Raw genomic sequence first — 56260 nt, 5'->3', positions numbered from 1 at the left:
CAGGAGGGTCTGACCGCGCAGGACGTCACCGAGCTCGCCCTGGTCAGCGGATCCGCCTCGCTGGAGCGGATCGCCGCGGGCCGGGCGATCGACGCGGGCGGTCTGGTGCCCGACCTGCACGACACCAACAGCTGGATCCAGACGGTCGACGAGGTCGAACCGATCGAGCTGCTGGAGGTCCAGCTCTGCAACTCCACTGCTCCGTTCATCCTCATCAGCCGGCTCCGCCCGGCCATGGCGGCGACCGCGGCCAAGCGCGCCTACGTGGTCAACGTCTCCGCCATGGAGGGCGTCTTCAGCCGCGGCTACAAGGGAGCGGGCCACCCGCACACCAACATGGCCAAGGCCGCGCTGAACATGCTCACCCGCACCAGCGCCCAGGAGATGTTCCAGAGGGACGGCATCCTGATGACCGCCGTCGACACCGGCTGGATCACCGACGAGCGTCCGCACCCCGACAAGATCCGCCTCGCGGAGGAGGGCTTCCACGCCCCGCTCGACCTGGTCGACGGCGCCGCCCGCGTCTACGACCCGATCGTGCGCGGCGAGGCGGGCGAGGACCTGTACGGCTGCTTCCTCAAGGACTACGCGCCCGCCAACTGGTAGCCGCCGGGGAGCGATCACGCCCGTCGTCCGGTGATCGGCGGGCGCTCGGGGCCACGGACCCGGCCGGGAGCATCCTTCTGGCCGGGTTTTTGCCGTATGGAGTGGCCAAAAGTGACCTATGGCACACGTTCCATCGAGCGGGATCATGCTCATTTGGTTACTCTGATGCGAACGGACGTCATCGGGGAGTTCACAAATCCTCCCCGACCGTCCAGGGACAGGCTCGTCAACCGAGTCGCCGTCCCGCCCCGCATACGGCGCCACCGCGACCGAACGATCTTTTCCCTGCCCCTCACGGGTGGTCGACTCCCGGAATGAGGCCGGGAAGTCGGCGGCGCCCCGGGTTACGCGACACGAAGGAGTGCGCGGTGACGACACCAGAGCTGACGAAGCAAGAGAAGCCACCGGCCGAACGGTACGGAGAGCGGGCGCGGCGGCCCGAGAGGCTCCGGAACATCGAGGTCTGGGCCAGGTCCGCGCCGATCAGACTGGCCGGCTACGAGGACGACCTCGCCGAGCCGCACATCCTGCCCGGCATCGACTGACCGCTCCGCGCCGGGGCTCCGGGGCCGACCTCCGAACGCGGGGACGGACCCGGAGCCCCGGCGCGTGCCCCGGGCCCCCTCAGAGCCGCCCGTCCGGCCGGAACCCCCCGGTCCGGCCGCGCAGGGAGGGCGCGAGCGCGACGGGCGGCATGAAGTCCCGTACGAAGGTCCGGTGCCACCACCGCCCGGTGGCCCGCAGCTCGCGCCAGGTCGTGTACCGGTAGCGGTACAGCCGGGCGCGGACATGGGTGGGCGGGGCGTCCGGGAACGGGTTGTGGTGCAGCAGCCGCAGGGTGTCCCGGTCGTTCTCCAGCAGCCGCTCCACGAACGGGCCGAACCAGGGGCCCGCGTAGGCGGGGGAGAGCGCCGCGAACCACATCAGCCAGTCGAGCCGCAGGTGGTACGGGGCGAACTGCCGGGGCAGCCGGCGCGGGTCGCCCGGCTTGCCGCTGAACCCGTACTCCCGCCAGACCGTGCCCTCGTCGAGCACCTCCTCGTCCGTGCCCTCGACCACGACCTCCAGCCGTACCCGGCTGATGCTGCCGAACGCGCCGTAGGTGTTGACCAGATGCAGCGGGTCGAACGAGCGGTTCATCACCTGGCGCCGGGAGACCAGATTGCGCGCCGGGCGGTAGCTCAGGAACAGCACCAGCGCGGTGACGGCGATGACGACGATCTCGTACCAGAGCGCTGGCGCGGACTGCGTCGGCGGCTCGGCGAACAGGGACCAGTCGACGGCGGGCAGGGCCAGCGTGATCGTCAGCCAGTTCAGCCAGGCGAAGTTCCCCGAGACCACCAGCCACAGCTGGGTGACGATCATCAGACCCGCGGCGACGCTCGCCACCGGCTGCGGAGTGAAGAGGAACACCGGCACGAGGAGTTGGGTCACATGGTTCGCCGCCACCTCGATCCGGTGCACCGGCTTCGGCAACCGGTGGAAGAACCAGCTCAGCGGCCCCGGCATCGGCTGCGTCTCATGGTGGTAGTACAGGCACGTCAGCCTGCGCCAGCACTCGTCGCCCCGGATCTTGATCAGCCCGGCGCCGAACTCCACCCGGAACAGCACCCAGCGCAGCAGCCACAGCACCAGTACCGGCGGAGCCGTGTGCGCGTTGCCGAGGAACACGGCGAGGAAGCCGGTCTCCAGCAGCAGCGACTCCCAGCCGAAGCCGTACCAGGTCTGGCCGACCTGGACGATCGACAGGTACAGCGCCCACGGCAGCGCCCAGAGCGCCGTCGCGGCCCAGAGCGGGACGTACGAGTCCGCGCCCGCGAGCAGGGCGACGGCGAGGGCGCAGCCCGTCCAGGCGACGCACGCGAAGAAGCGGTCGGAATAGTGGAGCCGGAACAGACCGGGCGCGTCGCGCCAGTCCGTGCGCCGGAGGAAGTCCGGCACGGGCAGCATGCCGCGTTCACCGATCAGCGCCCGGAACTGGAGCGCGGCGGCGAGGAAGGCGAACAGGTAGACCCCGGCCAGGGCCCGCTGGAAGATCAGCCGGCTGAGCCAGTACCCGTCCGCGGTGAACCACTGCATCACCTCCAGTATCGGCCCGGCGGGGCGCCCCGGCCCTTCAGCCCGGCGCGCCCCGTCCGCTCGGACCGCCCGTACCGTCCTCCCGGGCGGACCCGTCCCGACCCCTCAGCCCCGCGCGTCCCGGCCCTCGGCGACGAGACGGCCCAGCGCGATGCCGAGCCGACGGGCGTACCACCGCTGGACGACCGGCACCAGTGGTCCGGCGAGGCGGCTGTACCACGCGGCAGGGCGGCTGAACGCCATGACGGTGAACCACACCGATCCGTCGTCCGCCAGGTCCACCACGAAGCACTCCTCGCCGCACTCCGGGTGCCCGGCCTCCGTTCCGTAGCCGAAACCGACGCGCTCGCGCTCGTACGCCGTCCAGACGATCCGGCAGGGTGCGGTGAACCGGAACGGGCCGACGCCCAGGGACACCCGGACACCGGCCTCCGGCTCGGCGCGGGCGGCCGAGGCGCTGATCCGGGCCCCGCTGCGGCGGTGCATGCCCCAGCCGGTGACCGCCGCGCCCGCCGCCTCGAAATCGGCCCGGCCGCGACCGACGCGGGCTCGGTGGTGGAGGTGGTGGTACCCGTGGGGGAGCGGACCGAGGCGGGTGGCGCCGACCTCGGGGTAGGTGAGCGTGCTCATGCGGCCTGCCTTCGTGGGGTACGGATCCGGACCAGCAGATTTGAACGTGTTCAAGCCTGCTCGGCGTGACTCTACGATCCCTCTTGAACACGTTCAAGAGGGATCGAGCCGAGGCGCGGAGCCGGGCCGGGCGGCGGCATGGACCGGGGCGGGGTGGCGCCACCGGGGACGGCCGGTGCCGCCACCCGGGGACGTGCCCCGCCCTGCTCTCTCGGTCCCACCTCTCACAGAACGCCGCGGCGCCACTCCCGTACCAGCAGTCGGCCCAGGTACAGGCCCCCGATGGCCATTGTGTAGATGCCCACCGGCAGGTTGTCGAACAGCGGCAGCTGCTGGGCGCAGAGATCCGCGAGGACCAGCAGCAGCGCACCGGTCAGTGCCGACAGCATCAGATGCGGGCCGGAGACCCGGGTGAGCCGCTTGGCGATCTGAGGAGCCGTCAGCGAGATGAAGGCGATCGGCCCGGCGACGGCGACGGCCCCTGCCGAGAGCACGATCGCCAGCACCACTCCGGCCGTCTTCGTGCCGCGGGGCCCCGAGCCGAGCGTGCCCGCGATGTCGTCGCCCATCTCCCCGATGTCCAGCCGTCGGGACACCAGGGCGATGAACGGGGCGACCACCAGCAGCACGAGCCAGATCGTGGTGGCGTCGCCCCACGAACGCGCCGACAGACTGCCGTTGACGTAGGCGGTCAGGACGGCGGCGCGGTCCCGCTCCATGGCGTAGACGACGTACTGGGTGATCGCCGTACCGATCGCGGCCACCCCGATCCCCGCGATGACGAGCCGGGCGGGATCGCGGAATCCGGTGCCGGTCGACACATGGACCAGCGCCATGGCGAGCACGGCGCCGAGCAGCGCGCCGAGCCCCGCCGGGACGGAGTCCGGGAAGAGCAGGGCGGCGATCGCGGCACCCGCCCCGGCGCCCGAGGCCAGGCCGATCACGTCGGGGCTGCCGAGCGGATTGCGGGTGACGGACTGGAACAGCGCCCCGGACAGACCGAGCGCCGCGCCCGTTCCCACGGCGACCGTCAGCCGCGGTCCGCGGAGCCGTTCCAGGACGAAGGCGTTCTTCCCCTCGGCCCCGCCCGTCACCGCCCCGGCGAGATCGGCGAGCGGAATGCCGAGCCGTCCCAGCGACAGCGTGGCCACGGCTGCCACCACGAGCAGGACGAACAGGACCAGGGCCGCCAGCAGCGAGACCCGCCGGACGGGCAGCGCCACGTTCCGGCCGGCTCCGAGCAGCAGCCGCGGCGACACGGCGCGCGCGGCGGGCCGACGCGATGTCGTGCGAAGTCCGCTCATCCCGCGCCGCCCCTCGTCCTGCGCACGGCGACGAGCAGCGCGGGCGCCCCGAGGAACGCCGTCACGACACCGACCATCAGCTCCTGCGGGCGCATCACCACGCGGCCCACGACGTCTGCGAGAAGCAGCAGCGCGGGACCGGCCAGGGCCGAGAGGACGATCCGGGCACGGAAGTCGACACCGACGACGGCCCGCACCACATGGGGGACGGCCAGTCCGACGAAGGCGATCGGGCCGACCGCCGCCGTCGCCGCCGCGCTCAGCAGTGTCGCCGACAGCAGCCCGCCCGCCCGCACCAGGGCCGGATTCGCCCCCAGGGACGCCGCCGTCGAGTCACCGAGCGCGAGCGTGTTGAGGGCGGGACCCGCCAGGGCCGCGAGCAGCAGACCGGCCGCGGCGAACGGCATCACCGACCGGAGGACGTCGAAGTCCCGGCCGCCGAGCGCCCCGACGACCCAGTACCGGTAGCTGTCGAAGACCTGCGGCCGGCTCAGCGTGATCGCCTGGATGTAGGCCATCAGCACGGCGGAGAGCACCGCGCCGGCGAGAACGAGCCGCACCGGTCCGCCGCCCGAGCCCACCGAGCCGATGGCGTGGACCAGCAGGCCCGCGAGCAGCGCACCGGGCAGCGCCCACCACATGGTGTCCGCGATCCCCGAGGCGCCGAGGAAGGCCGTCGCGGTCACGATGCTCGCGGAGGCGCCCGCGTTGATCCCGAGAAGACCGGGGTCGGCCAGCGGATTGCGGGTCACGCCCTGCATGAGCGTGCCGGCGACGGCCAGGCAGAGGCCGGTGAGCACGCCGAGTGCGGTCCTCGGCCAACGGCTCTCGACGACGGCGGTGACGTCCGGGCCGGCGGTGCCGGACAGGACGTGCAGCACCTCGTCGAACGAGGTGGTCCGGCTGCCGAACATGAGGCTCGCGAACACGGCGAGCAGGAGCACGGCGAGCGCGACGGCGACGGAGGACACCCGCCGGGCGGTGCCGACCCGTGACCGGACGGCACCGCCCGGCGGTGCTTGTGCGGTGGAGACCATGGGCGCGGCGGTCAGCTCCGGCCGCCGTCGGCGGCCTCGACCGCCTTGTCGATCAGCGGCAGGTAGCGGTCGACGACCCACGGCACGGTGAGCGGGTTGATGATCGAGGAGGCCGTGACGAAGGAGTTGTCCTCGCCGTACACCACGGCACCCTTCTTGACCGCGGGGATCGCCGCGTAGAGCGGCTGGGCCTCGATCTCCTTGCGGGCCTTGTCGTCCGTGTAGAAGGTGAAGACCAGATCACTGTTCTTCAGCTTCGCGGCGTTCTCCAGGCCGATCACGGCCGAGTCGGTGCCCTTGGTCTCCTTGAAGGTGTTCACCACCGGGTCCACCTCGAGCCCGAGCGAGGAGACCATCTTGACCCGCTGCTCGTCGGGCTTGAACACGCCGAGGGTGCCGGGGCCGGTGTTGTAGATGTACGAGAACGTGTGGTTCCTGTACTGCGGCCGGGACGCCGCCGCGTCGGCCAGCTGCTTCTCGATCTTCGAGACGAGGCCCTTCGCGTCCGCCTCCTGGCCCAGGGCCCTGCCGATGACGTCGATCTGTTCGTCCCAGTCCGTGCTCCACGGCAGGTCGGGGTAGGCGACGGTGGGGGCGATGTCCTTGAGGATGTCGTAGTCCTTCTGCGTGATCCCGGACCACGGGGCGAGGATGACATCGGGTTCCAGCTCGGTGATGGCCTCGAAGTCGATGTCCTCGCCGCCCGCGAACTGGGTCGGCAGCTTGTCGCCCTTCTTCTCGACCGCCTCGTGGATCCAGGGCAGGTAGCCCGTCTTGTCGCTGCCCCACTCGTACTTCTCGATGCCCACCGGGGTGTGGCCCAGCGCGATGGCGGTCTCCGCGGACCCCTGGCCGAGGGTGACGATCCGCTCGGGCCGCTCCTTGATCTCGGCCGTGCCGAGCGCGCTCCTGACGGAGACGGGGAACGCCGCGTCGTTCTTCCCGGACGCGCCGGGCGACTCCTTGCCGTCGTCGCTCGACGAACAGCCGCCGAGTACGAGGGCGAGTGCCGCGGCGGCGGCAGTTGCGGCGGGCGTCCGGCGACGCGCGCGGGTGAACCGGGACATGCGTGTTCCTCATGGGTCGGGGGATCGAGAAGGTGAGCGCTCGTAGCACGAATACTTAGGGAAGCCTAAGCTAAGCAATTTTCCCGCCGCAACCGACCCCGTTCATGGATGCCGAATGCCGGGGGTCGCTCCTGGTCCAGACCTCTTGACGAAAGGTCTGGACCAACCTACGGTGAGCGCACCGTGGCGCGTGGAGCTCGCGGTCGATGCCTGTCGGGCGGTTGTCAGGATCATGACATTCACGTTCGATTCGTCCGGAAGGAAATGGAAATGAGCGGTCGGACATCGCGTCTGCTGGGGCTCGGCCTCGCGGTGGCAGGCGTCGTGCAGATGGTGGTCGGGGCGACGCCCGCCGCCGCGCAGGAGGACACCTGCGCGGTCAAGCCGAAGCCCGCGGGCAAGGTGCTCCAGGGGTACTGGGAGAACTGGGACGGCGCGGCCAACGGCGTGCACCCGCCCCTCGGCTGGATCCCGATCACCGACAGCCGCATCACGGCGCACGGCTACAACGTGATCAACGCGGCCTTCCCCGTCATCCGCTCGGACGGCACCGTGCTGTGGGAGGACGGCATGGACGCGACGGTCAAGGTCCCGACCCCGGCCGAGATGTGCCAGGCGAAGGCCTCGGGACTCACCACCCTGATGTCCATCGGCGGCGCGGCCGCCGGTATCGACCTCAGCTCCAGCGCGGTCGCCGACCGGTTCGTCGACACGGTCGTGCCGATCCTCAAGAAGTACAACTTCGACGGCATCGACATCGACATCGAGACCGGTCTGACCGGCAGCGGCAACATCAACCAGCTGTCCGCCTCGCAGGCCAACCTCATCCGCATCATCGACGGCGTGCTCGACCGGATGCCCCCGAACTTCGGCCTCACCATGGCCCCGGAGACCGCCTACGTCACCGGCGGGAGCGTCGTCTACGGATCGATCTGGGGCGCGTACCTGCCGATCATCAAGAAGTACGCGGACAACGGCCGCTTGTGGTGGCTGAACATGCAGTACTACAACGGCAGCATGTACGGGTGCTCGGGCGACTCGTACGCGGCGGGCACGGTCCAGGGGTTCACCGCCCAGACCGACTGCCTGGACAAGGGTCTCGTTGTCCAGGGCACCACCATCAAGGTGCCCCGCGACAAGCAGGTTCCAGGACTCCCGGCCCAACCGGGAGCCGGCGGCGGGCACTTGACACCAGGTCAGGTCGGGCAGGCGTGGAACCACTACGGCAACGGACTGAAGGGCCTGATGACCTGGTCGCTCAACTGGGACGGCTCCAGGAACTGGACCTTCGGCGACAACGTCAAGGCTCTCCAGGGCCGTTGAGCGCGCCATGAGCCGGGCGGCTCCGCCGAGACGGACGGAGCCGCCCCTCGCCATGCCGTACGGAGCCGTCCGTACGGAGCCGTCCGTACGGTCAGGGCCGGGGCTCGGAGGCGTCCAGCATGGCCTCCCGCTCCACCACCTTGATCCGCTCGCGCCCCTGCGCCGCGCCCAGCGCCTGCTCGTGCGCGTCCAGGCGGTGCCAGCCCTCACGGGTGGTCCAGCGGACGCCGCGCTCCTCCAGGAAGGCGGTGACGGCAGCCGGGTCGGGGCTCGCCGGGGCCGGCAGCCGGCCGGACGCGTGGTCCTCCAGCAGGCAGGCGACCGTCTCGTTGGCGTCGCCCTTGGTGTGGCCGATCAGGCCGACCGGGCCACGCTTGATCCACCCCGTGACGTACACCGAGCTCATCGGCTCCTCGCCCTCGACGACGCGGCCCGCGACGTGCGGGACGGTGCCGGAGACCACGTCGAACGGGAGCTTGGGAAGCTCGCGCGAGTAGTAGCCGACCGCGCGGTAGACACTCTGCACGTCCCAGTCGGTGAAGCGGCCGGTGCCCCTGACGTTCCCCGTGCCGTCCAGCTCGGTCCGCTCGGTGCGCAGACCGACGACGCGGCCGTCCTCGCCGAGGATCTCCACCGGGGACTCGAAGAAGTGCAGGAAGATCTTGTGCGGGCGGTCGCCCACGTCGCGGATGGCCCAGTTCTCCAGCGTGGAGGCGACCATGTTGGCCTGCTTGTTGGCGCGCCGGGTCTCGACCGACCCCTGGTCGTACTCGATGTCCTCGGGGGCGACGACGACCTCGATGTTCGGCGAGTGGTCCAGCTCCCGCAGCTCCATCGGGCTGAACTTGGCCTGTGCGGGGCCGCGTCGGCCGAAGACGTGCACCTCCAGGGCCTTGTTGGCCCGGAGCCCGTCGTGGACGTTCGCGGGTATCTCGGTCGGCAGCAGTTCGTCCGCCGTCTTGGCGAGGACGCGTGCCACGTCCAGGGCCACGTTGCCGACCCCGAGCACGGCGACCTTCTCCGCCTCCAGGGGCCAGGTGCGCGGCACGTCGGGATGCCCGTCGTACCAGGAGACGAAGTCGGCCGCGCCGTGGGAGCCCTCCAGGGTGCTGCCCGGGATGTCGAGCGCGCGGTCCCGGTCGGCACCGGTGGAGAAGATCACCGCGTCGTAGAACGTCCGCAGGTCGTCCAGGCCGATGTCGGAGGGGTAGTCGACGTTGCCGAACAGGCGCAGCTGCGGCTTGTCGAGCACCTGGTGCAGTGCCTGCACGATGCCCTTGATCCGCGGGTGGTCGGGGGCCACCCCGTAGCGGATCAGGCCGAAGGGGGCGGGCATCCGCTCGAACAGGTCGATCGACACCCCCGGGTCCTGTGCGGCGTCGGATTTCAGCAGCGCGTCCGCCGCGTAGATTCCGGCGGGGCCGGCTCCGACTATGGCGACGCGGACGGGGCGGGTCATGGAGTGCAGGTCCTTAGAACGGGTGACGCGGGCAGTGCGGCGCAGGCACAGGTAAGGCTGGACTTACCGTGCTCCACGGAACACGGTAACCGCTTCTGACCTGCGGCCTCGCGTCGGGCCGCGCTGCGCGCCGGCCGACGCGGGGGCGTCCGTGGCCCGGGGGCGGGGATGAGCCGGGGGCCGGGCGGCGCGCTCCGGACTCGCCCGGCGGCACCGGCGTTCGCTCGAACAATCGGACAAATGATGGCAGAGTGACGGTCATGGATGATCGGGTAGCGGGTGCCCTGTCACTCCCGGACGACTGGCCCGCCCACCCGGATCTCAGTCTCGCCCTGAACCGAATGGGCAGCTTCGACTGGGACCTCGACAGTGGCCTCATGCACATGGACCGGCCCGCACTCGACGTGTTCGATCTGCGGGCCGAGGAATACGACGACCGGCCGGAGTCGCTCGCGGCCCGGGTGCCGCCGGACGAGGGCGTGCGCCTGGACGCCATGGTCGCGCAGGCGCTCAAGAGCGGGCGGAGCAATTACGGCGCGTACTTCCGGTTGCAGCGGCGTGACGGGACCCTGCGCTGGACCCACACCCAGGGCTTCATCCGGCGCGACGCGTCGGGCCGCCCCCGGCGCATCATCGGCATCGTCCGTGACGCGACCCAGGAACTGGCCGACTCCACCGCCCGCCACGAACTCGACCAGGAGCGCCGACGGCGCACCAGCCTGGTGGACGGGGCCACGGCCGCGCTCGCCCACGCCCGCACGGTCCGTGACGTGATCGAGGTCCTGAAGAACTCGCAGGGGCTGGCGCACCTCGGCGCTACCAGCCTGGTCGTGGGGCTGATCGAGGCCGGGCGCATCCACCTGGTCGCGGACGGCCCGGAGGGCTCGTTCGTCCCCGGCACCCGGTACACCCGCACGGACGAGCCGTACCCGATGAGCGAGGTGGTGAGCACGCTCGCGCCCCGCTTCATCGAGTCCGCGGCGGACTTCGCCGAGTCGTACCCGATCCTCTGGCCCCACATCAGCCACCTCGGCATCACGTCCGCCGCCTATCTGCCACTGATCGCCCAGGCCCGGCCCATCGGCGCCCTCGGGCTGCTCTACAGCGAGAAGGACGGTTTCACCGCCGACGAGCGCAATCTGCTGGTCGCGCTCGGCAGCTCCATCGCCCAGAGTCTCCAGCGGGCCATGCTCTACGAGCAGGAGCACGATCTGGCCGAGGGGCTCCAGCAGGCGATGCTGCCGCGCCGGATCCCGGAGGTGCCCGGGGCGCAGGTCGCCGTGCGCTACCGATCGGCCCGGCTGGGCCGGGACATCGGGGGCGACTGGTACGACGTCATCCCGCTGCCCGGCGGCCGGGTCGGCGCCGTCATCGGGGACGTCCAGGGGCACGACACGCATGCCGCGGCCGTCATGGGACAGCTGCGCATCGTGCTGCGGGCGTACGCCGCCGAGGGACACAGCCCGGCCACGGTCATGGCCCGCGCCTCCGTCTTCCTCCACGAACTCGACACGGACCGCTTCGCGACGTGCACCTACGCCGAGGTGGACCTGACCACCGGGGTGGTGCAGCTGGTCCGGGCCGGGCACGTCGATCCACTCGTGCGCGACACCGACGGCGACTGCCGCAGACTGCCCGCGGAGGGCGGGCTGCCGCTGGGGCTCTCCGCGGAGTTCGGGCGGCTCGAATACCCGGTCGGCACGATGGAGCTGGACCCGGGGCAGACACTGGTGCTCTTCACCGACGGGCTGGTGGAGCTGCCCGGCGCCGACCTCGACGAGGGCATGCAACTGCTGACGTCCATGGTGCGCGACGGTCCGCGTGACCTGCAGAAGCTGGCCGACCGGCTCTGCGAGGAGGTCGACGACCGCGGTGGCGAGGACGACGTGGCAGTGCTGCTGCTGGGCCGCAAGGCCGCCCACGCGCCCCAGCCGGGCGGCCGGCTCCAGCAGCACGTCGCCCAGGGCGATCCGGAGGCGCTGAGCGCCGCGCGGCACATGATCCGCGCCGCCGTGCGGGCCTGGGGGGCCCGGGTGCGGGCCGACGAGGTCGAGTTGGCCGCCGACGAGCTGATGACCAACGCCCTGATACACACGGACGGCGGGGCCATCGTGACGATCCGGGTGCTCACCGGCCCCGAGCGGCGCCTGCGGATCGACGTCGAGGACCGGTCCAGCGCGCTGCCCCGCCGCCGCGACGCGGGGGAGACCGGGGTCTCCGGCCGGGGGCTGATGCTCGTGGACCGGCTCACCGACCTCTGGGGCGTGGAGTCGCGCGGCACCGGAAAGTGCGTGTGGTGCGAATTCGTGATTCCGGGGCGCGACTGACCGCCGATCAGGCGCTACCCGACAGTAGCTGAGCGCGATGGGCTATTGAGTGATCGTGAGTGATCGGAGGCGACCGACCGGTTTCGTCGGTTTCCGTCCGATGGCTCGCGCCGCTCCGTTCCGACCGTCGGGCGGCGTTCGTCCGTTCCTCGCCCTTCTGTGTCTTCTTCGCCTCTTCCACTCCTTTCACCTCCTTTCACCTCCTTTCCTTCTTTCCTTTCCTTCTTTCCTTCGACTTCGACGACCTGGGGACGCGGTGGGTACTGAGCTGCTGGCACCTCTCGATCTGGCCTTCTGGCACCTGGAGTCCGATGCCCACCCCATGCACCTGGGCGCGCTCGCCGTCTTCTCACCGGCGTCCGGCACGGCGCGCGCCGATGCCGACGCCGTCCTGGAGCTGCTGCACACCCGCGCCGCCGCGATCCCCCGGCTGCGGATGCGGGTCAGGGACGTACTGCTGCCGGTCGGCGGCGCGGCCTGGTTCGTCGACAAGGACTTCGACGTACGCCGGCACATCGAGCGGGTGCGGCTGACCGGGCAGGAGGCGCTGGGCGGGCACGCCGGGTTCATGGTGGGCGCCACCCGGCTCGCCGGCGAGCTGATGGAACGGCCGCTGGAGCGGGGCCGTCCGCCGTGGCGGATGTACGTGATCGGCGGAGCGGACGGCGGCCCGTTCGCCGTCCTCGTCAAGCTCCATCACGCGCTCGCCGACGGAATGCGCGCGGTCGCCATCGGCGCCGGGATCTTCGACGAGATCGCCCCCCTTGCCGGACGCGCCCCGGGCGTCCCGCCGTCCGTCCGGGCGCGCGCGGTGCCGCCCCGCTCCTGGATGCCGGGCCCGCGCCAGGTGGCCGGCCTGGCCCTGGGCCGGATCGAGGATCTCGGCCGGGCGTTCGGCGTCGGCGCCTCCGTGGTGCGGGCCAGCCGACTGGACCTTCGGGGCGCGCCCGCGCTCACCGCGCGATCCAGCGGCACCCGGCGGCTGGCCACCGCGGACCTGGACCTCGCCGCCGTCCGGCGGATCCGCCGGGCCGCCGGGGGCACGGTCAACGACGTCCTGCTCGCGGTGGTCGCCGGGGCACTGCGCCGCTGGATGCGGGAACGGGGCGAGACACCGCCCGTCGACGACCCCCGCGCCCTGGTCCCCGTCTCCCGGCGCAGACCCGGCCAGCCCGCCGCGACCGGGAACAGGCTCTCCGCCTACCTGCTCGCCCTCCCCGTCGGCGAACCCGACCCCCGGCTACGGCTGCACCGCGTGCGCACGGCCATGGACCGCAACAAGGCCGCCGGGCCGCTGCGCGGGGCCGGCGCCGTCGCCGTGCTCGCCGACCAACTGCCCTCGCTGGCCCATCGCTTCGGCGCACCGATCGCGGGCAGCGCGGCCCGGATGCTCTTCGACCTGCTGGTCACCAGCGTGCCGCTGCCGCGCTCGGCCCTCTCGCTCGGCGGCTGCCCGCTGCGCGCCGTCTACCCGATGGCGCCGCTGGCCCGCGGCCAGGCCCTCGCCGTCGCGCTCTCCACGTACGGGGGCAGGGTGCACGTCGGCCTGGTGGCCGACGGCAAGGCGCTGCCCGATCTGGACCGGCTCGCGCACTGCGCCGACGAGGAGGTGGCGGAACTGCTCGCCCTGCTGCCGGTGCCCTGACCGGTCGCCCGGGCCGTGGCCCGGACGGGCGCACGGCCTCCGGCGGGCGGACGGCCCCTGACGGGCGTACGGGCCACGCTTCCGGCACCCTGGAACCATGCCCGAACTGCCGGAGGTCGAAGCGCTGCGGATCTTCCTCGACGACCGCCTGGTCGGCAGGGAGATCGACCGCGTCCTGCCCCTCGCCGTCAGTGTCCTCAAGACGTACGACCCGCCGCTCGCGGCCCTGCACGGAACGACGGTCACCGGCACCGCCCGGCACGGCAAGTTCCTGGACGTCCGGGCGGGAACGCTGCACCTGATCATCCATCTCGCCCGGGCCGGCTGGCTGCGATGGCGGGACGGTTTCCCCGCAGCCCCGCCCCGCCCCGGCAGGGGGCCGCTCGCGCTGCGCACCGTCCTCACCGGCGGCGACGGCTTCGACCTCACCGAGGCGGGCACCACCAAACGCCTCGCCGTGCACCTGGTGCACGAACCCACCGAGGTCCCCGGCATCGCCCGCCTCGGCCCCGACCCGCTCGACGACGCCTTCGACCGCGACACGTTCGCCGCGCTGCTCGCCGGGGAGAACCGCCGGATCAAGGGGGCCCTGCGCGACCAGTCCCTGATCGCCGGCATCGGCAACGCCTACAGCGACGAGATCCTGCACGCCGCGAAGATGTCGCCGTACAAGCCCACCACCGGTCTCAGCGAGGACGAGATCACCCGGCTCCACACCGTGCTGCGCGACACGCTCCGCGACGCGGTCGCACGCTCCGGCGGGCTGACGGCCGGAGAACTCAAGGCCGAGAAGAAGATCGGGATGCGCGTCCACGGACGCACCGGCGAGGCGTGCCCCGTCTGCGGGGACACCATCCGCGAGGTGTCGTTCAGCGACTCCTCGCTCCAGTACTGCCCGACCTGCCAGACCGGCGGCCGGCCACTGGCCGACCGCAGACTCTCCCGGCTCCTCAAGTAGCCCGCTCACCCCGGCGGCCGACAGCCCGCCGGAAGGGCCGTCGGCGGCAGAGCCCGGCCCGTGACCCCGGACACGTTCTACACTCCGCCCATGCTGCGCGTACTCGCCGTCGACGACGAAGAACCCGCACTGGAGGAACTCCTCTACCTCCTGCGCGCCGATCCCCGCGTCCGCAGCGCCGAGGGCGCGTCGGGCGCCACCGAGGCGCTGCGCCGCATCGGGGCCGCCGTCGACGCCGGCCCCGACGACCCCGCCGCCATCGACGTCGTCTTCCTCGACATCCACATGGCCGGACTCACCGGTCTCGACGTCGCCCAGCTGCTGGCCGGGTTCGCCGCGCCCCCGCTCATCGTCTTCGTCACCGCCCACGAGGGCTTCGCCGTCCAGGCGTTCGACCTCAAGGCCGTCGACTACGTCCTCAAACCCGTCCGGCGCGAACGCCTCGCGGAGGCGGTCCGCCGCGTCGCCGAGCAGGTGGGCGACCGCTCCGCACCCGTGCTCGACACCGCGGGCGACCAGATACCCGTGGAACTCGGCGGGGTGATCCGGTTCGTGCCGATCGACGACATCGCCTACGCCGAGGCCCAGGGCGACTACGCCCGGCTGCACACCGCCACCGGCAGCCACCTCGTCCGCGTCCCCCTCACCACCCTGGAGGAACGCTGGCGCCCGCGCGGTTTCGTGCGCATCCACCGCCGCCACCTCGTGGCACTGGGCCGGATCGACGAACTCCGGCTCGACGCGGGCAGCATGAGCGTGCGCATCGGCACCGCGGAACTCGCCGTGAGCCGCCGCCACAGCCGTGCGCTGCGCGATCTGCTGATGCGCCGGACCGACCGCTGACCAGGGGCGACCCGGACGTCACCCCCTTCCCAGGGCCGTCCCGCGCTGCGTACACTCCGGGCCCATGTCCGCAGAGCCAACACCCCGGCGCGAAGTGGTGACGGGGGAGCCCCGACGGGTGCGACCGCTGCCGCGCTACCGCACCCAGTCGGAGATCGACGAACAGACCGCACTCGGCGGCGCGTACGTCCGATCGCTGATGCGCAGTCAGCTTCGGGCCGGGCTCACCGTGTTCGTGGTCCTCGCCGTCGTCGTCGGCACCCTGCCCCTGGTCTTCGAGGCCCTGCGCGGCGACGCCCCCGTCTGGGCCGTGCTCGGCTTCGCCGCCTACCCGCCGCTCACCCTGGCCGCCTGGTGGTACGTACGGCGGGCCGAGCGCAACGAACGCGACTTCGCCCGGCTCGTGGAAGGCCGCCCCGCGCAGTGAGCCGTACGTACGCGGTGACGGCCGTCGCCGTCGTCGTCGCCGCGACCGTCCTCGTCGGCGGCTTCGGTCTGCGCATCTCCCGCACCACCTCCGACTTCTACGTCGCCTCGCGCACCGTACGGCCCCGCCTCAACGCCGCCGCGATCAGCGGCGAATACCTCTCCGCCGCCTCCTTCCTGGGCATCGCCGGCCTGGTGCTCGTGCACGGGCCCGACATGCTCTGGTACCCGGTCGGATACACCGCGGGCTATCTGGTCCTGCTCGTCTTCGTCGCCGCGCCCCTGCGCCGCTCCGGGGCCTACACGCTGCCCGACTTCGCCGAAGGACGGCTGGAGTCGCGGCAGGTGCGCCGGCTGGTGAGCGTCTTCGTCGTGGCCGCGGGCTGGCTGTACCTGGTGCCGCAGCTCCAGGGCGCCGGGCTCACTCTGAAGATCCTCACCGGGGCGCCCGGCCGGCTCGGCGACGTCCTCGTCGCGGCGGTCGTCGTCATCGCCGTCGCCGCGGGCGGCATGCGATCCATCACCTTCGTCCAGGCTTTCCAGTACTGGCTCAAGCTGACCGCGCTCCTCGTCCCCGCGATCTTCCTGGTCCTCGCCTGGCAGGGCGACGGCCGGCCCAGCGTCTCCTTCGACGACCAGCTCCCGGTCTTCCGCGCCGACCACCCGCTGTACGCCACCTACGGGCTGATCCTCGCCACGTTCCTCGGCACCATGGGCCTGCCCCACGTCGTCGTCCGCTTCTACACCAGCCCCAACGGGCGGGACGCCCGCCGCACGACCGTCGCCGTCCTCGCGCTCATCGGCGTCTTCTACCTCCTGCCACCGGTCTACGGGGCACTGGGCAGGCTCTACGCCCCCGACCTCGTCCGCGGCGGGGACGCGGACGCCGCCGTGCTGCTGCTGCCCGGGCGGCTCATCGGCGGGGTCGGAGGGGATCTGCTCGGAGCGCTCGTCGCGGGCGGCGCCTTCGCCGCGTTCCTGTCGACCGCGTCCGGCCTCACCATGGCCGTCGCCGGGGTCATCACCCAGGACGTGCTCCCCACCCGGGGCGTACGGCACTTCCGGCTGGCCACCGTGCTCGCCATGTCCGTGCCGCTGGCCGGTTCACTGCTGGTCAGCCGGGTGCCGGTGGCCGACTCGGTGGCCATGGCGTTCGCCGTCTCCGCCTCCTCCTTCTGCCCGTTGCTCGTCCTCGGCATCTGGTGGCGGCGGCTCACCCCGCCCGGCGCGATCGCCGGACTGCTGCTCGGCGGCGGCTCCGCCTTCCTGGCCGTCGCCATCACCGTCAGCGGCGCGGTGCGCCCGCCCGGCTGGACGCACGCCCTGCTCGCCTGGCCCGCCGTCTGGTCGGTACCGGTCGGATTCCTCGCCATGGTCCTGGTGTCCCTGGCCACGCCTGGCCGGATACCGCCCGGCACGAACGCCGCCATGACCCGCTTCCACCTGCCGGAGGCACTGACCTCGGGGAGACACCGATGACCGGGGCCGGATACGCCGTGCTCGTCGTGCTGGCCCTTCTGTTGCCCACCGCCGGATTCCTGCTCGGCCGCCGTGCAGCCCGCACCGTCCGTCCCAGCGACGTGGGAACCCCCGTCGAGCACGCCACCTTCGAGACCCTGCACACCGCCTCCCTCGCCGCGCCCCCGCTGCGCGCCGGGCTCACCGAGGAGAGCGCCCGCAAGGCCGCCCGCAGGCTCCGTTCCCTGCTCGGCACCGACGCGCTCTGCCTCACCGACCGCGACCGCGTCCTCGTCTGGGACGGTGCGGGCGAGCACCACGGCCGGCACGTCATGGAGCGGGTGCGGGGCCTGCTCGACAGCGGACGCGGCACCGCCTTCCCGAGCCAGTGCGACGATCTCGACTGCCCCCTGAGCTGGGCCGTCGCCGTCCCCCTCACCGTCGACCACCGGGTCCTCGGCACCCTGGTCGCCTACGCCCCGCGCGAGTCCGCCGTCCTCGCGAGGGCCGCCGGGGAAGTGGCCCGCTGGGTCTGCGTCCAGCTCGAACTCGCCGAACTGGACCGATCCCGCACGCGTCTCATCGAGGCCGAGATCAGGGCGCTGCGGGCCCAGATCTCCCCGCACTTCATCTTCAACTCCCTGGCCGCCATCGCCTCGTTCGTCCGCACCGATCCCGAGAAGGCCCGCGAACTCCTCCTGGAGTTCGCCGACTTCACCCGCTACTCGTTCCGCAGCAACGGCGACTTCACCACCCTCGCCGACGAACTGCACTCCATCGACCAGTACCTCGCGCTCGTCCGGGCCCGGTTCGGCGAACGGCTCTCGGTCACCCTCCAGGTCGCCCCCGAGGTGCTGCCGGTCGCGCTGCCGTTCCTCTGTCTCCAGCCCCTGGTCGAGAACGCCGTCAAGCACGGCCTCGAAGGAGCCGCCGACCGGGGCGGCGAGGAGACCCCGACCCACATCACCATCCGCGCGCTCGACGCCGGATCCGAGGCCGAGGTCGTCATCGAGGACGACGGCGCCGGAATGGACCCGGAGCGCCTGCGCCGCATCCTGCGCGGCGAGGGCGGCAGGTCCACGGGTGTCGGTCTGCCGAACGTCGACGAACGGCTGCGCCAGGTGTACGGCGACGACTACGGGCTCGTCATCGAGACGGGCGTCGGCGCCGGGATGAAGATCACGGCACGGCTGCCGAAGTACCGTGCGGGCGTGCACGGTTCCTGATCACCGGACGGGGGGGCGGTCAGTGGAGATGGATGGCCAGATGCCCCAGCGGCAGGCCCAGCTGCCAGGCCGGGATCCACACCCGGGCCCTCTCCTCGGTCTCCTCCGTGCCGTCGGCCGGGTCCGGGAGCGGCGGGCCGATCGCGTCGAGGTCGGCGGCGAGCAGTTCGGTCTCCTCCAGCCACCGCCAGGCCGCGCTGGCCAGCGCCACGTCCGGGGCCGTGCCGCCCACCGGCCCCGACGCCGACTCCCGTGCGTCGAGCCGTTCCCGGACCCAGTCACGCCAGGCCGTGCCGTACGCCGTCAGCAGCCGCAGTTCGTCCATCCGCGCCGTGGGCAGCACTCCTGCCGTTCCGTCGTCGGGAGGACGGAGGCCGGGGCCGCGGATGCCGGAGAGGAAGACCGTGAGCGCGAGGGCGGCGCGGCCCGCCCGGTACTCCAGCGTGCCGGGCTCCATCAGATCGCCGGCCCGCAGCAGTTCGTCCGCGACGTACTCGGCGCACATCCAGGCCATCGGGACCAGCAGCCCGCCCCCGCCGGTTCCGTCACTGGTTCCGTCCTGACGTTCCGGGCGCATCCCGTCTCGCCTCTTTCCGTTCTCGGCAACGGGCTTCACGGAGCATTGAACCGGCGCGGCGCGGCCCGCGTGGCCAGAAGCACAGGATCCGTCACGAACGGACCCGCCCACGATCCGAGGACGCGATGACCGCAGATCCCCGCGAGAGCCCGCACGTGCGGCGACTGCTCGGTGCCTACGTCCTCGACGCGCTCGCCGTCGACGAGACGGGCACGGTCACCCGCCACCTGCGGACCTGCGACGCCTGCGCCGCCGACCACGTGGAGATCGCTCAGGCCGCCTCGCTGCTCGCGCTGCTGACCGGGGACGATCTGCCGGAGTAGCCCGGCAGGCTGCGGGAGAGCCGGCGCAGCGCGTAGTAGGACCGCGACTTGACCGTGCCCGCCGGAATGCCGAGGACCTCCGCCGTCTCGTCGACGCTCAGCCCGCGGAAGTACATCTGGACGAGGACCGCGCGGTGCTCCGGGCTGAGCGCGCGCACCGCCTCGCGCACGTCCAGCGCCGCGACCGTGGCTTCGGCGGTGTCGTGCTCGCCCGCGGTGGCCTCCAGCACCACGTCGCTGACCTCGGCGGGCCGGGCCTGCCTGGACCGCCGCGCGTCGATCGCGAGGCGCCGGGCGACGGTGAACAGCCAGGGCCGCATCGACGCGTAGGGGGCGTCGAGGGCCTCCGGATGCTGCCAGGCCCGCACCAGCGTCTCCTGGAGCAGGTCCTCCGCCCGCTGCCGGTCGCCGAAGGTCAGCCCGAGCAGGAAGCGGAACAGGGCGGGGCCGTGCTCCCGCTGGAGATCCGCGAGGGCCCGCTCGTCCGTCGTCATGGTGGTCATCGTGAACGCCCTTCCCCGCGCCGGCCCTGCCGTTTCGTTGTCGACGGGCGTATCCGAACGCATCGGGGCGCCCGGGAACAGGCGACGGGCGGTGTCGTGCGACGAGCGGTCGCACAGTGCGGCGAATGGTGCGGTGAACGGTCCGGCGGACGGCGGGCGGGCGACGGACGGTCGGCGGCCCGCCGTCCGACTTCGAACGGATGTCCGGTAAATCCGGTGGTCCGGGGTGATCCCGTACGGACGCTCCCAGCCGTCCGAGGCGTGTTCGCCTACGGGCGCTCCCGGTCCGGCCGGCCCGTGCCCGCCCCCGGCGTCCTCGCCATCTCCGACTTCCGGTACGAGTAGCCGAAGTAGATCACCAGACCCACCAGGAACCACACGAGGAACCGCACCCAGGTCTGCCACTGCAGGAACGTGATCAGCCAGAGGGAGAACACCACGCCGAGGGCCGGAACGAACGGCATACCGGGGGTGCGGAACGTACGCGGCAGTTCGGGACGCCTGTACCGCAGCACGATCACCGCGACGCACACCACGACGAACGCCAGCAGGATGCCGATGTTCGTCAGCTCGGCGGCCTCGCCGATCGGCAGGAACCCGGCGATCACGGCCGACGCCCCGCCGACGATCCAGGTCACCCGGGTCGGCACGTGCCGGGTCGGATGGGTCTTGGCGAACCACTTCGGCAGCAGTCCGTCACGGCTCATCGAGAACCACACCCGCGTCACCCCGAGCATGAAGGTGAACATCACCGTGAGGATGCCGATGATCGCGCCCACCGCGATCACATCCGCGAGACTGCTCAGCCCCACCGACTTGAACGCGGAGGAGAAGCCCGACTCGGGGTCGATGTCCTTGTAGCTCTGCATGCCCGTCAGCACCAGGCACGCCGCCACGTACAGCACCATCGAGATGGCCAGCGAGTACAGGATCGCCTTCGGCATGTGCCGCTGGGCGTCCTTGGACTCCTCGGCGGCGGTCGACATGGCGTCGTAGCCGAACACCGCGAAGAAGACCGTGGCCGCCCCGGTGAAGACACCGCTCACCCCGAACGGGAAGAACGGACGGTAGTTGGCCGCGCTGACGTGGAACACGCCGACGCCGATGACGAGCAGGACGACGAGGACCTTCAGCGCGACCACGACGGTCTCGAAGCGGGCCGCGTTCTTGATGCCGAGGGTCAGGAGGTATGCCACGAGCAGACAGAGCAGCGCGGCGAACAGGTCCACCCGGTGGCCGTCCCCGGTGCCGGGCGCTCCCAGCATCCACGCCGGCAGCTTCAGCCCCGTCTCACCGAGCAGGAAGCCGAAGTAGCCGGAGATGCCGATCGCCACCACCGAGACGATCGCCGTGTACTCCAGCAGCAGGTCCCAGCCGATGAACCAGCCGACCAGCTCACCGAGCACCGCGTAGCCGTAGGTGTACGCGGACCCGGCCCTCGGGATCAGGCCCGCGAACTCCGCGTAGCTGAACGCGGCGGCGGCGCTCGCCACGCCGGCGATCAGGAAGGAGACCAGCACCGCGGGCCCGGCGGTGCCGTTCGCGACGGTACCGGCGAGCGTGAAGATGCCCGCGCCGATGATGCCGCCCACGCCGATCGCCGTGAGCTGCCACAGACCGAGTGATCTGCTGAGCCGGGTGGTGGCGTCCCCCGTCGGCGCCTTCTCGTCGATCTGCTCGATCGGCTTGCGGCGCAGCACGCCCTCGCCCACTCGCAGCCCGGCCATGAGTCACCTCTCCGCTGACGGATGTCGCTGACGGGCGCTCATGATGGCCCAGGCGACGTCCGTTCGAAAGACGGCGTGCCGTCGGGCCGGGGCGGTGAGCCCGCGACTGTCACGGGACCACCGTGACGGGCCAACGCCCCGCCTTCACCAGCCGGACGGCCACCGAACCGATGAACCGGTGACCGGCCGACTCCGAGGCGCCCACCACGACCGCGTCCGCCTTCAGCTCGTTCGCCGCCGTCACGAGACCGTTGTAGGGATCCCCGCGGAAGGTATGGAACTCCCATCGCACGTCCCATACGTCCTTCATTCGTTCGGTGGCCTCCCGGATCTCGTGGGCCAGCCCCTCCGCGACCTCCTCGGTCGCGTCGGTGACCGGTGCGCCCAGCGCGGCTCCCGCCGGGAACACGGGCTGGACGTAGACGAGGGCGAGCACGGCTCCCTGTCGACGGGCGAGCCCCGCCGCGTAGGCCGCGGCACGCATCGAGGAATCGGACCCGTCGAGTCCGGCGACGATCACTTTCGGTCCATCTGTGCCACGTTCGAACCCATGGCGCTGCTGGTCTGTCACGGCAGCGAGGCTATCCGCTCCGGCCTCGGGTGCCGGGAGCGGGCGGGTGTACGGCCACGGGCCGTGGCGAGGGCCCGTGGGGCGCCCCGGGGCCGGATGCGAAGCGTCCCGGACACGATGCGGAGGCCGGCGGGAGTGGCCGGATCCGCGACCGGTGCGGCGGCGGTCGCTTCGGGCCGGGACTCCGCTCGTGCCGCAGGCATGCCCCCCATCAGGTGCAAAACAGACGGCGGCCGGTGTCGCTGATCGGCGCGGGGCGGCGGACGTGCGAGCAGTTGGTCATGAAGAATGATCAGAGGATGCCGGGGCGCAGGGCACTGCTGCGGCTGGCCGCCGGACTGGGCACCGCCGGTGCCGTGCGCGTGATCGCCGCGGACCCGGCCGACACGCCGGTCCGGCCGCCCGCGCCGGAGCGGGCGGGTGCCGCCGGTCCTTCCTCGGCCCTGCGAGAGGCGCACTCCTCCTACCGCCTGGCACCCATGATCGCAGGTGCCCCACCCCACTTCCGCCCGGCGGCGCCCCCGGTCCGCACCCGGCCCTTCGAACACCTGCCGGAGCTGGGGCGCGCCATGGTGCTCACCTTCGACGACGGCCCCGACCCGCGCTACACCCCGAGCATCCTCGCCGCCTTGCGCGAACACGATGTCCGCGCGATGTTCTTCGTCTGCGGCGAGACGGCCGACGAGCACCGGGACCTGGTACGGGCGATCGCCGAGGACGGGCACACCGTCGGGAACCACTCCTGGACGCATCCCCTGGTCACCCGGCTGTCCCGGGCCGGGGTGCGCGACGAACTCGGCCGTACGAGCGAGGTGATCGAGAAGGCCACCGGCACCCCGCCGGGCTGGTACCGGGCCCCGTACGGGGCGTGGAACCGGAACTCCTTCGAGATCGGCGCCGAGCTCGGCATGGAGCCGATGGCCTGGGCCGTCGACACGCTCGACTGGACCGAGCCAGGAGCCGGAACCATCGTCCGCAGGGTCCGCGACGGGGCGGCGCCCGGCGCCGTGGTGCTGTCGCACGACGCGGGCGGCGACCGTTCGCAGAGTGTGTCGGCATTGCGCCGCTATCTGCCGGAACTGCTCGACCACGGCTACCGGATCACGGTGCCGCGCCGCCGGTGACCGCCGGGGGCCGGGCACTGTCGTCGGACCGCCGCCTGTCGTGCGCCGTCCGGTGCGCACGTTCGCGAAGTCGTCGGCGTCGTCCTCGTGCATCCGGTACGAGGACGATCCTCCGCCTTGCGATCAATGGGGTCTCCCCTGTTCGAGCGAAGCCGAGAACTCGGGGAAGCACCGGACGCCGTCCGGCCCGGCCCCGGCCCGAACGACGGCAGTGCGACCGCATTCCAGCGGCAGGGCCTAAGTGCCCGCCGCGCCGGGGAACAGGTCGAGGAACGGTTCCGCGGTGGCCGAGATGCCCCGGCCGAAGGGGGTGTCGAAGTCCCAGATCAGGAAGAGCAGAAAAGCGATCAGGGCGCTGAAGAGGCCGGCCAGCAACAGTTCGCGGGGGGTCCTGCGGATCTGCAGCGTGAAGATCAGCCCGACGGTCACCAGCGCGCCGATGACGAGACCGAACCAGACCACGCCGGGCATGGTCGCGCCCGCGCTCTGCCCGCGTGCGCCGCGCGCGTCGTCGACCGCGGCGACCCGGTCGACCAATGGCTGGTAGGACTCCGCCTCGTGGTCGTTCGTCGGCCGGTAGTCGGTGACGTCGGCGCGCACCCGGTCGAGCAGGCGGGTGCCCTCGGCATCGAGGGAGCCTTGCTCGGCCATCGTCCGCCACTCGTGATGGACGACGTGGGCGACATAGGCGTCGACGTCGGCGCGGATGCGCTTGCGGACCTCGGCCGGGTACACCGAGGAGCGCGCGCTCACCTCGTGCAGCGCCTGGGCCTCCTGGCGAACGTATTCCTGGGCGGCGCTGCGGCCCTCCCAGACGCCGGCGATCGCGAGGCCCAGCACGATCGCGTAGACCACGCCGATCATCATCACCATGTACTCGATGACGTCGGGGGTCTGGGACGGGTCGTCGTCCGCCGCGACCCGGCGGTTGTTGAGCACGGCGATGGTCAGGACCACGGCGCTGACCGCGACCATGGCGAGAGCGAGAACGAGCCATTCCGACATGGATGTCTCTCCGGAGGTCATCGGGAGCGGGGGCGCAGCACGGCGACGGCGAACACCGCGGGGGCCGTGATCAGCAGGGTCAGGGTGATCAGGGAGGGGCCGTGCCGCGGGACCTTGCGGGACGGCCCGCGATAGTCCGGGTACGCCACGGGCCGGGGCGCGGCCGGTGCGGGACGTGCGGAGGGGGCGGGCGACAGGGAGGGCGGCACGGCTTGTGGTCCGGGTCGTGAGGGTTCGGGACGGGGCGGTGCGGAACGCGGCGGTGTGGCTGGTTCCGGGGTCGGCGCGGGGGCCGGCGGCGGTGACGGGGGAGGCGACGGCGGTGACGGGGGAGGCGACGGCGGACGCGGTGGCGCGGGCCTCGGGGGCGGTGGTGGTGGCGGGCTCGTCCGACAGGGGCCGCCGCCCGCCACGGCGACGGCCGAAGTCCCGCCGTCCTCGCCGAGGGTGACGTACGCGCAGCTGTCCGCTCCCGCGGGTACCGGGGCGGACAACAGCCAGAGGAGCACCGCGGCGGAAACCGACCGGGCTATGAATGATCCGTACACGAGCGGGAGCATGTTCCCGCCGCTCGCGCGGCACGCGGTGAAGGAGCCGGAATTCCCCTGATGGTGGGACATGGCGCCGGAGCGCTTGCGGCGCCGGGGAATTCTCTGAACAACGCGGGACCGAAGGGGACTTGGCGCCGCACTCACGCGTCCGGCGCGGGCGCCGGGCGGTCCCCGACCGCGTTCACGGCGGAGCCGCTGGGATACCATTCGGCTGCGATGCGGCCGGGAGGCCCGTGCCGCGTTGCGATGGTGACCGCGCGAAGACGGGGCAGGGGATTTCGAGGAGCGCGCCGGTGCCTCGACGGTGGGGCCCGTCGGAGGGTCCGGGCCGCGCGCGAGGGCCGGTTTCACGGTCGAAGCCGAAGGTCCGTTCGGTCCGAACCCGGCCGCCTTCCCGGGCATTTGCCCCGCGACCGACCGGAACTCGAAGTCGTGACCGCGGGACGGGTGCGGCATGGTGCGCCCACCGGTTCGAGAAGGAAGCGGTCCGCGGCCACGTCGGTGCCGAGTGTGCCCGCGGTGATGGCCGGTCGTTGCCCTCGTGGTAAAAGGGAGAGGGAAAGGCTCCGCCGGTAAGGGATTTGCCGTCTCCATTCGGTCCGGGGAACGGATGGAACCGTTCGCCACTATGGTCCGTACCTGTTCCCGACCGTCAGGTCTGTACCTTTTTCGGTGATGTGACTACGTGATGGCGCCGGGCCCGGTAAACGTCGGCGAACGTGTACGGGAGGCGGATGGCGTACACCCCCTCGGACCTTTCCTCCGGCGGGCGGTTGCCCATCGGGCAGCGGTACTTCACGATGGCGGAGGACCCCGCGAATGTCACGCGCAGCGACGGAGCGGTTGCACATGCCACTGGTGTGTGACCAATAACGGACGGCTAATTTCCGTTTCCGCTCGCTCTCTTGGCGGTCGATCAGTAGCCTCTGGTCCACACTGACCATGAACATGGCCGGATCGCCGTGGCGACTTGTTGGAGACATCGATGGAGCGTCCCGCCTGGGCACCGCAAGGCATAGACATTTCGGTGCCGAGCGTGTCCCGCATGTACGACTTCTATCTGGGCGGATCGCACAATTTCGAGGTGGACCGGGAAGCGGCTCGCAAGGCCATGGAGTTCATGCCGGGGCTCCCCAAGATCATGCAGGCGAATCGAGCCTTTATGCGCAGGGCGGTGCGATACGCGGTGGGCGAGGGCATCACCCAGTTCCTGGACATCGGATCCGGAATACCGACTTTCGGCAATGTGCACGAAGTCGCCCAGGCGGCCGATCCGGAGGCCCGGGTGGCATATGTCGATCACGATCCCGTTGCGGTCGCGCACAGTCAGGCCGTACTCGAGGGAAACGAACGGGCGGTGGTCGCCGCCGCCGACCTCCGCCGCCCGCGGGAGATCGTGAAGAGCGCGGAGATCACCCAACTGCTCGATCTGGAGCGCCCGGTGGCCCTGCTGCTCGTCGCCGTACTCCACTTCATCCAGGATTCCGACGAGCCGCAGGCCGCGGTCGCCGAACTGCGCGAGGCACTCGCCCCAGGCAGTCTTGTCGTCATCACCCACGCCTCGTACGAGGGAATACCGCTCAGCAAGGAGCGGGCGGGCGCCGCCGTCGGTGTCTACGAGGACATCCGCAGCCCGCTGATCATGCGGTCCCGGGACGAGGTCGCCCAGTTCTTCGAGGGGTACGAGATGGTCGAGCCGGGACTCGTGGCGATGCCGAACTGGCGGCCCGACAACCCAGCGGCGCCGGAGCAGGAAGATCCGTTCGCCTTCTCGGGCTTCGGCGGAGTGGGACGCAAGGCGTGAGCATCCCCGCCCAGTCGTCCGGAACGTCCGCCACGCAGGCCGACGGTGCCGAGGACCGGCTCCGCAGATTCGCCACGATCTGGAGCCGGGCCATCTTCCCCTCGACGGCCACCTCCCTGACGCGCACGGAGTTCGAACAGCATCTGTTGCCGCTGGCCCGCACGCTCAGCGACATCCTGCACGCGCGCCCCTTCGACGCGGCGCCCGCGGGCGCGGTGGGCGGCGCCCTCGTCGCCGTCCACTGCACGGACCCGGACGCGCTCAGCAGCACGCTCGGCGTCATCGACTCGTACCTGGTGCTCTACTGCGGCGGCAGCGGCGCGACCGCCCTGCCCATCGAGGACGCACGGGCCCGCTGCTCCCGCATCCAGCACGCCGTCGCAGGCGGATTCACCCAGGCGCTGCGCGAGCGGACCCTGGCCGAGCAGGAGGCCATCGCCCGCTCGGCGCTCGCCGCCCGCACCCAGGCCGAACAGGCCCTGCACGCCACCCAGGCACGCTTCCGGGCCGTGTTCGACGACGCCGCCATCGGCATCGGGATCGCGGACCTGGACGGCAATGTGCTGGAGGTCAACGACACCCTCACCCGCATGTTCGGCGGGCTCGAACACCATGTGCTCAGCCGCCGCGTCGACGAGTGGGTGCACCCCGAGGACTCGCCGCAGGTGTGGAAGTACCACGGGGAGCTGGTACGCGGCGAGCGCGAGCACTTCCGGGTCGAGAAGCCGTTCTACCGCAACGACGGCACGGTGCTGTGGACCAATCTGACGGTGTCGCTGCTGCGGGACGCCGAAGGCAGGCCCGAGTACCAGCTGGCGCTGATGGAGGACACCACCGAGCGCCGGCTGCTCAACCTGCGGCTGCGCTACGAGGCCACCCACGACGCGCTCACTGGCCTGCCCAACCGGACGCTGTTCTTCGAACGGCTGGAGAAGGCGCTGGGCGCCGAGGACGGCAGCCGCTTCGGGCTCTGCTACCTCGACCTGGACGGCTTCAAGGCGGTCAACGACAGCCTGGGGCACGCGGCGGGGGACCGGCTGCTGGTCGAGGTGGCCGACCGGCTGCAGAGCTGCGCCACCGCGCCCGGCGAGATGGTGGCCCGGCTCGGCGGCGACGAGTTCGTGGCGCTGACCACCGGACCCGACACCCAGAAGGAGGTCGACGAACTCGCCTGCCGCATCCTGGGCGCGCTCGCCGTCCCCGTCCGGCTGGACGGCCGCGAGCTGACCGTGCGCGGATCCATCGGGATCGTGGAGGGGCCGGCCCGGGAACGGGGCGCCGCGGAGGTGCTGCGCAGCGCCGACATCACGATGTACCGGGCCAAGTCCGCGGGCGGCAACCGCTTCGAGCTCGCCGACGCAGAGGCCGACGCCCGCGCCATCACCCGGCACGGGCTGACCACCGCCCTGCCCGCGGCCCTGGAACGCGGCGAGTTCTTCATCGAGTACCAGCCGCTCGTGCATCTGGGCGACGGCACGGTGCACGGGGCGGAGGCCCTGGTGCGCTGGTGCCATCCGCAGCACGGAGTGCTCGGTCCGGACCGGTTCATCCCGCTCGCGGAGCACACCGGCCTGATCGTGCCGCTCGGCCGCTGGGTGCTGGAGGAGTCCGTGCGCCAGGCCAACTTCTGGCAGGAGCGGCACAGCGACGGCGGCCCGCTGCGGATCAACGTCAATGTCTCGCCGACCCAGCTGCACCATCCGCGTCTGGTCGCCGAGACCGTCGACGTGCTGGAGCGGTCGGGGCTGGAACCCCGGGCGCTGTGCCTGGAGGTCACCGAGTCCGCGCTCATCGGGGCCGACGACGACCTGCTCAAGCCGCTGCGTCAACTGGCTGACATGGGCGTGGACATAGCCCTCGACGACTTCGGCACGGGCTACTCGAACCTGGCGAACCTGCGCAGGCTCCCGGTCAGCGTGCTCAAGCTGGACCGTTCCTTCACGCAGGGGATGCAGCGGCACCCGGCGGACCCGGTCGACCTGAAGATCGTCGAGGGGATCGTCTCGCTGGCGCACAGCCTCGACCTCGCGGTCACGGTGGAGGGCGTGGAGACCGGGGCGCAGGCCGAGCAGCTGCGGAACCTGGGCTGCGACACGGCCCAGGGCTGGTACTACGCGCGGCCCGGCGCTCCGGACCGGATCCACTCGCTGCTGCTGGCCGACGCGGTGTGAGCGGGGCGGCCGGCGGACGTCCACCGGGTGGCGAGGGACACGAGGCGGCCCGGGACCGGAGGTGCCGTCGGCCCCGCGCAGAGCTGTCGGGTGACCTTCGATCGGTCAGGGCACCCGACGGGCTCTCAGCCGTCGGAGGGGTCGGACGCACCCGTCCGGCTGGCCAGCAGCACCCTCTGCAGCTCGCGGGCCGCGCGCGGCGGCGCCACGTCGCTGCGGTGCGCCAGCGCGATCGTGCGCCGCAGCCCCGGGCGGGCCAGCGGGGTCGTCCGCAGCCCGTGCCCGGCCCGGCCGGCGACCATGCTCGGCACCACCGCGATCCCCAGCCCCGCCCGGACGAAGCCGAGCACCGCGTCCATCTCCCCGCCCTCCACCGTGAACGAGGGCTCGAAGCCCTCCGCCCGGCAGGCCGCGACCGTCAGCTCGCGCAGGTCGTAGCCGTGCCGGAACATCACCAGGGGCTCGCCCTGGAGGTCGGAGATCGCCACGCTCCCGCCCCGGCCGGGCCGCGGCGCGTGCGCCGACGACACCACGACCAGGTCCTCCCGGAGCAGCTCGACCGTGGTGAGCGCGGGCGACGAGGCGGGCAGCGGCAGCACCACCAGGGCGAGATCGAGTGCGCCGCGGGCCAGCTCTCGCACCAGGTCCAGCGAGCCGCCCTCCTCCAGGAGCAGCCGGATGCCCGGGTGCCGGTCGTGGAAGGCGCGCAGCACGTCGGGGAGCAGACCCGTGCAGAGGCTCGGCGTCGCGCCCAGCCGCACCCGGCCCCGCCGGAGCTGGGCCAGCTCCTGCACCTCGTGGCGCGCGGTGTCGGCGTCCGCCAGGATGCGGCGGGCCAGCGGAAGCAGCGCCTCGCCCGCGTCGGTGAGCGTGATGTTGCCGCGGGCCCGGCTGAACAGCTCCGCCCCCAGCTCGGTCTCCAGCGCCCGGATCTGCTGGGAGAGCGAGGGCTGCGAGACGTGCACCGCCTCGGCGGCACGCGTGAAGTGCAGGGTCTCGGCGACCGCCACGAAATACACCAGCTGCTGGAACTGCATGGACGCACCTTAACCGCCATCAATAGCCACAGCCTATGAAGATGAGCTGCTTCATGTCTTGGACTGATGAGGCCGTTCGGCCCTAGCGTCGTGTCCATGGCATCGGCAACAGGGACGGACCGACGGCCGTCCGTGACGCGTACGCTCTGGGACTCCTCCGTCGGCAAGAAGACGATCATGGCCGTGAGCGGCCTGATCATGCTCCTCTACTTGGTCGCCCACATGGTCGGCAACCTGAAGATCTTCTTCGGTTCCGGCGAGTTCAACCGCTACGCGCACTGGCTGCGGACCATGGGCGAGCCCGTCCTGCACTACGAGTGGGCGCTGTGGCTGCTGCGCCTCGTGCTCGTGGCCGCCGTGGTGCTGCACGCCGTCTCCGCGTACCAGCTGAGCCGCCGCGACATCCGGGCCCGCCCCGTCGCGTACGTCCACAAGAGGCCGCGCGCGAGCTACGCCACCCGGACCATGCGCTGGGGCGGGATCATCCTCGGCCTCTTCATCGTGTGGCACATCCTCGACCTGACGACGGGCACGGTGCACTCCGGCGGCTTCCAGCCAGGGCACCCGTACCAGAACGTCGTCGACACCTTCTCCACCTGGTACGGCAACGTCATCTACATCGTCGCCGTGGTCGCCCTCGGGTTCCACGTCCGGCACGGCTTCTGGAGCGCCGCCCAGACCCTCGGCGCGGGCAACGCGGCCCGCGACCGCCTTCTCAAGACCCTTGCCGACATCCTCGCCCTGGCGCTGACGGTGGGCTTCGTCTCCGTACCCGTCGCCGTCATGACCGGAGCCGTGAGCTGACATGACCGACTACACGCACTACGAGACCGGCGCGCCCGTCACCGACACCAAGGCCCCCGACGGACCGATCGCCGAACGCTGGGACACCCGACGCTTCCAGGCCAAACTGGTCAACCCGGCCAACCGCCGCAAGCACACCGTCATCGTCGTCGGGACCGGCCTGGCCGGCGGTTCGGCCGGCGCGACCCTCGCCGAACAGGGCTACCACGTCGTCCAGTTCTGCTTCCAGGACTCGCCCCGCCGCGCCCACTCCGTCGCCGCGCAGGGCGGCATCAACGCCGCGAAGAACTACCGCAACGACGGCGACTCGATCCACCGTCTCTTCTACGACACGGTCAAGGGCGGCGACTTCCGCGCCCGCGAGTCCAACGTCCACCGGCTCGCCCAGATCTCCGTGGAGATCATCGACCAGTGCGTCGCCCAGGGCGTCCCCTTCGCCCGCGAGTACGGCGGCCTCCTCGACAACCGCTCCTTCGGCGGCGTCCAGGTCTCCCGCACCTTCTACGCCCGCGGCCAGACCGGACAGCAGCTCCTGCTCGGCGCCTACCAGGCGCTGTCGCGGCAGATCGCCGCGGGCAACGTCGAGATGCACGCCCGCACCGAGATGCTCGACCTGATCGTCGTCGACGGCCGGGCCCGCGGCATCGTCGCCCGCGACCTCGTCACCGGGAAGATCGACACCTACTTCGCCGACGCCGTCGTGCTGGCCAGCGGCGGATACGGCAACGTCTTCTACCTGTCGACGAACGCCATGAACTCCAACGCCACCGCCATCTGGCGGGCCCACCGCCGCGGCGCGCACTTCGCCAACCCCTGCTTCACCCAGATCCACCCCACCTGCATCCCGCGCACCGGCGACCACCAGTCCAAGCTGACGCTGATGAGCGAGTCGCTGCGCAACGACGGCCGGATCTGGGTGCCGAAGGCCAAGGGCGACAACCGCCCCGCCAACGAGATCCCCGAGGGCGAGCGCGACTACTACCTGGAGCGCGTCTACCCCTCCTTCGGCAACCTCGTGCCCCGCGACATCGCCTCCCGCGCCGCGAAGAACGTCTGCGACGAGGGGCGCGGCGTGGGACCGGGCGGCCAGGGCGTCTACCTGGACTTCGCCGATGCCATCCGGCGCATGGGCCGGGCCAAGGTGGAGGAGAAGTACGGCAACCTCTTCGACATGTACGCGCGGATCACCGCGGAGGACCCGTACGAGACACCGATGCGGATCTACCCGGCCGTGCACTACACGATGGGCGGACTCTGGGTCGACTACGACCTCCAGACCACCGTCCCCGGCCTCTTCGCCATCGGCGAGGCCAACTTCTCCGACCACGGTGCCAACCGCCTCGGCGCGTCCGCGCTGATGCAGGGGCTCGCCGACGGGTACTTCGTCCTGCCCTCCACCATCAACGACTACCTGGCCCGCAACCCGCGCCACGACGACGTCGACGCCTCGCACCCCGCGGTCGAGGAGGCCGTCGCCGAGACCGAGGACCGGCTCAACCTGCTGCTCTCCGTCGACGGCGACCGCACTCCCGACTCCTTCCACCGCGAGATCGGCGAACTGATGTGGGAGTACTGCGGCATGGCCCGCGACGAGCGGGGGCTGCGCACGGCGCTCGCGCGGATTCCGGAGATCCGCGAGGAGTTCTGGCGCCGGATCAAGGTGCCGGGCACCGGCGACGAGCTCAACCAGTCCCTGGAGAAGGCCAACCGCATCGTCGACTACCTGGAGCTCGCGGAGCTCATGTGCCTCGACGCCCTGCACCGCACCGAGTCCTGCGGAGGCCACTTCCGCGAGGAGTCCCAGACCCCGGACGGCGAGGCCGCCCGCCGCGACGAGGACTTCTCCTACGCCGCCGCCTGGGAGTTCTCCGGCACCGGCGAGGCGCCCGTCCTGCACAAGGAAGACCTCGTCTTCGAGTACGTCCACCCCACCCAGCGGAGCTACGCATGAAGCTCACCCTGCGCGTCTGGCGCCAGAAGAACGCCGACGCCACCGGCGCCATGTCCACCTACGAGGTGGACGGCATCTCGCAGGACATGTCGTTCCTCGAAATGCTCGACACCCTCAACGAACAGCTCATCCTCGACGGCGACGACCCCGTCGCCTTCGACCACGACTGCCGCGAGGGCATCTGCGGCGCCTGCAGTCTCGTCATCAACGGCGATGCCCACGGCCCCGAGCGCACCACCACCTGCCAGCTCCACATGCGGTCCTTCGAGGACGGCGACACCATCGACATCGAACCCTGGCGCGCCTCCGCGTTCCCGGTCGTCAAGGACCTGGTCGTGGACCGTTCGGCCTTCGACCGGATCATCCAGGCCGGTGGCTACATCTCCGCCCCGACCGGCACCGCCCCCGAGGCACACGCCACTCCGGTGCCCAAACCGGACGCCGACTTCGCCTTCGAGCACGCCGAGTGCATCGGCTGCGGCGCCTGCGTCGCCGCCTGCCCCAACGGTTCGGCGATGCTCTTCACCTCGGCGAAGATCAACCACCTCAACGTCCTGCCGCAGGGCGCCCCCGAGCGCGAGACCCGGGTCCTCGACATGGTCGCGCAGATGGACGACGAGGGCTTCGGCGGCTGCACCCTCACCGGCGAGTGCGCCACCGCCTGCCCGAAGGGCATCCCGCTGCCGTCGATCGCCGCCATGAACAAGGAGTGGCTGCGGGCGACCCGGAAGGTGCGTCGCTGAGAAGGCGTCGGGTTCCTGGCCCCGGAGGCCGCCCACCTCCGGGACCAGGAAGTCACTGGACGTCCCGCGCGGTCAGGACGTCACGGCGAGGTCGTCCGCGTAGACCGTGCCCTGCCCGTACCAGCCGTGCACATAGACGGTCACCTTGCCGGTCGAGCCGGTCGTGAACGCGACGGACTGCTTGGCGTAGCCGCTCGACGAACCCCAGGTGTTCGCCGAGGCGTCGCCCCGGACTCCGAGGTAGCCGTAGCTGCCCTGGAGCCAACCGCTCAGCGTGTACGCGGTGTTGGGAGCCAGGGTGAGCGTCTGCGCGCACTCGCCCGTCTGCGACGCGGTGGCCGCCACGGCGAGCGCGTGGCCGCCGCCGTGCACGGGCGCGGAGACGACCGAGCCACCGGACCCACAGGTCCAGGGACTCGGTGAACCCGTCTCGAAGTCGCCGTTCACCAGGGAGCCGTTGCCGCCGCCCGGACCGGACACGGTCAGGGTGAACGCGGCCGAGTGGCTGAGCGTGCCCGAGGCGCCGGTGACGGTGACCGGGTACGTGCCCGGCGCCGCGGACGCCGACGCGACGAGTGTCAGCTTCGAGGCGCCGCCCGCGGTGACCGAGGTCGGGCTGAGCGTCGCGGTCACACCGGCGGGCAGCCCGCTCGCCGTCAGCGCCACGGTCTTCGCGGTGCCCGAGACCACCGCGGTGTTCACGGTCGCCGAGACGGAAGCGCCGGGGGCGACGGTGGCCGAAGCGGGCGTGACGGACACCGAGTAGTCGTCCGTCACCGGACCCCCGCCGCCCGTGAAGGGCGCGAAGGTGTGGGTGAAGTACCACGTGTCCTGGGCGATGCCGGAGCAGGAGTCGCTGCCGCCGGTGCCGGGGCAGCCTCCGTTGTCGCGCTGGAGCGCCCAGAACGACAGGGTGTTGACCCCCTTGGACACGGCCCAGTCGTACACCACGGGCGCGTCCGCCGTGGTGAACGTCTCGGCGGGGCCGTAGTCGTCGATGCCCGGCATCTCGGTGATCCCGGTCATGCCCCACAGCTGCGCGTCGGTCTTCGACGGGTACAGCTCGGCCAGCTGGCCCTTGAGTCCGGTGATCGCCGTCTTGGTGTCCTGCGCCATGTTGTGCGAGGCGCCGTCGTAGTAGTCGAACGTCATCAGGTTCACGACGTCGACCCGGGTGCCGTTGGACACGGCGTTCTCCAGCACCGCCAGACCGCTGTCGGCGAGTCCGCTCGTGGTGGTGGGCAGGGTGTAGGAGATCTGGAGCGGACGCCCGTTGGCGGTGGCCCACTCCTGCACCTTCTTGATCGCCTTGTTGCGGCGGTCGATTCCGGCGTTGTTCTCCAGCGAGTTGTCCTCGATGTCCATGTCGAGGCGGGACACGTCGTAGGTCGTGATGACCTTCTGGTACGCGGCGGCGATCGAGTCGACGCTGGAACAGCTGTCGGCGATCTCCGTGCCGCCGTTGTCGGCCGTGTAGCCGCCGAACGACGGGATCACGTCGCCGCCGCGCGAGCGGATGGTGGTGAAGTCGGCGCCGAACTGCGACTGCGCGATGGGCTGATCGGGGTCGCCGTTCCAGTACGGCGTGCAGGAGCCGCGCGCCTCCGTCTGGATGAAGGCCATGGTCAGGTACTTCGCACCGGACTGCTGCGAGAGTGCGGCCGGACTGTCTCCGGTCCATGCCTCGAAGTACGGGGCGAAGACGTGCGCGGGCAGGGGAGTGGCGGCGGTCGCGGCGGCCTGCGCGCCGCCTCCCGATCCGAGGACCAGGCCGGCGGACGCGACGGTCGTCGCCAGAACACTCAGGAACGCACCGAGTGCGCGTGGACGTCTCATGGGGTCTGCTCCCAGCGGGGTGAGACAACGGGCGGATCGCAAGGCTCTGCCGCGCCCCGTCGAAGGGCGCGGCCCGTTCCTGTGAATCCCGGCCGGGGTCACAAGCCGCACGGCGCGGATAGGCCGCGAGGCATGCCCATGATTGGTCTGGACCAGCGCGCGGTCAATGTTCTTTGCCCATTCATTTCCGATTGCTTGCCTGAATCGGCAACTCGCCATGAGAAAGCCGTAGTTGCAGCGCGCCCGTTCCTTCAGCGGATTCCGAGGGCGGAGGCGAGGTACGGCGCCGTACGGCTGCCCTCCGCGCGGGCGACATCGGCGGGCAGGCCCGCCGCCACGATCCGCCCGCCCCGGTCGCCGCCGCCCGGCCCGAGGTCGATCACATGGTCGGCGCCCGCCACCACCGCCATGTCGTGCTCCACGACCACCACCGTGTCACCGGCGTCGACCAGGCCGTGCAACTGCCGCATCAGCACCTCGACATCGGCCGGATGCAGCCCCGTCGTCGGCTCGTCCAGCAGGTACACGGTGTGCCCCCGGCGGGTGCGCTGGAGCTCGGCGGCGAGCTTGATCCGCTGCGCCTCCCCGCCGGACAGCTCGGTGGCCGGCTGACCGAGCCGCAGATAGCCGAGGCCGACGTCGAGCAGCGTTCGCAGGCTGCGCTCGGCGGCGGGGGTCCCGGCGAAGAAGCCGGCCGCCGACTCCACCGTCAGATCCAGCACCTGCGCGATGTCGAGACCGCGCAGGGTGACCTCCAGGGTCTCGGGGTTGTACCGCGCGCCGTGACAGTCCGGGCAGGGCGCGTACGTGCTGGGCAGGAAGAGCAGTTCCACGGAGACGAAGCCCTCGCCCTGACAGGTCTCGCACCGCCCGCCCGCCACGTTGAAGGAGAACCGCCCCGCCCGGTAGCCGCGCTCCCGCGCCGTGTCCGTCCCGGCGAACAGCTTGCGCACCACGTCGAACAGCCCCGTGTACGTGGCCAGATTGGACCGGGGGGTACGGCCGATCGGTTTCTGGTCCACCTGCACGAGCCGGTCCACCGCCTCCACGCCCTCGGCCGACGCGCACCCGGCCGCGGGCAACGGTGCGGGCATGTCGGACGTGGACCGCCGGTCGGCCAGCACACCGGCCAGCACCTGGCCCACCAGCGTCGACTTGCCCGATCCGGAGACACCGGTGACGGCCGTGAACACACCGAGCGGGAACGCGGCGTCCACGCCCCGCACGTTGTGCCGGTCGATCCCGCCCAGCCGCAGCCAGCCCGACGGGGTACGCACCTCCCGCACCGGAGCGCGCCCGTCGCCGAAGAGAAAGCGCCGGGTCGCCGACTCCGGCACGTCCGCCAGGCCCGCAGGTGGGCCGCTGTGCAGCACCCGCCCGCCGTGCTCGCCCGCCAGCGGCCCCACGTCCACCAGCCAGTCCGCCCGGCGCACCACGTCCATCTGGTGCTCCACGACGAACACCGAGTTCCCGGCCTCCTTCAGCCGGCCCAGGACCGTCAGCAACGACTCGGTGTCCGCCGGGTGCAGACCGGCCGACGGCTCGTCCAGCACATACACGACACCGAACAGCCCGGACCTCAACTGTGTGGCCAGACGCAGCCGTTGGAGCTCCCCGGACGACAGCGTCGGGGCCGTGCGGTCGAGGCTGAGGTAGTCGAGGCCCAGCTCGGTGACCGTCTCGATCCGGGCCAGCAGGTCCGCCGCCAGCACCCGTGCCGTCTCGCCGCCGTCCGCCGCGTGCAGCACCTCGGCGAGCGAACCGAGCGGCAGCGCCGCGAGTTCGGCGATCGTACGGCCGGCGAAGGTGACGGCCAGGGCCTCGGGGCGCAACCGGCTGCCCTCGCACACCGGGCACGGCGAACCTGTCAGGAAGCGCTCGGCCTTGGCGCGCAGGGTGCGGCTCCTGGAGTCCGCGAAGGTGTGCATCACATAGCGGCGGGCGCTCATGTACGTGCCCTGGTACGGGCGTTGGATGCGCCCGGCCTCGCGCACGGGATGGACCGTCACCACCGGCTGCTCGTCGGTGAACAGGATCCACTCCCGGTCCCGCGCGTCCAGCTCGCGCCAGGGCCGGTCGACGTCGTAGCCGAGCGCGTCCAGTACGTCGCGCAGGTTCTTGCCCTGCCAGGCCCCCGGCCAGGCGGCGATCGCGCCCTCCCGGATCGACAGCGAGGGGTCCGGCACCAGCAGTTCCTCGGTGGTGCGGTGGACCAGACCGAGACCGTGGCACTCCGGGCACGCCCCGGCGGCCGTGTTCGGGGAGAACGCGTCGGAGTCCAGCCGCTCGGCGCCCTGCGGGTACTCCCCGGCACGCGAGAACAGCATGCGCAACGAGTTGGAGAGCGTGGTCACCGTCCCGACCGAGGAACGAGCGCCGGGCGCCGATCGGCGCTGCTCCAGCGATACGGCGGGCGGCAGCCCGGTGACCTCTCCGACCGCGGGCGCGCCGACCTGGTGGATCAGCCGCCGGGCGTACGGTGCGACCGATTCGAAGTAGCGGCGCTGTGCCTCCGCGTACAGGGTGCCGAACGCGAGGGAGGACTTCCCGGACCCCGAGACGCCGGTGAACACGGTGAGGGTGTCGCGCGGGATGTCGACCGACACGTCCTGGAGGTTGTGCTCGCGGGCGCCGCGCACCCGGACGTACGGATCGTGGGGGGTGGGCATGGCGTCGGACTCCGTACGAATCGGATCAAGGCTGATGGGCGCGAACAAACACTCCGATTCTAGGCGGATGCGGACGTGGCGCCGCGGGGCCCGGCCCGGCGCCGGACGCCCGGGACGGCACCCCGTCCGGGCGCGGGGTGCCGGTGGACGGGGCGTGGTGCCCCGGGGCGGGAGGCGTGCGGGGACGGCCTTCAGCGGGAGGGGCGCAGGGCGCGCTTGAGGGGACGGCCGACGGCGCTGCGGGCCCGCTGGTAGGTGGAGCGTTGGGTGGGAATCGCGGCCTTCTTCGCGAGCTGACGCTTGAGCAGGGTGTTCTGCGCGGCGAGCTCCGTCAGCTGCGTCTGCAGCCAGTTGAGACGATCCCCCATCGCGGCGGCGTCGTTGCCGTTCCAGGGCCGGATGCCCGGGGGGAAGGCCAGGGCGCTCATCCGTGCCTCGAACGCCGCGCCGCCGTCGCCGTGGGAGAAGGTGTTCTCCAGGCCGTTCTTGTCCAGGAAGCCCGTGAACCGTTCGAACCGTTCCTGGTGACCGCGCCTGAGCGGTCCGAAGTCCGCCTCCGCGTACAGCTCGGCGGGGTCGATGTCGGTGGGCACCTTCGTCAGCATCCGATGCGGGATGTCGAAGTAGCGGCACAGTTCCAGGGTCCGGGAGTCGCCGCAGAGCACGGTGGCGGGGGTTCCGGCGAGGAGCGCCGCGATGTTGCCGTGGATGCGGGAGCCGAAGGAGAAGTCGAAGCCCCGCAGGTCGTTCATCCAGGTGATCGGATCGATGTAGACCCGGACCTTGTCCTCCCGGTACATGGGGTGGTCGGGGTGGGTGGGGATGCCGGTCACGGCGGCGTTGGGGTGGGACAGGTCACGCCAGTGCAGCTGGCGCGCGTCGGAGAGGTTCTGGCCGACGAACCGGAGGTGGGGGTAGCGCGCGTGGGCGCGGTCGATGATTCGCCCGAGCTTGTGCTTGCGCACCGCGTCGTGCGATCCGTTGACGGCGATCCGGGACCCGGGGCCGAGCGGCCCGCCCTTCGCGCGGATGTCCAGCCGGGGGCCGTGGAGGAACATCGAGGGGCAGCCGATGACGTCCACGTCACGGAAGCCCATGTCCCGCAGATACCGCTCGGTGAACTCGCCGCGCACACCGATGGAGGCGCTGTGGTCGAGCACCGCCGACACGAACGCGTAGACCGTGTCCTTCATCGGACGCAGCCGCTCCGCCGAGTAGTCGACCCCGGTCTGGGCGCCCACGCCCGGGACGACGACCGGGATCCTCAGCTTGGTGATGAGCTGGGTCAGGCGTGCCAACTGCCGCTCGAAGGACGGGCGGAAGGCGTTGGCGAGCGGCACGACGAACACGTCGTACTCGCTGTTGATGCGCTCGGCGTCGGCGACCCGGGTGGCGATGCCGTTCGACACCACCTCCGCGCGCGGCGTCTCCAGGAGCTTGTGCGCGGCATCGCTGAAGATCAGATTGCCCGCGTTGGTGGCGAACACGTCCTCGTGCAGAGCGCGCTCCACGGGGACGACGTCGTAGGGACTCTTCCCGGAACGCAGGAGTATTCGCTTCACATGTTGAACGTTGGATGCCACAAACCTGAATATAGCTTTACGAATGCTTCAGGTTCCATGCGCATCCTGCACAACTTTTTGCCAACCATACGGAACGCAGGTACATGATCACACATCCCTGCGCGGGTGCGCGCGGTTCGTGGCGGACGGATCCGCGTGACCGCCGGCCGGCTCCCGGGGCCGGCGGTGGCCCGGCTCCCCGGATCCGACGGCCCTCCGAGCCCCGGGCCGGTCGGCCCCGACCGGATGCCGCGGTCCGCACGCGGACGTGCCGCCGGGGCGGCCGTCGCCCGGAGCCCGATGCCCGGCCCGCGGATGCTCCGGTGCATGGAGACGCATCCCACACGCCCCGAGTCCGGGACCCGGCACGCACGACGCGTCGGACCTGTCGCGGCGCCGGCCCGTGCGCGTCGCCGCATGGGTCGCCGTCGCGGGCGTACCGGCGCTCCTGGGTGCGTCGCCGATCTGATGTGATGGAGCGGTGAGAGACGACCACCGGCCGCTGGCCGTATTCGACTTGGACGGAACGCTCGCGGACACCGGTCACCGCCAGTACCACCTGGAAGGTGCCCGGCGCGACTGGAACGCCTTCTTCGCCGCGGCCGTCGACGATCCGCCGCTCCCCGAGGGCGTACGCCTCGTCCTGGTCAGCGCCGACGAGTGCGAGATCGGGTACCTCACCGGGCGGCCCGAGCGGTGCCGCCGGGACACCCTGGCCTGGCTGGCCGAACACGGGCTGCCCGAGGGGAAGTTGTACATGCGCCGCAACGACGACCGCAGGCCCGCCCGGCACACCAAGCTGGACGTCCTGAAGCGGCTGGCCCGCGAGCGCGAGGTACGGATGCTGGTCGACGACGACGAACTCGTCTGCGATGCGGCGGAACGGGCCGGTTTCGCGGTGGTGCGGGCCGGCTGGGGCGCGGTGTCGCCCGCACTCGTGGACGCGCAGGAGAGCCAGGGGCGTACCTGACCTTCGAGGGTCCCGGCGGCCCGTGCTCCGGCGATGGCGGACGTCCGGTGTTCCGGCGGTCCCCGCCGGTCGCGGTGGTTCAGCTTGGTTCGTCGAGTCGGAAGCCTACTTTCAGCCCCACCTGATAGTGCTCGATCCGGCCGTTCCTGATCTCTCCGCGAACCTCGGTGATCTCGAACCAGTCGAGATTGCGCAACGTTTCCGACGCCCGTGCGATACCTCTGCGGATGGCGTCGTCGACGCCCTCGTGGGAGGATCCCACGATCTCGGTGACTCGATACGTGTGGTTTGACATGCTTTGTCTCCTCTTCTTTTCTACCAAGGTGCCCCACCCTGCCCGGGTACGCGAGAGATTGGTGTGCAGAATGTGATGAACGGGGCTTGACGGAACCAATGGTCCATACCAAAATCCAGCCACGCCCGTGCGAGCACCGCCCGCAATCCCCCACACCGGGTTCTGGATTTCGTCGTGCCGATTCACAGAAGGTGAACCTGGTGAAGAACCGCTTGCTCGTCGGAGCCGTCGCGCTCGTTTCCGCTGTCGCGCTGAGCGGGTGCGGAATCATCTCCGGCGCGGACGCGTCCGGCAACAAGAAGGTCACGATCTGGCTGATGAAGAACAGTGTGTCAGCCGATTTCCTCAAGCGCTTCACGGAGGCGTACGAGGACGAGCACCCTTCCGTCGAGCTGGAGTTCAAGATCCAGAGCTGGACCGGCATCGGTTCGAAGGTCATGGACGCCCTCAAGGGCAAGGACACCCCGGACGTCATCGAGGTCGGCAACACCCAGGTGTCCCAGTACGCGGAGAGCGGCGGTCTGCGCGACCTCACGCTGGAGTCCGTGCGCGACCTGGGAGGCGCGGACTGGCTGCCCGGACTCGCCGACCCCGGCAGCATCGACGGGGTCCAGTACGGAATTCCGTGGTACGCGGCCAATCGAGTGGTGATCTACAACAAGGATCTCTTCGAGCAGGCCGGTATCGAATCCCCACCGAAGACCAGGGACGAGTGGATCGCGGACACCGAGAAGCTCGGCCGGAACGGCGACCAGGGCATCTACCTCGCCGGCCAGAACTGGTACGTACTCGCCGGATTCATCTGGGACGAGGGCGGAGAGCTCGCCTCCGACGGCTCCGGCGAGTGGGAAGGCACCCTGGACAGCCCCGAGGCGCTGCGCGGCATGAGCTTCTACAAGAAGCTCCAGGCGCTCGGCGACGGCCCGAAGGACTCGGACGAGGCGAAGCCCCCGCAGGCCGAGGTCTTCGCCAAGGGCGACGTCGGGCAGATCATCGCGGTGCCCGGTGACGCCGAGCAGATCGAGCGGCTCAACCCCGAACTCAAGGGAAAACTGGGCTACTTCCCGATACCGGGCAAGACCGCGAAGACACCCGGTTCGGTGTTCACCGGTGGGTCCGACCTGATCGTTCCGCAGAAGGCGGAGCAGCGGACCCAGGGCATCGAGGTGGTCAAGGCACTGGCGAGCCGCGCGTGGCAGGAGGAGCTCGCCAAGGAAATGAGCTACGTCCCCAACAAGCCGGAGCTCGCGCACGTCATCGAAGGACAGCCGGGTACGGCGGCGATGGCGCGCGGTGCGACGAAGGGACGCGCCACGCCCAACTCGCCCCAGTGGGCCGACGTCGAGGCCGACAACCCGATCAAGCCGTACATGACGGTCGTCCTGGAGGGCGGCGACGCGGAGAAGGCGGCGAGGGTCGCCTCGGAGAAGATCTCCGACCTGCTCGCGGGCAGCTGATCGACGCCTGAGCGGCCCGGACGTCACCGGGCGCGCATCGGCGGTGCGTACACCCGCGGCTCTCGCGCCCGCGGTGCGGACCTCTCCCGCCCCCGCGTCCCCGGTGCGCACCCACCGGTACGCGCTTCCCTCGCCCCCGTCCGCGCGGCGGCAGCCCGCGTCGGGGGCGCTCGGGGCACCCGACGGTGGACACACGGATCCGGCCGCACCCGGGATTCAGCCGCCGCACATCCGGGCTCTCCCGTCCGGTCATGTCGAATCCAGCCGGTCACGGAAGAAGTAAGGGGCCGGGCCCTCGCAGCGGTGCGACGGTGCCCGGCGGCCGCCCTTGCCGATCCGTCATCGGAGTCCGTCATGAACGCGCTGCCCGTCACCTCCCCGCCCACCGCCCCCGTCGTCCCGGCGCAGCCCATACCTTCGACCGCACCGCGCTACCGGGTGTCCCTCGCCGCGGACCAGGAGGAGGTGCGCGCGGCCCAGCGCCTGCGCCACCTGGTCTTCGCGGGCGAACTCGGCGCCCGGCTGGAAGGCCGCGAACCCGGCCTGGACAGCGACGCGTTCGACGCCTACTGCGACCATCTGCTGGTCCGGGAGCAGTCCACCGGCGACATCGTCGCCACGTACCGCGTGCTGCCGCCCGACCGCGCACGCATCGCCGGACGGCTCTACGCGGAGGGCGAGTTCGACCTCGGCCGCCTCGCCCCGATCCGCGACGACCTCGTCGAGGTCGGCCGGTCCTGTGTCCACCCGGCCCACCGGGACGGCGCCGTCATCGCGCTGATCTGGGCCGGACTCGCCCGCTACATGCAGCGCACCGGCCACGACTGGCTGGCCGGCTGCTGCTCCATACCCCTGGCCGACGGCGGTGTCGCGGCGGCCGGGGCGTGGGAGACCGTACGCACCAAGTACCTGGCCCCGCAGGACCGTTGGGTCACGCCCCACCGGCTCTGGCAGGCCGATGCGGCGGTCGCCGGACGCGCGGACCTGCCCACGGGACTCGGCACACTCCCGCCCCTGCTGCGCGGCTATCTGCGACTCGGCGCGCGGGTGTGCGGGGCGCCCGCCCACGACCCCGACTTCAACGTCGCCGACCTGTACGTCCTGCTCTCGCTGAGCAGCACCGACCCGCGCTACCTGCGCCACTTCCTCTCGCTCGCCCCGCTGCGATGAACCCCTGGCTGCCCGCCGCGCCCTGCACTCCGCGCGCCTGCGCCGCACACGAGGGCCCCACCCGGCCGCGCCCGCTCGCCGTGGCCCTGCTGTGCGCCGGCTGCGCGCTCCTCCTGGCCGGGGCGCTGTTCGCCCCCTTCGCGCTGCTGCTCGGTCCTGCGCGGCGGGAGCGGCTGATCCGCCGTTGGTCGCACGGGATCGTACGCGCCTTCGGCGTACGCGTGCGGATCACCGGCGGTCCGGTGTCTTCCCCGGGTGTCCCCGGGGCGCCGGGCACACTCGTCGTCGCCAATCACATCTCCTGGCTGGACATCCCTCTCGTCGCGGCCGTGTTCCCCGGCCGGATGCTGGCCAAGCGCGAGATAGGGGACTGGCCGCTGCTCGGCCCGCTCGCCGCCGCGGGCGGCACCCTCTTCGTCGACCGCGACCGGCTGCGGGCCCTGCCCGACACCGTGCGCGAGATCGCGGAAGCGCTGCGCGACGGCTCCCGGGTCGTCGCCTACCCGGAGGGCACGACCTGGTGCGGGCGGGGCGGCGGCCGGTTCGGCCCCGCCGTGTTCCAGGCCGCGATCGACGCGCACGCCGAGATCCGGCCCGTACGCATCAGCTACCGGACCCGGCCGCCGCGCGACGTCCCGCAGGGCGGCCGGGCGCCGGGGCTCGACGGGTCCGCGCCGACGGAGCGCCCCGCCCCGGCCGGCGCGGCCGCGTTCGTCGGCGACGATCCGCTCATGTCCTCGCTGTGGCGGGTGGTGACGTCCGCCGGACTGACCGCCGAGGTCCACGTCCTGCCGCCGCTCGCGGCCGACGACCCGCCGGACCGCCGGACCCTGGCCCGTCTCGCTCAGACGGCCGTCGCCAACGACAGCGCGAACCGCTCACCGGAATCCGTCCACCACTGATCCAGCCGCAGCCCGGCCCCGGCGAGCTCGGCGCGGACACCCTCCTCGCGGAACTTGGCCGACACCTCCGTACGCATCTCCTCACCCGCCTCGAAGGGCACCACCAGGTCGAGGGCCGGGATCTTCACCGTCAGCGTCGAACGGGCCCGCAGCCGCATCTCGATCCACTCCCGCTCCGGATCCCACAGCGCCACGTGCTCGAAGTCCGCCGGGTCGAAGTCCGCCCCCAGCTCCCGGTTGACGACCCGCAGCACGTTCCTGTCGAACTCGGCCGTCACCCCCGCCGCGTCGTCGTACGCGGCGACCAGCACCTTCTCGTCCTTCACCAGATCCGTGCCCAGCAGCAGCGCGTCGCCGGGGGAGAGCAGGGACCGCACCGACCTCAGGAACACCGCCCGCTCGTCCGGCAGCAGATTGCCGATCGTGCCGCCCAGGAACGCGACCAGCCGCGGCCCCGGGGTCCCCGGCAGCGCCAGACCGCCCGTGAAGTCGGCGATCAGCGCGTGCACGGAGAGCCCGGGCCGCTGCGCCAGCAGCGTCTCGGCCGCGCCGCGCAACGCGCTCTCGCTCACGTCGACCGGCACGTAGCTGTGCAGCCCGGGCAGCGCGTCCAGCAGGTGCCGGGTCTTGTCCGACGAGCCCGAACCCAGCTCGATCAGGGTCCGCGCCCCGGAGACCCGGGCGATCTCCTCGGCGCGGTCGATGAGAATCTCCCGCTCGGCACGGGTCGGGTAGTACTCGGGGAGCCGGGTGATCTCCTCGAAGAGCTCGCTGCCGTGCGCGTCGTAGAACCACTTGGGCGGCAGCGTCTTCGGGTACCGGGTCAGGCCGTGCAGCACGTCGGCGCGCAGCGCCGCGTCCGTCGCGTCCTCCGGCAGGGTGCGGGTCAGCAGGAAGGGGCTCACTGGGTCGGCTCCTTGAGCGGGGTCAGCAGAAGGTCGGCGCGGCTCGCCGTCAGCAGCGTCCGGTCGGGGACCTCGCGCCAGCGCGGGTCGTCGTCGTACGGCTCCGAGGCCACGACCGTGCGCGGACCGGGGCCGGTGAGGTACCAGAGGGTGTCGCCCCAGGCCGTCGCCACGATCGAGGTGCCGTCGGTCAGCAGCAGGTTCAGGCGTGAGCCGGGCGCAGCCGACGCCACGTCGAGCACGGTGTCGGCCACCGCCTGCGGCAGCGGGTACCCGTCGGCCAGGCGGTGTTGCACGAGGGCCCAGACCAGGGCCGAATCGCAGCGGGCGGTCAGGGACAGCAGCTCGGCCGGTGGCAGTGCGGCGGCGAGCGACGCAACGGAGCCGGGCCAGCCCTTCACCGCGCCGTTGTGACTGAACAGCACCTCGCCGGCGGCGAACGGCGCGGCGGCGGCCTCCCCGTCGGCACCGGCCTCGGTCGCGTCGCGCACCGCGGCCAGCAGCGCGGTGGTGCGCACGACCCGGGCCAGATCGGCGAACGTCTCGTCGCCCCAGACGGGGCCCGCGCGCCGGTACCGGCCCGGCACCGGGTCGCCGTCCGCGTACCAGCCGACGCCGAAACCGTCGGCGTTGACCGTTCCGTGCCGCTGACGGCGCGCCGCCCAGGACTGGCGCACCAGGCCGTGCGGCGGCCGGGTCAGCACCTCGCCGAGCGCCATCGACGGTCCCACGCAAGCGATATGTCGGCACATCAGGCATCCCTCGCGGTGCGGAACCCGGAGAAGATCTGACGCCGCACCGGCAGGTCCCAGTTGCGGAACGTCCCCCGGCACGCCACGGGAGCCACGGCGAACGAACCGCCCCGCAGCACCTTGTGGGCCGGACCGAAGAACACCTCGGAGTACTCGCGGTACGGGAATGCGGAGAAGCCCGGGTACGGCAGGAAGTCGCTCCCGGTCCACTCCCACACGTCGCCGATCAGCTGCCGCACGCCCAGGGCCGACTGTCCGGCCGCGTAGGCGCCCGCCGGGGCCGGGCGCAGATGGCACTGGCCCAGGTTGGCCCGCTCGGGGGTCGGGTCCTCGTCGCCCCACGGATAGCGCCGTGAACGCCCCGACGCCGGGTCGTGGCGCGCCGCCTTCTCCCACTCCGTCTCCGAGGGGAGCCGGCGCCCCGCCCAGCGGGCGTACGCGTCCGCCTCGTACCAGCTGACGTGGAGCACGGGCTCGCGCTCGGGCACCGGCTCGGTCACGCCGAAACGGCGGCGCAGCCACTGACCGGCGTCCCGGTACCAGAACAGCGGGGCGGTCAGCTCGTGCTCGCGGACCATCGCCCAGCCCTCCGGGGTCCACCAGCGCTCCCGCGCGTAGCCGCCGTCCTCGACGAAACGCAGGTACTCCCCGCAGGTGACCGGGGTGGAGTCGATGAAGAACGCCGGAACGTCGCGCACATGGGCGGGGCGCTCGTTGTCCAGGGCCCATGGCTCGGTCGACGTGCCCATCGTGAACGGACCGCCCTCGACCAGGACTTCGGCGGACGAGGGGCCCGCGTCGGTGGGCGCGGGCGGTTCCGGAGCGGTGAGCACCGCCGGACCGGAACGCAGCTGATGGGTGATCAGCATCGTTTCGTCATGCTGCTGTTCGTGCTGGGCGATCACGCCGAACGCGAACCCGGACCGGAGCAGCGGACGGTCGTCGCGCAGCACCGTACCGTCGAGGACGTCCAGCGCGCGGTCCCGTACCTGCGCGGTGTACGAGCGGGCCTCGGCGGGTGGCAGCAACGGCAGCGAGGGCCGGGTCGCCCGGGGGTGCTGGAAGGCGTCGTACAGCCCGTCGATCTCCGGGCGCATCGCCTCCCGGCCCGCCACCGTGCGCAGCAGCCAGAACTCCTCCTGGTTGCCGATGTGTGCGAGGTCCCAGACCAGTGGGGACATCAACGGCGAGTGCTGCGTGGTCAGTTCGTGGTCGTCCACGCTGTCGGTGAGCAGCGCGGTCCGTTCCCGGGCGGCGAGCAGTGCGGTCAGGGCGCGCCGGCGGAGCGCCTCGGTGTCCATGGGTTCCGTCCGGTCCGGCCCGGCCGAGCGGGCGGTGCGGGAGGTGCCGGGTGCGGGGGAGTGGGTCATGAGCGGTGTCCCTCGAAGTGGCCGGAGCCCTCCGCCGGTCGCGGCGCGAGCAGCCCGGGAAGATCGTCGGCCGGGCAGCGGCCCCGCGCGACGAAGCGGTCGTCGAACTCCGCGACCGCGTCCCGCACGGCCGTGGTCGCCCCGATCCGGGGCAGTGCCTCCAGCGCGGCCTCGAAGCAGACGGTGGCCGCCGCGCGCAGTTCCGGGTCGTTCAGCCCGTCACGGGCTGCGGCCACCCACAGAGGATTGCGTGGGGCGGGCCTCGGCCCTGCCGTCTCGGCGAGCGGCTTGACGGCGCGGTACACCGTCTCGGCGGCCTCCGGATCGTCGAACACGGCGGTCGCGACGGCGAGCGGCACCAGCCATCCGTCCGTGCCCGACTGCGCGTCGATCATGCGCAGTTCGAGGTGCCCGCGCGGGCGCACCGGCGGGAAGAGGGTGCTGAGGTGGTAGTCGAGATCGGCGCGCACCGGTGGTCTCGGAGCGCCGGTGCGGATCCACTCGCGGAAGGTCAGACCGTCCGGCACGATCCACGGCCCGGTGTCGTCCCGGACGCACATCACCGGCGAGTCCAGGACGTGCGCCGCCCAGGCGTGGCGGGGCGGCAGGTGGCCGACCGGGGCCAGCGAGCGCCGCGGATCGAGTTCGGCCCACAGCGACTGCCGGGCGGACCGCCACGGTGTGCGACGGCCCCGGCGCAGGGGCGAGTTGGCGAAGACCGCCACCAGCACCGCACCCAGCAGGTGGGCCAGCTGCCAGCGCCGCGCGTAGCCCAGCGGGCCGGGTTCCTCCTCCCCGGCGTCCAGGCAGACCTGGACGGACGCGGTGGTGCACATCATGGCGCGCCCGGCCGGGCCCGACCGGTCCAAGGAGATCTCCATGGCGTCGTAGCGCGGTTCGCGCAGCACGCGGCGAGGGGGATGCCAGGGGTCGAGGCCGAGCCCCACCGGCGCGAGATCCAGCCGGTCCAGGGCGCCGCGCACGGCGGCGAGGTCGGCGGACGTGGCCTCCACGCAGGCCATCAGGGAGTTCGCGGGCCGCGAGCTGAGCTCCAGCTGGCCACCGGGTTCGAAGGTGAGAGCCGCGCTCAGGGGCAGCTCCCGCAGGGCCGCGCGGGCGGCGTCGAGACGTTCGGGCGGGACCGGGACGCGAGGCCGGTCCCGGTGGTGGATGAGCCATTCGAGTTCGACCCCGACGGTGCGGGGCGGCCCGGTCTTGAAACAGATGCAACGCAGTAAGTCCTCCGCCCCGCCCTCGTCGAGGGGCGGGGCATGGACGGGCGGACCGTGGTAGCCCGATACGCCGTCGGATGACATGCCGGGACCTCCTTCTGCTCGGTTCGTCCGTACCACCCAAACCCCTGCGGAGGGATCGCACAAGAGTGCCCTTCCGCGTCGGAAATTCGATTGCACGGGTGCCCCCGGAGCGACGACGATGCCCGGTATGCACCACACGGGGGAGTATCGATGAGCGCACGGCTGCGCGCCATCGCGCGCGAGACCGAGGACATCGTGGCGGCCGGCCGCTACCGCACGCCGGACGGACGCGAGGTGGACATCGAGCGCGCCGTCACGGCCGCGCTCTCGGGCACCCGGCTGTACGGTCCGCAGCCGGTGCCCGTCGTGGCACTCGACACCGACCGCACTCCCGCCATCGAGGTGACCGACGAGAGCAGTCTGCGGGCGGCGCACCGGATGACCGGCGAGGCCCCCGGCAGGATCGCCGTCCTCAACTACGCCTCCGCCCGTAACCCCGGTGGCGGTTACCTCAACGGCGCACAGGCCCAGGAGGAGGCCCTGTGCCGCGCGTCGGCCCTCCACGCCACACTGCTGCGCGCGCCCGAGTACTACGCCCGTCACCGCGCGGAGCGCGGCGCCCTCTACACCGACCGGGTGATCCACACACCGGGCGTGCCGGTCTTCCGCGACGACCGGGGGCGGTTGCTCGACACCCCGTACACCGTCGGTTTCCTCACCTCCCCGGCGCCCAACGCCGGGGTCGTCCGGGACCGCACCCCCGAGGAGGCCCACCACATCCCCGCCGTCCTCGCCTCCCGCGCCGAACGCGTCCTGGAGGTGGCGGCGGTGCGCGGCTACCGCAGGCTGGTGCTGGGCGCCTGGGGCTGCGGTGTGTTCCGCAACGATCCGGAGCAGGTGGCCCGGGCGTTCCGGGCGCTGCTCCTGGACGGCGGGCGGTTCGCCGGGCACTTCGAGCAGATCGTCTTCGGCATCCTCGACCGTGCCCCGGATTCCGTTACCCGGTCCGCCTTCGCGCGGGTGTTCGGCGGTCAGTGCCAGCCGTAGCGCTCCCGCAGCCGGCCGACGACCCGGTCGAACCGCTCGCGGTCCAGGGCGCACGCCTCGCGCCGCATCCCGTCCTCGTGCACCCGCAGCACGCGGTCCAGATCGACCCAGGACGGCCGACCGGAGCCGTCCCACGGCCCGGACCCGAGCGCCACCCACTCCCGGTCCATGTCGTGCTGCTTGCTGGACAGTTGCACGGCGAGGAAGGCGCCCGCCGCCTCCCGCGCCACCACCAGCACGGGCCGGTCCTTGCCCCGCCCGTCGTTCTCCTCGAACGGCACCCAGGTCCAGACGATCTCCCCCGGGTCCGGCTCCCCGTCCCGGTCGGGAGCGTACGAGGTGCGGACGGGTCCCACGTCGCGCGGGTCCGCCTCACGGGTCGCTGAGGGGCCGGTGCGGCCGGGGACGAAGGCCGCGTCGTCGGTGTGGTCGTCATAGTGCTGCGCGTTCATCCCCACACCGTAGAACCCGGCCCGGACCGTCCGGCGGGCGGGGCCGCGGAACGGGTCGGTCCGGCCGGACTTCGTGTCCGACGGGGCGTCAGGTCGGCGCGATCGGGCCGCTCCCGGGGCCCGGGTCTGCGAGACTGCCCGACGCCATGAGCCAGTTACCGAAGCAACCCACCGAGGGCCCCGTCCCGACCAGCGCAGATGTGGCACGACTCGCCGGCGTCTCCCGGGCCACCGTGTCGTACGTACTGAACGACAGCACGACCGTGCGGATCAGCGAGTCCACCCGGCGCCGGGTCCGGGCGGCAGCCACCGAACTCGGCTACGTCCCGCACGCCGCCGCACGCAGCCTGCGCGCGGGACACAGCCGCACCGTGCTGCTGCCCACCGTCGACCTCCCGGCCGGCCCGCTCCACCACCGCTTCCTGTGCGAACTGGAATCCGGTCTGCGCGGCCTCGACTACACCGTGGTCCAGTACGGCAGCACCGGCCTGGGCGCCGACGAGGCGGCCCTCGCCTGGGCCGAACTGCGCCCCGTCGCCGTCGTCGCACCCGGCACCATCGCCCTCACCCCGCAGGGCATATCCACGCTCCGCAGATCGGGGGCCAGAGCCGTCGTCACCCTCGGCCCACGACCGGTGGCCGGTGCCCACGCGCTCGTCATGGACCAGCGGGAGATCGGCGGCCGGGCCGTCGGCCATCTGCTGGCCCGCGGCCGCCGCCGCATCGGCGTGATCATGCCGGAGGACCAGGGCCTCGCCCCGTACGCCGAACCCCGGCTCTCCGGGGCCCGGCACGCCGTGCGGAACCACGTGGCCCTCGTCGAACCCCTGCCGCTGCGGTACGAGGAGGACTCCGCCGCCCGGCTCGCCGCCCGCTGGCGCGCCCTGCGGCTCGACGCCGTGTTCGCGTACGACGACGCCCACGCCATGCTCCTGATGCGGGCGCTCCAGGACGCCGGGGTCGACGTGCCCGGCGAGACGGCGGTGATCGGCGCCGACGACCTGATGCTCGGCCGGCTGCTGCGGCCCCGGCTGAGCACGGTACGGACCGAAGCGGCCACGGCCCAGCCGCTCGCGGACCTCGTCGACCGGCTGGTGCGGCAGCCCGGCGGCGCCCCCGAGTACCACGACCTGCTCAGGGCCGAGGTGGTCCACCGCGAATCCAGTTGAAACCGCCCCGCCTCCCCGGGCCGCCACGCGCGGGCCGGGGAGCGCGCCCGCCCCGGGGGAGCGGCGACGTGCGCACCGCGCGCCGCTTGCCCAAGGGCTGTCCCGTATCGCTGGCGGGCGCACGACGACGGCTACGGCACCTCGCCGCGTTGTCGGAACGCCCGCATACATCCAGTAGGCGGGCGTCCCTCCGCCTCGCGACGCACCGAATCCGATGCCGCGCGCCGATCCACCAGGGACTACGGGACAGCCCTTAGCGTCGTGACCATGAGCCATCCGCAGAGTTACGAGATCCTGCTCGTTCCCGGATTCGCCGAGAAAGCCGCCGACACGTCCGCGACGGACGCCGGGAAGGACGCGTCGGAGACCGGTGCCGGGAAGGACACCTCCGGGGCCGGTGGCGCGACGGACACGTCCGGAACCGGAGCGGACGAGACCGGCGGCGGCGCCGGGAGCGACGACACCGTCGTCCTCCGTTCGGCCGTCGTGGCGGCGACCGGCGAGACGGGCGCATCGGGCTATCCGCGGTACGCGGGCGAGGGCATCGTGGCGGACATCGACCCGGCGACGCACACGGTCGAGGCACTGCTGGTCGACGGGGCCGAACTGGACTACGGGCTCTCCGTCCGCATCAACGAGCGCACCACCGACGCCCCCGGCGGCGGAGCCGACGCCTGAGCGGCCACGCCGGCCCCGCGGCGGGCACCGATCACCCGCACAGGCGACCGACGGGGGCACCGGCCCGGGGGCCGTCTTCGAACCGTCACCTGCCGTGCGGCGCCCGGCGCGTCCCCGCTCCCTCGGCCTCACTCCACGGGGGGAATCCCCGCCCCCTCTACTTCCCCTGCCCGTTCTTCTGCTTCTCGATCGACTGGCGGACCTCGTCCATGTCCAGCTTCCGAGCCTGGCCGATGACGTCCTCCAGCGCCGCCTCCGGCAGCGCCCCGGGCTGCGCGAACACGGCGACGTTCTCCCGGACGATCATCAGCGTGGGAATGGAACGGATGTCGAAGGCCGCGGCCAGCTCCTGCTGCGCCTCGGTGTCGACCTTGGCGAAGACCAGGTCCTCGTGACGCTCGGACGCCGCGTCGTACACGGGGGCGAACTGGCGGCACGGGCCGCACCAGGAAGCCCAGAAGTCGATCAGGACGAAGTCGTTGTCGCTGACGACCTGATCGAAGTTCTCCTTGGTGAGCTCGACGGTGCTCATGTTCTGTCCCTCTTTCTGTACGGCTCGGATCCGCCCGGCACAACGGTGCCGGCACGCGTCCTATTCCGCCTGCCCGTGTGGCCGTCGCCCACACCCGCGACCAGACTGTCCCCATGACAGATCCCTCCCTGAACGCCGAATACGACGTCGTGGTGATCGGAGCCGGGCCGGTGGGCGAGAACGTCGCCGACCGGGCCCGCGCGGCCGGGCTGAGCACGGCGGTCGTCGAGTCGGAACTCATCGGCGGCGAGTGCTCGTACTGGGCCTGCATGCCCAGCAAGGCGCTGCTGCGCCCGGTCGTCGCCCGGGCCGACGCCCGCCGCGTGCCCGGCCTCGCCGGGGCCGTACAAGGACCGCTCGACACGGACGCCGTCCTCGCCCACCGGGACGAATACACCTCGCACTGGAAGGACGACGGACAAGCCGCCTGGCTGGAGGGCATCGGCGCGGACATCTTCCGCGGCCTGGGCAGGCTCACCGGCGAGCGGACCGTCTCCGTCGCCGCCCCCGACGGCACGGAGCACCTGCTCACGGCCCGGCACGCCGTGGCCCTGTGCACCGGCAGTCGCGCCGTGGTGCCCGACCTGCCCGGCGCCGCCGGGGCCCACCCCTGGACCAGCCGGGAGGCGACCAGTGCCAAGGAGGTGCCCGGCCGCCTCGTCATCGTCGGCGGGGGCGTGGTCGGCACGGAGATGGCCACCGTCTGGCAGGCGCTCGGTGCCCAGGTGACGTTGCTGGTCCGGGGCCCGGGGCTGCTGCCGAGGATGGAACCCTTCGCGGGCGAACTGGTCGCACGGGCCCTGACGGAGGCCGGGGCCGACATCCGTACCGGAACCTCCGTGACCGCCGTGCGTCGCCCCGCCCCCGACGGGCCGGTCACCGTGGAGACGGACACCGGCGAGCGCGTCGTGGCCGACGAGATCCTCTTCGCCACCGGCCGGGCCCCACGCACCGACGACCTCGGGCTCGACGCGGTCGGCCTGACGCCCGGCTCCTGGCTCACCGTCGACGACAGCTGTCGCGTCGACGGCTTCACCTGGCTGTACGCCGTCGGCGACGTCAACCACCGGGCGCTCCTCACTCACCAGGGCAAGTACCAGGCGCGCGTCGCGGGCGCCGCGATCGCCGCCCGCGCCCACGGCACCCCGACGGACACCGGGCGCTGGGGGGCCCACGCGGCCACCGCCGACCACGCCGCCGTGCCGCAGGTGGTCTTCACCGACCCCGAGGCCGCCTCGGTCGGCCTCAACCTCGCCGAGGCCGAACGGGCCGGTCACCGCGTACGCGCCGTCGACCACGACCTCGCCGCGGTGGCGGGCTCGGGCCTGTACGCGGACGGCTATCGGGGCCGGGCCCGCATGGTCGTCGACCTCGACCGCGAGATCCTGCTCGGGGCCACCTTCGTCGGGCCGGGCATCGGGGAACTGCTCCACTCCGCGACGATCGCCGTCGCGGGCGAGGTCCCCATCGACCGGCTGTGGCACGCCGTCCCCTCGTACCCGACGATCAGCGAGGTCTGGCTGCGGCTGCTGGAGGCGTACCGGGACGCGTAGCCCCGGCGGATCCGCCCCTCCCAGGCGTCAGGGCGCGTCCCTCGCCGGGTGCTCGGACCGTCTCTCCCGGGCGTCCGTCCAGGAGCGACGGCTCCGGGCCCGACGCAGGAGCCGCGAGCCCCCGGGGCCGGTCCCGGCCGCTGCGCACGCCCGCCGCCGCGGTGACGGAGACGCCGACCGCCGCGGCGATGGTCGGCAGCGGCGGAGAGACCAGGAACGTCTCGGTGCCGTTCAGGAACAGCAGCAGATGGACACCCGTGTGCGTCGGCCACGGCATCCGGGCGGGCGGCGACCCGTCCGGCCTGGTCGCTCCCGGACAATCCCTTTCTCTCACAAGGAAATTGACGTGAGATCAGGGAACGCGGTCGCCGTCGCGACGGAGGGGCGGCGACAACGGCTGCCCGCAGCGCAGGTTCCACCGCCCTGCCCGGCCGCTGAGCCCGGTCAGTGTCAGCGGGGCGACGTCCAGCCGCCAGAACGACTCCGTCGGCAGCGCGAGCGCCCGGACGATCAGCGCCCGGATCACCGAGGGTTCGGCGACCACCAGCATCCGGACGTTCCCGTCGTCGGACCGCCCGGCCACGGAGTCCAGCCAGTCGGCGACCCGGGCGCAGAACGCCGTCAGCGACTCCCCGCCGTGCGGCGCCGCCGAGGGGTCGGTCAGCCACGCCGACACCGCCTCGGGTTCGCTTCCGCTCACCTCCGTCAGTCGCCGCCCGCTCCACCGGCCCAGCTCCCAGCCTCGCAGGGCGGGTTCGGGATCGGCCCGCAGGCCCAGCGCGTCGGCGGTTCCGGCACACCGCTGCGACGGCGCCCGCACATACCGGTCGGCCGCCGGTACCGCCGCGGCGGCGTCCCGGGCCTGCCGGACACCGGCCGCGTCGAGCGGTGCGTCACCGTCGAAACGGGCCTCGCGCAGCGCGGAGTTGAGAGCCGGCGAGACCGACATCACATGCACCGTCATGACCGGAACTCCCCCTGGAACCATGGACACCGAGTGCGCACACCATGGCATGCGGCCGTCGGCGGAGGGGGCGGTTCCCCACCACGGGACGCAGCGGCCCCCGGCCCCGGAGGATGCCAGGTCCGATCGCCGAAGGGCCCATGGTCGTGCCCGCTCCCAGACGGTATCGTCCGGGGGGACATGACGAAGGTGTGACGGAAGTCCGGTGAGAGTCCGGCACGGTCGCGCCACTGTGTACCCGTACCCGTACGGGAAGTCAGACCCAGCACCTTCGCCTCGGCACCACGATCGGGACGCGTGTTCCCCCAGGAGGTTCTGCCATGGCACAGACCGCTGCCGTTCCCACCACCGCCGCACCGGCGATCACCCCCATCTCCCTGAAGGCCATCGCCCCCTGGGCGGTCTTCTTCGGGATCCTCATGCTCGTCCTGCTCTACTTCGTCGGCGCCGAGCAGGGCGCCACCTCGCTCATCTCCGGCACAGGCGTGCACGAGTGGGTCCACGACGGACGCCACCTCCTCGGCTTCCCCTGCCACTGACGTTCCGTCCGACCAGGGGAAATCCACATGAACTCCATATCCGTCAGAGCCCTTCTCGTCCGGGGCATGCTCGCCGGGCTGATCGCCGGCGCGCTCGCCCTGGCCGTCGCGTACTTCCTCGGGGAGTCCCGGGTGGACGCGGCCATCGCGCTGGAGGAGGCGCACAGCCACGACCACGGCGGCGAGGAACTCGTCAGCCGCACCGTGCAGTCCACCGCCGGGCTCGCCACCGGTCTGCTGGTCTTCGGGGTGGCGATCGGCGGTATCGCCGCCCTCGTCTTCTGCTACGCACTCGGCCGGATCGGCCGCTTCGGACCGCGTGCCACCGCCGCCCTGATCGCGGGCGCGGCGCTGCTGTCCGTGTACGTCGTCCCGTTCCTGAAGTACCCGGCCAATCCGCCGGCCGTCGGCGACCCCGACACCATCGGCCGACGCACGGGGCTGTTCTTCCTGATGGTCGCGCTCAGCGTGCTGCTGGCCGTGGCCGCGGTCATCCTCGCCAGGCGGCTGGCCCCGCGCCTGGGGAACTGGAACGCGTCGGTGGCCGGGGCCGCCGCGTACGTGGCCGTGATCGGGACCGCCTATGCGTTCCTGCCCTCGTTCAACGAGGTCGGGCCGGACTTCCCGGCGACCCTGCTGTGGGAGTTCCGTCTGGCGACCCTCGCCGTACAGGCCACCCTGTGGGTCGTCTTCGGGCTCGTCTTCGGCCACCTGACGGAACGGCTCCTCGTCCCGGCCGCCGACACGGTCGGGGCCGGGGGCGCACCCGGGCGTGCCGCAGCGGTGGCCGGCTGACCACTTCCGTCGGCACCAGCGGCGGGGGGGGGGGGCCCCCCGCCCACCCCCGGCGCCCCCCCCCCCCCCCCCCCCCCCCCCCCCCCCCCCCCCCCCCCCCCCCCCCCC

51 protein-coding genes (1 of these 51 cut by a window edge) are annotated in these 56260 nt (G+C 72.0%); 27 read left to right on the top strand and 24 right to left on the bottom strand.

Annotation, left to right across the window (positions count from 1 at the left end; all coding sequences use genetic code 11):
• Nucleotides 1-606, top strand: partial view of an SDR family NAD(P)-dependent oxidoreductase gene (locus AB0E67_RS25220; RefSeq protein WP_362030757.1) — the 3' portion only. 879 nt of this gene lie to the left of the window's left edge; the window shows 606 of its 1485 coding nt (coding positions 880-1485); its start codon lies beyond the left edge, outside the window; its stop codon occupies nt 604-606.
• Nucleotides 607-974: 368 nt separating this feature from the next.
• Nucleotides 975-1151, top strand: a complete 177-nt coding sequence (locus AB0E67_RS25215; protein ID WP_362030755.1) for a hypothetical protein — start codon at nt 975-977, stop codon at nt 1149-1151.
• 79 nt (nt 1152-1230) lie between these two features.
• Here AB0E67_RS25215 and AB0E67_RS25210 read toward each other — a convergent pair whose 3' ends face one another.
• The 5 genes from AB0E67_RS25210 to AB0E67_RS25190 form a co-directional block, all read right to left on the bottom strand.
• Nucleotides 1231-2685: a lipase maturation factor family protein gene (locus AB0E67_RS25210; RefSeq protein WP_362030753.1), complete on the bottom strand. Its 1455-nt coding sequence runs from the start codon at nt 2683-2685 to the stop codon at nt 1231-1233.
• Nucleotides 2686-2790: 105 nt separating this feature from the next.
• A complete protein-coding gene (locus AB0E67_RS25205) occupies nt 2791-3315 on the bottom strand; it encodes a DUF1990 domain-containing protein (protein ID WP_362030751.1) in 525 nt (174 codons plus the stop codon).
• A gap of 224 nt (nt 3316-3539) precedes the next feature.
• Nucleotides 3540-4619: an iron chelate uptake ABC transporter family permease subunit gene (locus tag AB0E67_RS25200; protein ID WP_362030749.1), complete on the bottom strand. Its 1080-nt coding sequence runs from the start codon at nt 4617-4619 to the stop codon at nt 3540-3542.
• Nucleotides 4616-5656 carry an iron chelate uptake ABC transporter family permease subunit gene (locus tag AB0E67_RS25195; RefSeq protein WP_362030747.1) on the bottom strand — a complete coding sequence of 347 codons (1041 nt, stop codon included), beginning with the start codon at nt 5654-5656 and terminating at the stop codon, nt 4616-4618. The genes AB0E67_RS25200 and AB0E67_RS25195 overlap by 4 nt, the downstream gene beginning before the upstream one ends.
• An 11-nt stretch (nt 5657-5667) precedes the next feature.
• Nucleotides 5668-6723 carry an iron-siderophore ABC transporter substrate-binding protein gene (locus AB0E67_RS25190; protein WP_362030745.1) on the bottom strand — a complete coding sequence of 352 codons (1056 nt, stop codon included), beginning with the start codon at nt 6721-6723 and terminating at the stop codon, nt 5668-5670.
• A gap of 270 nt (nt 6724-6993) precedes the next feature.
• Here AB0E67_RS25190 and AB0E67_RS25185 point away from each other — a divergent pair, with 270 nt between their 5' ends.
• On the top strand, nt 6994-8046 hold the full coding sequence (locus AB0E67_RS25185; RefSeq protein WP_362030743.1) for a chitinase: 1053 nt from the start codon (nt 6994-6996) through the stop codon (nt 8044-8046).
• A 91-nt stretch (nt 8047-8137) separates the two neighbouring features.
• Here the strand turns inward: AB0E67_RS25185 and AB0E67_RS25180 are convergent, their stop codons facing one another.
• On the bottom strand, nt 8138-9505 hold the full coding sequence (locus AB0E67_RS25180) for an FAD-dependent oxidoreductase (protein ID WP_362030741.1): 1368 nt from the start codon (nt 9503-9505) through the stop codon (nt 8138-8140).
• Nucleotides 9506-9765: 260 nt separating this feature from the next.
• On the opposite strand from AB0E67_RS25180, the gene AB0E67_RS25175 reads away from it, so the two are divergent.
• The 7 genes from AB0E67_RS25175 to AB0E67_RS25145 all read left to right on the top strand — a co-directional run bounded on the left by AB0E67_RS25175 (nt 9766) and on the right by AB0E67_RS25145 (nt 18388).
• The gene (locus AB0E67_RS25175; RefSeq protein WP_362030739.1) at nt 9766-11832 is read left to right on the top strand and encodes a SpoIIE family protein phosphatase; all 2067 of its coding nucleotides are present in this window, start codon (nt 9766-9768) and stop codon (nt 11830-11832) included.
• Nucleotides 11833-12088: 256 nt separating this feature from the next.
• Nucleotides 12089-13477 (top strand): wax ester/triacylglycerol synthase family O-acyltransferase, encoded by a 1389-nt coding sequence (locus AB0E67_RS25170; protein ID WP_362030737.1) that lies wholly within the window; start codon nt 12089-12091, stop codon nt 13475-13477.
• Between the two features lie 97 nt (nt 13478-13574).
• Nucleotides 13575-14435 carry a DNA-formamidopyrimidine glycosylase family protein gene (locus AB0E67_RS25165; RefSeq protein WP_362030735.1) on the top strand — a complete coding sequence of 287 codons (861 nt, stop codon included), beginning with the start codon at nt 13575-13577 and terminating at the stop codon, nt 14433-14435.
• 90 nt (nt 14436-14525) lie between these two features.
• Nucleotides 14526-15278: a LytTR family DNA-binding domain-containing protein gene (locus tag AB0E67_RS25160; protein WP_362030733.1), complete on the top strand. Its 753-nt coding sequence runs from the start codon at nt 14526-14528 to the stop codon at nt 15276-15278.
• Nucleotides 15279-15342: 64 nt separating this feature from the next.
• Nucleotides 15343-15705, top strand: coding sequence for a hypothetical protein (locus AB0E67_RS25155; protein ID WP_362030731.1), 363 nt, complete (start codon nt 15343-15345; stop codon nt 15703-15705).
• Complete coding sequence (locus AB0E67_RS25150; RefSeq protein ID WP_362030729.1) at nt 15702-17183, top strand: cation acetate symporter; 1482 nt, start codon at nt 15702-15704, stop codon at nt 17181-17183. Before AB0E67_RS25155 ends, AB0E67_RS25150 begins: the two co-directional genes overlap by 4 nt.
• On the top strand, nt 17180-18388 hold the full coding sequence (locus tag AB0E67_RS25145; RefSeq protein ID WP_362030727.1) for a histidine kinase: 1209 nt from the start codon (nt 17180-17182) through the stop codon (nt 18386-18388). Before AB0E67_RS25150 ends, AB0E67_RS25145 begins: the two co-directional genes overlap by 4 nt.
• Before the next feature lie 19 nt (nt 18389-18407).
• Here the strand turns inward: AB0E67_RS25145 and AB0E67_RS25140 are convergent, their stop codons facing one another.
• A complete protein-coding gene (locus AB0E67_RS25140) occupies nt 18408-18965 on the bottom strand; it encodes a hypothetical protein (protein WP_362030725.1) in 558 nt (185 codons plus the stop codon).
• 125 nt (nt 18966-19090) lie between these two features.
• Here AB0E67_RS25140 and AB0E67_RS25135 point away from each other — a divergent pair, with 125 nt between their 5' ends.
• The gene (locus tag AB0E67_RS25135) at nt 19091-19288 is read left to right on the top strand and encodes a zf-HC2 domain-containing protein (RefSeq protein WP_362030723.1); all 198 of its coding nucleotides are present in this window, start codon (nt 19091-19093) and stop codon (nt 19286-19288) included.
• Here AB0E67_RS25135 and AB0E67_RS25130 read toward each other — a convergent pair.
• From AB0E67_RS25130 to AB0E67_RS25120, 3 genes are all read right to left on the bottom strand, one after another.
• Nucleotides 19237-19791, bottom strand: coding sequence for a sigma-70 family RNA polymerase sigma factor (locus tag AB0E67_RS25130; protein ID WP_362030721.1), 555 nt, complete (start codon nt 19789-19791; stop codon nt 19237-19239). The two genes, AB0E67_RS25135 and AB0E67_RS25130, sit on opposite strands and share 52 nt — an antisense overlap.
• 269 nt (nt 19792-20060) lie before the next feature.
• Nucleotides 20061-21518: an amino acid permease gene (locus tag AB0E67_RS25125; RefSeq protein ID WP_362030719.1), complete on the bottom strand. Its 1458-nt coding sequence runs from the start codon at nt 21516-21518 to the stop codon at nt 20061-20063.
• A 109-nt stretch (nt 21519-21627) separates the two neighbouring features.
• Nucleotides 21628-22089 carry a universal stress protein gene (locus tag AB0E67_RS25120; protein ID WP_362030717.1) on the bottom strand — a complete coding sequence of 154 codons (462 nt, stop codon included), beginning with the start codon at nt 22087-22089 and terminating at the stop codon, nt 21628-21630.
• 281 nt (nt 22090-22370) lie between these two features.
• On the opposite strand from AB0E67_RS25120, the gene AB0E67_RS25115 reads away from it, so the two are divergent.
• Nucleotides 22371-23213, top strand: coding sequence for a polysaccharide deacetylase family protein (locus AB0E67_RS25115; protein WP_362030715.1), 843 nt, complete (start codon nt 22371-22373; stop codon nt 23211-23213).
• 237 nt (nt 23214-23450) lie between these two features.
• Here AB0E67_RS25115 and AB0E67_RS25110 read toward each other — a convergent pair whose 3' ends face one another.
• Entirely contained in the window at nt 23451-24218 is a 768-nt protein-coding gene (locus AB0E67_RS25110) for a hypothetical protein (RefSeq protein WP_362030713.1), read from the bottom strand.
• 17 nt (nt 24219-24235) lie between these two features.
• Nucleotides 24236-24427, bottom strand: coding sequence for a hypothetical protein (locus AB0E67_RS25105; protein WP_362030711.1), 192 nt, complete (start codon nt 24425-24427; stop codon nt 24236-24238).
• Between the two features lie 1327 nt (nt 24428-25754).
• On the opposite strand from AB0E67_RS25105, the gene AB0E67_RS25100 reads away from it, so the two are divergent.
• Nucleotides 25755-26573, top strand: a complete 819-nt coding sequence (locus AB0E67_RS25100; protein WP_362030709.1) for an SAM-dependent methyltransferase — start codon at nt 25755-25757, stop codon at nt 26571-26573.
• Nucleotides 26570-28744, top strand: a complete 2175-nt coding sequence (locus AB0E67_RS25095; protein ID WP_362030707.1) for an EAL domain-containing protein — start codon at nt 26570-26572, stop codon at nt 28742-28744. The genes AB0E67_RS25100 and AB0E67_RS25095 overlap by 4 nt, the downstream gene beginning before the upstream one ends.
• Nucleotides 28745-28869: 125 nt before the next feature.
• On the opposite strand, the gene AB0E67_RS25090 is transcribed toward AB0E67_RS25095, so the two are convergent.
• A complete protein-coding gene (locus AB0E67_RS25090) occupies nt 28870-29781 on the bottom strand; it encodes a LysR substrate-binding domain-containing protein (protein ID WP_362030705.1) in 912 nt (303 codons plus the stop codon).
• 96 nt (nt 29782-29877) lie between these two features.
• Here AB0E67_RS25090 and AB0E67_RS25085 point away from each other — a divergent pair, with 96 nt between their 5' ends.
• Genes AB0E67_RS25085 through AB0E67_RS25075 form a run of 3 tightly spaced genes read left to right on the top strand, consistent with a single transcriptional unit; the run spans nt 29878 to nt 33279 of the window.
• Nucleotides 29878-30585, top strand: coding sequence for a succinate dehydrogenase (locus tag AB0E67_RS25085; RefSeq protein ID WP_362030703.1), 708 nt, complete (start codon nt 29878-29880; stop codon nt 30583-30585).
• A gap of 1 nt (nt 30586) precedes the next feature.
• A complete protein-coding gene (locus AB0E67_RS25080; RefSeq protein WP_362030701.1) occupies nt 30587-32536 on the top strand; it encodes a fumarate reductase/succinate dehydrogenase flavoprotein subunit in 1950 nt (649 codons plus the stop codon).
• Nucleotides 32533-33279, top strand: a complete 747-nt coding sequence (locus AB0E67_RS25075) for a succinate dehydrogenase/fumarate reductase iron-sulfur subunit (RefSeq protein ID WP_362030699.1) — start codon at nt 32533-32535, stop codon at nt 33277-33279. Before AB0E67_RS25080 ends, AB0E67_RS25075 begins: the two co-directional genes overlap by 4 nt.
• A 72-nt stretch (nt 33280-33351) precedes the next feature.
• On the opposite strand, the gene AB0E67_RS25070 is transcribed toward AB0E67_RS25075, so the two are convergent.
• The 3 genes from AB0E67_RS25070 to AB0E67_RS25060 all read right to left on the bottom strand — a co-directional run bounded on the left by AB0E67_RS25070 (nt 33352) and on the right by AB0E67_RS25060 (nt 39346).
• The gene (locus tag AB0E67_RS25070; RefSeq protein WP_362030697.1) at nt 33352-35115 is read right to left on the bottom strand and encodes a glycosyl hydrolase family 18 protein; all 1764 of its coding nucleotides are present in this window, start codon (nt 35113-35115) and stop codon (nt 33352-33354) included.
• 251 nt (nt 35116-35366) lie between these two features.
• On the bottom strand, nt 35367-37784 hold the full coding sequence (uvrA, locus tag AB0E67_RS25065; protein ID WP_362030695.1) for an excinuclease ABC subunit UvrA: 2418 nt from the start codon (nt 37782-37784) through the stop codon (nt 35367-35369).
• 191 nt (nt 37785-37975) lie between these two features.
• The gene (locus AB0E67_RS25060) at nt 37976-39346 is read right to left on the bottom strand and encodes a polysaccharide pyruvyl transferase family protein (protein ID WP_362030693.1); all 1371 of its coding nucleotides are present in this window, start codon (nt 39344-39346) and stop codon (nt 37976-37978) included.
• Nucleotides 39347-39827: 481 nt separating this feature from the next.
• On the opposite strand from AB0E67_RS25060, the gene AB0E67_RS25055 reads away from it, so the two are divergent.
• On the top strand, nt 39828-40316 hold the full coding sequence (locus tag AB0E67_RS25055) for a hypothetical protein (RefSeq protein ID WP_362030691.1): 489 nt from the start codon (nt 39828-39830) through the stop codon (nt 40314-40316).
• A gap of 79 nt (nt 40317-40395) precedes the next feature.
• Here AB0E67_RS25055 and AB0E67_RS25050 read toward each other — a convergent pair whose 3' ends face one another.
• A complete protein-coding gene (locus AB0E67_RS25050) occupies nt 40396-40611 on the bottom strand; it encodes a dodecin (protein WP_362030689.1) in 216 nt (71 codons plus the stop codon).
• A gap of 200 nt (nt 40612-40811) precedes the next feature.
• Here AB0E67_RS25050 and AB0E67_RS25045 point away from each other — a divergent pair, with 200 nt between their 5' ends.
• From AB0E67_RS25045 to AB0E67_RS25035, 3 genes are all read left to right on the top strand, one after another.
• Complete coding sequence (locus tag AB0E67_RS25045; RefSeq protein WP_362030687.1) at nt 40812-42068, top strand: extracellular solute-binding protein; 1257 nt, start codon at nt 40812-40814, stop codon at nt 42066-42068.
• 354 nt (nt 42069-42422) lie between these two features.
• Nucleotides 42423-43238, top strand: coding sequence for a GNAT family N-acyltransferase (locus AB0E67_RS25040; protein ID WP_362030685.1), 816 nt, complete (start codon nt 42423-42425; stop codon nt 43236-43238).
• Nucleotides 43235-44140, top strand: a complete 906-nt coding sequence (locus AB0E67_RS25035; RefSeq protein ID WP_362030683.1) for a lysophospholipid acyltransferase family protein — start codon at nt 43235-43237, stop codon at nt 44138-44140. The genes AB0E67_RS25040 and AB0E67_RS25035 overlap by 4 nt, the downstream gene beginning before the upstream one ends.
• On the opposite strand, the gene egtD is transcribed toward AB0E67_RS25035, so the two are convergent.
• The 4 genes from egtD to egtA form a co-directional block, all read right to left on the bottom strand.
• A complete protein-coding gene (gene egtD / locus AB0E67_RS25030) occupies nt 44083-45045 on the bottom strand; it encodes an L-histidine N(alpha)-methyltransferase (protein ID WP_362030681.1) in 963 nt (320 codons plus the stop codon). The genes AB0E67_RS25035 and egtD overlap by 58 nt on opposite strands.
• Nucleotides 45042-45797 carry an ergothioneine biosynthesis protein EgtC gene (gene egtC / locus AB0E67_RS25025; RefSeq protein WP_362030679.1) on the bottom strand — a complete coding sequence of 252 codons (756 nt, stop codon included), beginning with the start codon at nt 45795-45797 and terminating at the stop codon, nt 45042-45044. Before egtC ends, egtD begins: the two co-directional genes overlap by 4 nt.
• Complete coding sequence (egtB, locus tag AB0E67_RS25020; protein WP_362030820.1) at nt 45797-47098, bottom strand: ergothioneine biosynthesis protein EgtB; 1302 nt, start codon at nt 47096-47098, stop codon at nt 45797-45799. The genes egtC and egtB overlap by 1 nt, the downstream gene beginning before the upstream one ends.
• 65 nt (nt 47099-47163) lie before the next feature.
• The gene (gene egtA, locus AB0E67_RS25015) at nt 47164-48483 is read right to left on the bottom strand and encodes an ergothioneine biosynthesis glutamate--cysteine ligase EgtA (protein ID WP_362030678.1); all 1320 of its coding nucleotides are present in this window, start codon (nt 48481-48483) and stop codon (nt 47164-47166) included.
• A gap of 150 nt (nt 48484-48633) precedes the next feature.
• Here egtA and AB0E67_RS25010 point away from each other — a divergent pair, with 150 nt between their 5' ends.
• Nucleotides 48634-49470: a TIGR02452 family protein gene (locus AB0E67_RS25010; RefSeq protein WP_362030676.1), complete on the top strand. Its 837-nt coding sequence runs from the start codon at nt 48634-48636 to the stop codon at nt 49468-49470.
• Here the strand turns inward: AB0E67_RS25010 and AB0E67_RS25005 are convergent.
• Entirely contained in the window at nt 49455-49922 is a 468-nt protein-coding gene (locus AB0E67_RS25005) for a type II toxin-antitoxin system PemK/MazF family toxin (RefSeq protein ID WP_362030674.1), read from the bottom strand. The two genes, AB0E67_RS25010 and AB0E67_RS25005, sit on opposite strands and share 16 nt — an antisense overlap.
• Nucleotides 49923-50068: 146 nt before the next feature.
• Between AB0E67_RS25005 and AB0E67_RS25000 the strand changes: the two genes are divergently transcribed.
• Together AB0E67_RS25000 and AB0E67_RS24995 are read left to right on the top strand one after the other, a co-directional pair.
• Complete coding sequence (locus tag AB0E67_RS25000; protein WP_362030672.1) at nt 50069-51091, top strand: LacI family DNA-binding transcriptional regulator; 1023 nt, start codon at nt 50069-50071, stop codon at nt 51089-51091.
• A 267-nt stretch (nt 51092-51358) separates the two neighbouring features.
• Nucleotides 51359-51769: a hypothetical protein gene (locus tag AB0E67_RS24995; protein WP_362030670.1), complete on the top strand. Its 411-nt coding sequence runs from the start codon at nt 51359-51361 to the stop codon at nt 51767-51769.
• A gap of 157 nt (nt 51770-51926) precedes the next feature.
• Here the strand turns inward: AB0E67_RS24995 and trxA are convergent, their stop codons facing one another.
• The gene (trxA, locus tag AB0E67_RS24990; RefSeq protein ID WP_362030668.1) at nt 51927-52301 is read right to left on the bottom strand and encodes a thioredoxin; all 375 of its coding nucleotides are present in this window, start codon (nt 52299-52301) and stop codon (nt 51927-51929) included.
• A gap of 113 nt (nt 52302-52414) precedes the next feature.
• On the opposite strand from trxA, the gene AB0E67_RS24985 reads away from it, so the two are divergent.
• On the top strand, nt 52415-53854 hold the full coding sequence (locus AB0E67_RS24985; RefSeq protein ID WP_362030666.1) for an NAD(P)/FAD-dependent oxidoreductase: 1440 nt from the start codon (nt 52415-52417) through the stop codon (nt 53852-53854).
• Nucleotides 53855-54206: 352 nt separating this feature from the next.
• Here the strand turns inward: AB0E67_RS24985 and AB0E67_RS24980 are convergent, their stop codons facing one another.
• Nucleotides 54207-54818, bottom strand: a complete 612-nt coding sequence (locus AB0E67_RS24980) for a histidine phosphatase family protein (protein ID WP_362030664.1) — start codon at nt 54816-54818, stop codon at nt 54207-54209.
• Nucleotides 54819-55138: 320 nt separating this feature from the next.
• Between AB0E67_RS24980 and AB0E67_RS24975 the strand changes: the two genes are divergently transcribed.
• Both AB0E67_RS24975 and AB0E67_RS24970 read left to right on the top strand, forming a co-directional pair.
• The gene (locus AB0E67_RS24975; protein ID WP_362030662.1) at nt 55139-55357 is read left to right on the top strand and encodes a CbtB domain-containing protein; all 219 of its coding nucleotides are present in this window, start codon (nt 55139-55141) and stop codon (nt 55355-55357) included.
• Between the two features lie 27 nt (nt 55358-55384).
• The gene (locus AB0E67_RS24970; protein WP_362030660.1) at nt 55385-56152 is read left to right on the top strand and encodes a CbtA family protein; all 768 of its coding nucleotides are present in this window, start codon (nt 55385-55387) and stop codon (nt 56150-56152) included.
• Nucleotides 56153-56260: the final 108 nt, after the last annotated feature.

This window comes from Streptomyces sp. NPDC032161 (assembly GCF_040636995.1).
Taxonomy (GTDB): domain Bacteria; phylum Actinomycetota; class Actinomycetes; order Streptomycetales; family Streptomycetaceae; genus Streptomyces.
This window is presented reverse-complemented; position numbering and strand designations above follow the sequence as displayed.

Bases quoted from the DNA above. Each gene is read 5' to 3' on its own strand.
- AB0E67_RS24995 (WP_362030670.1), top strand. From the start codon at position 51,359: ATGAGCCATCCGCAGAGTTACGAGATCCTGCTCGTTCCCGGATTCGCC.
- egtB (WP_362030820.1), bottom strand. From the start codon at position 47,098: ATGGACACCGAGGCGCTCCGCCGGCGCGCCCTGACCGCACTGCTCGCC.
- AB0E67_RS25190 (WP_362030745.1), bottom strand. From the start codon at position 6,723: ATGTCCCGGTTCACCCGCGCGCGTCGCCGGACGCCCGCCGCAACTGCC.
- AB0E67_RS25165 (WP_362030735.1), top strand. From the start codon at position 13,575: ATGCCCGAACTGCCGGAGGTCGAAGCGCTGCGGATCTTCCTCGACGAC.
- egtA (WP_362030678.1), bottom strand. From the start codon at position 48,483: ATGTCATCCGACGGCGTATCGGGCTACCACGGTCCGCCCGTCCATGCC.
- AB0E67_RS24985 (WP_362030666.1), top strand. From the start codon at position 52,415: ATGACAGATCCCTCCCTGAACGCCGAATACGACGTCGTGGTGATCGGA.
- AB0E67_RS24980 (WP_362030664.1), bottom strand. From the start codon at position 54,818: ATGACGGTGCATGTGATGTCGGTCTCGCCGGCTCTCAACTCCGCGCTG.
- AB0E67_RS25110 (WP_362030713.1), bottom strand. From the start codon at position 24,218: ATGTCGGAATGGCTCGTTCTCGCTCTCGCCATGGTCGCGGTCAGCGCC.
- AB0E67_RS25205 (WP_362030751.1), bottom strand. From the start codon at position 3,315: ATGAGCACGCTCACCTACCCCGAGGTCGGCGCCACCCGCCTCGGTCCG.
- uvrA (WP_362030695.1), bottom strand. From the start codon at position 37,784: ATGCCCACCCCCCACGATCCGTACGTCCGGGTGCGCGGCGCCCGCGAG.
- AB0E67_RS24970 (WP_362030660.1), top strand. From the start codon at position 55,385: ATGAACTCCATATCCGTCAGAGCCCTTCTCGTCCGGGGCATGCTCGCC.
- AB0E67_RS25210 (WP_362030753.1), bottom strand. From the start codon at position 2,685: ATGCAGTGGTTCACCGCGGACGGGTACTGGCTCAGCCGGCTGATCTTC.
- egtC (WP_362030679.1), bottom strand. From the start codon at position 45,797: ATGTGCCGACATATCGCTTGCGTGGGACCGTCGATGGCGCTCGGCGAG.
- AB0E67_RS25005 (WP_362030674.1), bottom strand. From the start codon at position 49,922: ATGAACGCGCAGCACTATGACGACCACACCGACGACGCGGCCTTCGTC.
- AB0E67_RS25090 (WP_362030705.1), bottom strand. From the start codon at position 29,781: ATGCAGTTCCAGCAGCTGGTGTATTTCGTGGCGGTCGCCGAGACCCTG.
- AB0E67_RS25200 (WP_362030749.1), bottom strand. From the start codon at position 4,619: ATGAGCGGACTTCGCACGACATCGCGTCGGCCCGCCGCGCGCGCCGTG.
- AB0E67_RS25075 (WP_362030699.1), top strand. From the start codon at position 32,533: ATGAAGCTCACCCTGCGCGTCTGGCGCCAGAAGAACGCCGACGCCACC.
- AB0E67_RS25125 (WP_362030719.1), bottom strand. From the start codon at position 21,518: ATGGCCGGGCTGCGAGTGGGCGAGGGCGTGCTGCGCCGCAAGCCGATC.
- AB0E67_RS25185 (WP_362030743.1), top strand. From the start codon at position 6,994: ATGAGCGGTCGGACATCGCGTCTGCTGGGGCTCGGCCTCGCGGTGGCA.
- AB0E67_RS25040 (WP_362030685.1), top strand. From the start codon at position 42,423: ATGAACGCGCTGCCCGTCACCTCCCCGCCCACCGCCCCCGTCGTCCCG.
- AB0E67_RS25115 (WP_362030715.1), top strand. From the start codon at position 22,371: ATGAAGAATGATCAGAGGATGCCGGGGCGCAGGGCACTGCTGCGGCTG.
- AB0E67_RS25000 (WP_362030672.1), top strand. From the start codon at position 50,069: ATGAGCCAGTTACCGAAGCAACCCACCGAGGGCCCCGTCCCGACCAGC.
- AB0E67_RS25135 (WP_362030723.1), top strand. From the start codon at position 19,091: ATGACCGCAGATCCCCGCGAGAGCCCGCACGTGCGGCGACTGCTCGGT.
- AB0E67_RS25180 (WP_362030741.1), bottom strand. From the start codon at position 9,505: ATGACCCGCCCCGTCCGCGTCGCCATAGTCGGAGCCGGCCCCGCCGGA.
- AB0E67_RS25130 (WP_362030721.1), bottom strand. From the start codon at position 19,791: ATGACCACCATGACGACGGACGAGCGGGCCCTCGCGGATCTCCAGCGG.
- trxA (WP_362030668.1), bottom strand. From the start codon at position 52,301: ATGAGCACCGTCGAGCTCACCAAGGAGAACTTCGATCAGGTCGTCAGC.
- AB0E67_RS25195 (WP_362030747.1), bottom strand. From the start codon at position 5,656: ATGGTCTCCACCGCACAAGCACCGCCGGGCGGTGCCGTCCGGTCACGG.
- AB0E67_RS25140 (WP_362030725.1), bottom strand. From the start codon at position 18,965: ATGCGCCCGGAACGTCAGGACGGAACCAGTGACGGAACCGGCGGGGGC.
- AB0E67_RS24975 (WP_362030662.1), top strand. From the start codon at position 55,139: ATGGCACAGACCGCTGCCGTTCCCACCACCGCCGCACCGGCGATCACC.
- AB0E67_RS25160 (WP_362030733.1), top strand. From the start codon at position 14,526: ATGCTGCGCGTACTCGCCGTCGACGACGAAGAACCCGCACTGGAGGAA.
- AB0E67_RS25145 (WP_362030727.1), top strand. From the start codon at position 17,180: ATGACCGGGGCCGGATACGCCGTGCTCGTCGTGCTGGCCCTTCTGTTG.
- AB0E67_RS25100 (WP_362030709.1), top strand. From the start codon at position 25,755: ATGGAGCGTCCCGCCTGGGCACCGCAAGGCATAGACATTTCGGTGCCG.
- AB0E67_RS25050 (WP_362030689.1), bottom strand. From the start codon at position 40,611: ATGTCAAACCACACGTATCGAGTCACCGAGATCGTGGGATCCTCCCAC.
- AB0E67_RS25080 (WP_362030701.1), top strand. From the start codon at position 30,587: ATGACCGACTACACGCACTACGAGACCGGCGCGCCCGTCACCGACACC.
- AB0E67_RS25175 (WP_362030739.1), top strand. From the start codon at position 9,766: ATGGATGATCGGGTAGCGGGTGCCCTGTCACTCCCGGACGACTGGCCC.
- AB0E67_RS25035 (WP_362030683.1), top strand. From the start codon at position 43,235: ATGAACCCCTGGCTGCCCGCCGCGCCCTGCACTCCGCGCGCCTGCGCC.
- AB0E67_RS25070 (WP_362030697.1), bottom strand. From the start codon at position 35,115: ATGAGACGTCCACGCGCACTCGGTGCGTTCCTGAGTGTTCTGGCGACG.
- AB0E67_RS25155 (WP_362030731.1), top strand. From the start codon at position 15,343: ATGTCCGCAGAGCCAACACCCCGGCGCGAAGTGGTGACGGGGGAGCCC.
- AB0E67_RS25010 (WP_362030676.1), top strand. From the start codon at position 48,634: ATGAGCGCACGGCTGCGCGCCATCGCGCGCGAGACCGAGGACATCGTG.
- AB0E67_RS25085 (WP_362030703.1), top strand. From the start codon at position 29,878: ATGGCATCGGCAACAGGGACGGACCGACGGCCGTCCGTGACGCGTACG.